Source organism: Kocuria aegyptia, assembly GCF_039530085.1.
GTDB lineage: Bacteria > Actinomycetota > Actinomycetes > Actinomycetales > Micrococcaceae > Kocuria > Kocuria aegyptia.
On the sequence record NZ_BAAAOA010000009.1, the window covers coordinates 1 to 53552 of the forward strand.

At 68.1% G+C, this 53552-nt stretch carries 49 protein-coding genes and 2 pseudogenes; 29 read left to right on the forward strand and 22 right to left on the reverse strand.

All coding sequences use genetic code 11. From position 1 onward, the window contains the following. The 12 genes from ABD220_RS03535 to ABD220_RS03585 all read left to right on the forward strand — a co-directional run. On the forward strand, positions 1-806 hold an 806-nt coding region (locus tag ABD220_RS03535; RefSeq protein WP_344119885.1), incomplete at its 5' end, for a TerC/Alx family metal homeostasis membrane protein. Continuing rightward, entirely contained in the window at positions 803-1303 is a 501-nt protein-coding gene (locus ABD220_RS03540; protein WP_344119886.1) for a hypothetical protein, read from the forward strand. The genes ABD220_RS03535 and ABD220_RS03540, both read left to right, overlap by 4 nt. 166 nt (positions 1304-1469) lie before the next feature. Next, a complete protein-coding gene (locus tag ABD220_RS03545) occupies positions 1470-1616 on the forward strand; it encodes a hypothetical protein (RefSeq protein ID WP_344119887.1) in 147 nt (48 codons plus the stop codon). Between the two features lie 286 nt (positions 1617-1902). Continuing rightward, positions 1903-2133 (forward strand): winged helix-turn-helix domain-containing protein, encoded by a 231-nt coding sequence (locus ABD220_RS03550; protein ID WP_344119888.1) that lies wholly within the window; start codon positions 1903-1905, stop codon positions 2131-2133. Between the two features lie 405 nt (positions 2134-2538). Then, complete coding sequence (locus ABD220_RS03555) at positions 2539-2991, forward strand: pyridoxamine 5'-phosphate oxidase family protein (RefSeq protein WP_344119889.1); 453 nt, start codon at positions 2539-2541, stop codon at positions 2989-2991. 236 nt (positions 2992-3227) lie between these two features. Next, positions 3228-3503: a permease prefix domain 1-containing protein gene (locus ABD220_RS03560; RefSeq protein WP_344119890.1), complete on the forward strand. Its 276-nt coding sequence runs from the start codon at positions 3228-3230 to the stop codon at positions 3501-3503. Positions 3504-3509: 6 nt separating this feature from the next. Further along, complete coding sequence (locus ABD220_RS03565) at positions 3510-4250, forward strand: hypothetical protein (protein WP_344119891.1); 741 nt, start codon at positions 3510-3512, stop codon at positions 4248-4250. 423 nt (positions 4251-4673) lie between these two features. Then, complete coding sequence (locus ABD220_RS03570) at positions 4674-5495, forward strand: CPBP family glutamic-type intramembrane protease (protein ID WP_344119893.1); 822 nt, start codon at positions 4674-4676, stop codon at positions 5493-5495. Beyond that, positions 5492-6766, forward strand: coding sequence for a hypothetical protein (locus ABD220_RS03575; RefSeq protein WP_344119895.1), 1275 nt, complete (start codon positions 5492-5494; stop codon positions 6764-6766). The genes ABD220_RS03570 and ABD220_RS03575 overlap by 4 nt, the downstream gene beginning before the upstream one ends. Beyond that, the gene (locus tag ABD220_RS03580; protein WP_344119897.1) at positions 6763-7737 is read left to right on the forward strand and encodes a polymer-forming cytoskeletal protein; all 975 of its coding nucleotides are present in this window, start codon (positions 6763-6765) and stop codon (positions 7735-7737) included. Before ABD220_RS03575 ends, ABD220_RS03580 begins: the two co-directional genes overlap by 4 nt. Before the next feature lie 161 nt (positions 7738-7898). Further along, the gene (locus tag ABD220_RS18030; RefSeq protein WP_425552505.1) at positions 7899-8432 is read left to right on the forward strand and encodes a zinc-binding dehydrogenase; all 534 of its coding nucleotides are present in this window, start codon (positions 7899-7901) and stop codon (positions 8430-8432) included. Then, entirely contained in the window at positions 8429-9073 is a 645-nt protein-coding gene (locus ABD220_RS03585; protein ID WP_344119898.1) for a hypothetical protein, read from the forward strand. The genes ABD220_RS18030 and ABD220_RS03585 overlap by 4 nt, the downstream gene beginning before the upstream one ends. 562 nt (positions 9074-9635) lie before the next feature. On the opposite strand, the gene ABD220_RS03590 is transcribed toward ABD220_RS03585, so the two are convergent. Together ABD220_RS03590 and ABD220_RS03595 are read right to left on the reverse strand one after the other, a co-directional pair. Then, positions 9636-10091, reverse strand: a complete 456-nt coding sequence (locus ABD220_RS03590; protein ID WP_344119899.1) for a universal stress protein — start codon at positions 10089-10091, stop codon at positions 9636-9638. Then, the gene (locus ABD220_RS03595; protein WP_344119900.1) at positions 10088-10660 is read right to left on the reverse strand and encodes an SRPBCC family protein; all 573 of its coding nucleotides are present in this window, start codon (positions 10658-10660) and stop codon (positions 10088-10090) included. Before ABD220_RS03595 ends, ABD220_RS03590 begins: the two co-directional genes overlap by 4 nt. A 72-nt stretch (positions 10661-10732) precedes the next feature. On the opposite strand from ABD220_RS03595, the gene ABD220_RS03600 reads away from it, so the two are divergent. Further along, positions 10733-12685: a heavy metal translocating P-type ATPase gene (locus tag ABD220_RS03600; protein WP_344119902.1), complete on the forward strand. Its 1953-nt coding sequence runs from the start codon at positions 10733-10735 to the stop codon at positions 12683-12685. A 591-nt stretch (positions 12686-13276) separates the two neighbouring features. Here the strand turns inward: ABD220_RS03600 and ABD220_RS03605 are convergent. The 3 genes from ABD220_RS03605 to ABD220_RS03615 all read right to left on the reverse strand — a co-directional run bounded on the left by ABD220_RS03605 (position 13277) and on the right by ABD220_RS03615 (position 16418). After that, on the reverse strand, positions 13277-14773 hold the full coding sequence (locus ABD220_RS03605) for a multicopper oxidase family protein (protein ID WP_344119904.1): 1497 nt from the start codon (positions 14771-14773) through the stop codon (positions 13277-13279). Then, positions 14770-15042, reverse strand: a complete 273-nt coding sequence (locus ABD220_RS03610; protein ID WP_344119906.1) for an SHOCT domain-containing protein — start codon at positions 15040-15042, stop codon at positions 14770-14772. The genes ABD220_RS03605 and ABD220_RS03610 overlap by 4 nt, the downstream gene beginning before the upstream one ends. A gap of 275 nt (positions 15043-15317) precedes the next feature. Further along, on the reverse strand, positions 15318-16418 hold the full coding sequence (locus ABD220_RS03615) for an alpha/beta hydrolase (RefSeq protein WP_344119908.1): 1101 nt from the start codon (positions 16416-16418) through the stop codon (positions 15318-15320). Positions 16419-17283: 865 nt separating this feature from the next. Here ABD220_RS03615 and ABD220_RS03620 point away from each other — a divergent pair. Together ABD220_RS03620 and ABD220_RS03625 are read left to right on the forward strand one after the other, a co-directional pair. Continuing rightward, positions 17284-17679, forward strand: coding sequence for a hypothetical protein (locus ABD220_RS03620; RefSeq protein WP_344119909.1), 396 nt, complete (start codon positions 17284-17286; stop codon positions 17677-17679). Between the two features lie 177 nt (positions 17680-17856). Beyond that, positions 17857-20241, forward strand: coding sequence for a M28 family peptidase (locus tag ABD220_RS03625; RefSeq protein WP_344119911.1), 2385 nt, complete (start codon positions 17857-17859; stop codon positions 20239-20241). Positions 20242-20328: 87 nt separating this feature from the next. Here ABD220_RS03625 and ABD220_RS03630 read toward each other — a convergent pair whose 3' ends face one another. Beyond that, positions 20329-21363: an alpha/beta hydrolase gene (locus ABD220_RS03630; RefSeq protein ID WP_344119913.1), complete on the reverse strand. Its 1035-nt coding sequence runs from the start codon at positions 21361-21363 to the stop codon at positions 20329-20331. A 438-nt stretch (positions 21364-21801) separates the two neighbouring features. Between ABD220_RS03630 and ABD220_RS03635 the strand changes: the two genes are divergently transcribed. After that, on the forward strand, positions 21802-22041 hold the full coding sequence (locus ABD220_RS03635; protein WP_344119914.1) for a hypothetical protein: 240 nt from the start codon (positions 21802-21804) through the stop codon (positions 22039-22041). Between the two features lie 117 nt (positions 22042-22158). Here the strand turns inward: ABD220_RS03635 and ABD220_RS03640 are convergent, their stop codons facing one another. The 4 genes from ABD220_RS03640 to ABD220_RS03655 all read right to left on the reverse strand — a co-directional run bounded on the left by ABD220_RS03640 (position 22159) and on the right by ABD220_RS03655 (position 25579). Then, positions 22159-23040, reverse strand: a complete 882-nt coding sequence (locus ABD220_RS03640; protein WP_344119915.1) for a CPBP family intramembrane glutamic endopeptidase — start codon at positions 23038-23040, stop codon at positions 22159-22161. A gap of 96 nt (positions 23041-23136) precedes the next feature. Then, on the reverse strand, positions 23137-24054 hold the full coding sequence (locus tag ABD220_RS03645; protein ID WP_344119916.1) for a CPBP family intramembrane glutamic endopeptidase: 918 nt from the start codon (positions 24052-24054) through the stop codon (positions 23137-23139). A 242-nt stretch (positions 24055-24296) separates the two neighbouring features. Beyond that, on the reverse strand, positions 24297-24509 hold the full coding sequence (locus ABD220_RS03650; protein WP_344119918.1) for a hypothetical protein: 213 nt from the start codon (positions 24507-24509) through the stop codon (positions 24297-24299). Between the two features lie 281 nt (positions 24510-24790). After that, complete coding sequence (locus ABD220_RS03655; protein WP_344119920.1) at positions 24791-25579, reverse strand: CPBP family intramembrane glutamic endopeptidase; 789 nt, start codon at positions 25577-25579, stop codon at positions 24791-24793. Between the two features lie 253 nt (positions 25580-25832). On the opposite strand from ABD220_RS03655, the gene ABD220_RS03660 reads away from it, so the two are divergent. From ABD220_RS03660 to ABD220_RS03675, 4 genes are all read left to right on the forward strand, one after another. Continuing rightward, on the forward strand, positions 25833-26363 hold the full coding sequence (locus tag ABD220_RS03660; protein WP_344119922.1) for a flavodoxin domain-containing protein: 531 nt from the start codon (positions 25833-25835) through the stop codon (positions 26361-26363). Positions 26364-26368: 5 nt separating this feature from the next. Next, positions 26369-27346 (forward strand): hypothetical protein, encoded by a 978-nt coding sequence (locus ABD220_RS03665; RefSeq protein WP_344119923.1) that lies wholly within the window; start codon positions 26369-26371, stop codon positions 27344-27346. 175 nt (positions 27347-27521) lie between these two features. Continuing rightward, positions 27522-28052 carry a flavodoxin family protein gene (locus ABD220_RS03670; protein WP_344119924.1) on the forward strand — a complete coding sequence of 177 codons (531 nt, stop codon included), beginning with the start codon at positions 27522-27524 and terminating at the stop codon, positions 28050-28052. 48 nt (positions 28053-28100) lie between these two features. After that, positions 28101-29714, forward strand: coding sequence for a DUF4389 domain-containing protein (locus tag ABD220_RS03675; RefSeq protein WP_344119926.1), 1614 nt, complete (start codon positions 28101-28103; stop codon positions 29712-29714). A 395-nt stretch (positions 29715-30109) separates the two neighbouring features. Here the strand turns inward: ABD220_RS03675 and ABD220_RS03680 are convergent, their stop codons facing one another. Then, entirely contained in the window at positions 30110-30592 is a 483-nt protein-coding gene (locus ABD220_RS03680; protein WP_344119927.1) for a hypothetical protein, read from the reverse strand. A 363-nt stretch (positions 30593-30955) separates the two neighbouring features. On the opposite strand from ABD220_RS03680, the gene ABD220_RS03685 reads away from it, so the two are divergent. Continuing rightward, positions 30956-32491, forward strand: coding sequence for an alpha/beta fold hydrolase (locus tag ABD220_RS03685; RefSeq protein WP_344119929.1), 1536 nt, complete (start codon positions 30956-30958; stop codon positions 32489-32491). Between the two features lie 193 nt (positions 32492-32684). On the opposite strand, the gene ABD220_RS03690 is transcribed toward ABD220_RS03685, so the two are convergent. Both ABD220_RS03690 and ABD220_RS03695 read right to left on the reverse strand, forming a co-directional pair. Beyond that, positions 32685-33440 carry an ABC transporter ATP-binding protein gene (locus ABD220_RS03690; protein ID WP_344119930.1) on the reverse strand — a complete coding sequence of 252 codons (756 nt, stop codon included), beginning with the start codon at positions 33438-33440 and terminating at the stop codon, positions 32685-32687. Positions 33441-33461: 21 nt separating this feature from the next. After that, on the reverse strand, positions 33462-35813 hold the full coding sequence (locus ABD220_RS03695; protein WP_344119931.1) for an FtsX-like permease family protein: 2352 nt from the start codon (positions 35811-35813) through the stop codon (positions 33462-33464). A gap of 417 nt (positions 35814-36230) precedes the next feature. Between ABD220_RS03695 and ABD220_RS03700 the strand changes: the two genes are divergently transcribed. Continuing rightward, a complete protein-coding gene (locus ABD220_RS03700; protein WP_344119933.1) occupies positions 36231-37055 on the forward strand; it encodes an SDR family oxidoreductase in 825 nt (274 codons plus the stop codon). Between the two features lie 12 nt (positions 37056-37067). Here the strand turns inward: ABD220_RS03700 and ABD220_RS03705 are convergent, their stop codons facing one another. Further along, on the reverse strand, positions 37068-37949 hold the full coding sequence (locus ABD220_RS03705; protein WP_344119935.1) for a CPBP family intramembrane glutamic endopeptidase: 882 nt from the start codon (positions 37947-37949) through the stop codon (positions 37068-37070). 813 nt (positions 37950-38762) lie between these two features. Here ABD220_RS03705 and ABD220_RS03710 point away from each other — a divergent pair. The 5 genes and pseudogenes from ABD220_RS03710 to ABD220_RS03725 all read left to right on the forward strand — a co-directional run. Continuing rightward, the gene (locus tag ABD220_RS03710; RefSeq protein WP_344119937.1) at positions 38763-39254 is read left to right on the forward strand and encodes a DUF1003 domain-containing protein; all 492 of its coding nucleotides are present in this window, start codon (positions 38763-38765) and stop codon (positions 39252-39254) included. After that, positions 39251-39529 carry a hypothetical protein gene (locus tag ABD220_RS03715; protein ID WP_344119939.1) on the forward strand — a complete coding sequence of 93 codons (279 nt, stop codon included), beginning with the start codon at positions 39251-39253 and terminating at the stop codon, positions 39527-39529. The genes ABD220_RS03710 and ABD220_RS03715 overlap by 4 nt, the downstream gene beginning before the upstream one ends. 87 nt (positions 39530-39616) lie before the next feature. Continuing rightward, positions 39617-40564 carry a hypothetical protein gene (locus tag ABD220_RS03720; protein ID WP_344119941.1) on the forward strand — a complete coding sequence of 316 codons (948 nt, stop codon included), beginning with the start codon at positions 39617-39619 and terminating at the stop codon, positions 40562-40564. Next, a pseudogene (locus tag ABD220_RS18035) lies at positions 40561-41265 on the forward strand (DUF6544 family protein); the annotation flags it as partial. The gene ABD220_RS03720 and the pseudogene ABD220_RS18035, both read left to right, overlap by 4 nt. Positions 41266-41287: 22 nt before the next feature. Then, positions 41288-41710, forward strand: a pseudogene (locus tag ABD220_RS03725) (DUF6544 family protein); the annotation flags it as partial. A gap of 71 nt (positions 41711-41781) precedes the next feature. On the opposite strand, the gene ABD220_RS03730 reads toward ABD220_RS03725, so the two are convergent. Continuing rightward, positions 41782-42153 carry a hypothetical protein gene (locus tag ABD220_RS03730; protein ID WP_344119942.1) on the reverse strand — a complete coding sequence of 124 codons (372 nt, stop codon included), beginning with the start codon at positions 42151-42153 and terminating at the stop codon, positions 41782-41784. Positions 42154-42260: 107 nt separating this feature from the next. Between ABD220_RS03730 and ABD220_RS03735 the strand changes: the two genes are divergently transcribed. Continuing rightward, entirely contained in the window at positions 42261-43292 is a 1032-nt protein-coding gene (locus ABD220_RS03735) for a hypothetical protein (protein WP_344119944.1), read from the forward strand. A 317-nt stretch (positions 43293-43609) separates the two neighbouring features. On the opposite strand, the gene ABD220_RS03740 is transcribed toward ABD220_RS03735, so the two are convergent. The 4 genes from ABD220_RS03740 to ABD220_RS03755 all read right to left on the reverse strand — a co-directional run bounded on the left by ABD220_RS03740 (position 43610) and on the right by ABD220_RS03755 (position 47701). Then, positions 43610-44032 (reverse strand): hypothetical protein, encoded by a 423-nt coding sequence (locus ABD220_RS03740; protein WP_344119946.1) that lies wholly within the window; start codon positions 44030-44032, stop codon positions 43610-43612. An 89-nt stretch (positions 44033-44121) separates the two neighbouring features. Next, complete coding sequence (locus ABD220_RS03745; RefSeq protein ID WP_344119948.1) at positions 44122-44952, reverse strand: hypothetical protein; 831 nt, start codon at positions 44950-44952, stop codon at positions 44122-44124. A 237-nt stretch (positions 44953-45189) separates the two neighbouring features. Further along, positions 45190-45636, reverse strand: a complete 447-nt coding sequence (locus tag ABD220_RS03750) for a universal stress protein (protein WP_344119950.1) — start codon at positions 45634-45636, stop codon at positions 45190-45192. A gap of 862 nt (positions 45637-46498) precedes the next feature. Then, positions 46499-47701: a globin domain-containing protein gene (locus ABD220_RS03755; protein WP_344119952.1), complete on the reverse strand. Its 1203-nt coding sequence runs from the start codon at positions 47699-47701 to the stop codon at positions 46499-46501. A gap of 313 nt (positions 47702-48014) precedes the next feature. Between ABD220_RS03755 and ABD220_RS03760 the strand changes: the two genes are divergently transcribed. Then, on the forward strand, positions 48015-49049 hold the full coding sequence (locus ABD220_RS03760; RefSeq protein WP_344119954.1) for an NAD(P)-dependent alcohol dehydrogenase: 1035 nt from the start codon (positions 48015-48017) through the stop codon (positions 49047-49049). 337 nt (positions 49050-49386) lie between these two features. Here ABD220_RS03760 and ABD220_RS03765 read toward each other — a convergent pair whose 3' ends face one another. The 3 genes from ABD220_RS03765 to ABD220_RS03775 all read right to left on the reverse strand — a co-directional run bounded on the left by ABD220_RS03765 (position 49387) and on the right by ABD220_RS03775 (position 53474). Continuing rightward, complete coding sequence (locus ABD220_RS03765) at positions 49387-50418, reverse strand: aldo/keto reductase (RefSeq protein ID WP_344119955.1); 1032 nt, start codon at positions 50416-50418, stop codon at positions 49387-49389. A 181-nt stretch (positions 50419-50599) separates the two neighbouring features. After that, positions 50600-51736 (reverse strand): ABC transporter ATP-binding protein, encoded by a 1137-nt coding sequence (locus ABD220_RS03770; protein ID WP_344119956.1) that lies wholly within the window; start codon positions 51734-51736, stop codon positions 50600-50602. 82 nt (positions 51737-51818) lie between these two features. Continuing rightward, positions 51819-53474, reverse strand: coding sequence for a glycoside hydrolase family 13 protein (locus ABD220_RS03775; RefSeq protein WP_344119957.1), 1656 nt, complete (start codon positions 53472-53474; stop codon positions 51819-51821). Between the last annotated feature and the right edge of the window lie 78 nt (positions 53475-53552).

The window sequence follows — 53552 nt, forward strand, 5'->3', positions numbered from 1 at the left end:
ACCGGGTGCTGTTCCTGGGCGTGCTCGGCGCGCTGGTGTTCCGCGGGATCTTCATCGCCGCCGGCGCGGTGCTGATCCAGCACTTCTCCTGGGTCCTCTACGTCTTCGCCGCGTTCCTGCTCTACACCGGGTGGAAGATGATCCGCCGGCGCGACGAGCACCTGAATCCCGAGCAGTCGATGGTGCTGGGCGCCTTCCGCCGCTTCGTGCCGATGACCGACGCCTACCACGGCCAGAAGTTGCTGATCCGGCGGAACGGGGTGCTGCTGGCGACCCCGCTGCTGGCGGTGCTGGTGCTGATCGAGGTCACCGACGTCGTCTTCGCCGTGGACTCCATCCCGGCGATCTTCGCCGTCACCGACGAGGTGTTCCTGGTCTTCACCGCCAACGCCTTCGCGATCCTGGGGCTGCGGGCGATGTACTTCCTGCTCGCCGACCTCATCCACCGCTTCGTGTACCTCAAGATCGGTCTGGCCCTGGTGCTGATCTGGGTCGGGATCAAGATGCTGCTGAAGATCGATGTGTTCTACATCCCGACCCCGGTGTCGCTGGCCGTGGTCGCCACGATCATCGCCGTCTCCATCGTCGCCAGTCTGCGGGCCACCCGGGGACAGGGCCGCCGGTCTCTGCCGGTCCCGGCCGAGCCCCCGTTCCGGGTCGCCACCGAAGCCGAGGACGCCGCCCTGGAGCCCGTGTGGTCCCGCCCCTCGACGTCACGACTGGCCGCCCCGCAGCAGCAGGCCCAGGTCCACGACACCCACCGCGAGTCCGAGCGCGTCCACCCGCACGAAGGAGACCCCCGATGACCCCGGTCCACCTGCCTCCGGCACCATGTCGCATGGTGGTCGCGGTGATCACCGACGGGCCTGAGGCCGTCGCGGTGGCTCGCTGCGCAGTCAGGATCGCCGCCGACCAGGATCGCCCGCTGCTGCTGCTGGTGCCGATGCTGCGCTCGGACTTCACCGCCGACTCCGTCATCGCCGACCGGGTCCACCGCGAAGCGCTGCGCGAGGCCGAGGCCATCGCCGCCCGCGCCCGCCCGACCCTCGAAGCCGCCGGCATGACCGCTGCGGTGCAGGTGGTGTGGCACCGGTCCTGCCCTTTCCGCCGGGCCCAGCAGGTGCGGGCCATCGCCGTGGCCCACGCGGGCGCACGGGTCGGAGCGGCCGTGCTCGTCACCCCGGCACAGCTGCCGGTGCCCACGGTGCGGCACGGAGCCGAGGTCCTGCTCGTGGCCGAGGCCGGTGGCTCCCCGTTCAGCGTGCACCGCCCGGCTCGCTCCCGCCGACTGGCCCAGCTGTGAGGCCGTCCCCGCCAGTGCGCCGAACCCGTGGCCGCCCCCAGCACCACCGACCTCCCGACGAGCCGCCCGGACTTGCAGAGGACCGATCACCACCACCCACGAAGCAGGCACCACCCGACCCGCGGACCAGCGACAATCACCGGCCGCACCGATCGAAAGGCACTCCATGAACGACCCGACCCCCGGACCCCGGCGCCCCAGGCCACCACGCCCCTGGGGACTGGTCGCCGTCTCGGCCGGGTTCCTCGCCGCCGCCGCCTTGGTGATCGCCGTCGGCCTCATCTCCCTCGGTCTCACCCCGGCCCTGCAGTAGTCCCGTCGGGTGGCCTACGGTGGTCGACACACGGTGCGGCTCATGTGGGCCACCCGTCCCGTGTCCACGTGCCGACCATGCCTCAATACCACCCATCCCGACGAAAAGGACCCCGACATTGCCCTCCAGGTCCCATCCCGGTACAGCCCGGCCTTCGTCCCCGAAGCCAGGCCACTCCGAGGCGGTAGGAGCGCAGAGCCCCGGCCCGATCCAGCGCCCGCCGTGGACGTTGCTCACCAATCACGGCCGCGTCCTCCTGGCTGTGGCCCAGTCCCAGGACGCCCGGGTGGCCGAGATCGCCGCCCAGGTGGGCATCACTACCCGGGCCACCTTGACCATCCTCAAAGGCCTCGAGGACGCCGGCTACCTCACCCGGCACCGAGTGGGCCGGCGTAGCCACTACACCCTCGACACCCACCAGCACTTCCGCCATCCCGCCACGGCCACCCACGAGGTGGGCGAGCTTCTCGCGATCTTCACCCCCGACCCCTCCACCCGGACACCGCCGAGCAGCTGAGCCGTCCTCGGGACTGTCACCACTAGCCCGTCCACGCTGGGCCCCCGAGGCCGGGATGCCGCCATGCACCGCGTAGTAACCGTCGGTGTCATCACCATCGACGACTGGACCCACTCGCAATGCGTGGCCTCATGTCCAGACCACTTCCGGTCCACTCCGGTAGACGCGTGGCAACCGTTCCGGAGCGACTACCGAGGACCCGGGGCGGATGAGCGGCACACCGTCATAGATCTCCTGTCATCCGGCAGCGGGCGGCCTGCGAAGCCGCACTTGCTGCTGCGCTGCCCAAAAGGTACAGCCACCAGATGATCCATATCGCATCAAGGACTCCCGGACCACCGCCGTGGGGTGGTCACAAATGAATGGCACGTCATCTCCGAGAAGGGTGCGTGTCATCATGGCGCCATGAGCAAGCCCATGGACCTCTCCGGGCGCAACCCCGAGAAGGAGACCCGGACGCACAGGCCTCCGGTCACGGAGCTGTCCCCGGAGCAGTGTTGGGAGCACCTCTACAGCGCCCGCTTCGGCCGGATCGCCACGATGGACGGCGACGAGATCGAGATCACCCCCGTCAACCTGGTGGCCGACGACGAGAAGATCTACTTCCGCACCGCCGAGGGCACCAAGCTGCTGCACCTGGTGCTCAACGAGCACGTGGCCGTGCAGGTCGACCACGCGCAGGGCGGGGAGGCCTGGTCGGTGCTCGTGCGCGGCACGGCCCGCCGTCTCACCGACGCGGAGGAGACCGCCCGGGTGGACGAGCTGCCGCTGCGGCCGTGGGTGGAAACCACCAAGCCCGAATACGTCGAGGTGGCCCCTACGAAGGTCACCGGCCGGCTCTTCCGCCTCGGTCACTGACTTGCCCTCAACGTGCATGACACCGCCCTGGCGCAGGAAACACCGGCAGAGCTACAAGATTTCGTCTTGAAGCCTGCGTTCCTCACGAGCCAGGGCTGGTCGTGGTCTGGTGGTGCTCGAGTCGTCTCGTGGGTGTCGGCGGCCATTCAGAGTAGTGGCCGCGCCGGATGACTTTTTCTCCACGTCGCCCCCACCGCACTGACCCGCCCGCTCCGCCGTACCCAGGACCGATCGCCATGCCATTCACCGCCGCAACACCGTCCCTCACCGACGCCTATCTGCACGAAGTGGTCCGGCGATTGCCGTCGAAGAGTCGCACCGGCGTCGCCCACGAGCTGCGGGGAACTCTTGCAGACATGGTCGAGGACGGCATGTCACGGGGACTGTCAGCGGAGGAAGCTGAACACGGCGCGCTGGAGGAACTCGGCGATCCAGCCCGCCTTGCCGAGAGTTATTCGCCCGGGCCCCACCACCTCATCGGGCCTGCCCACTACCACGATTTCCTGGAGTAGCTGCGGGTGCTCGTGCCCGTCCTGGCCGGGCTCTTCGGTGGGCTGACCTTTCTCGGTCAATTGTTCGAGGAGTCCGGTAGGCAAGGCATCGTCGTCTACCTCACGCTCTCGTTCGCGCCGGCCCTGGGAGCCGCGATCCAAGGGGCGCTGATGGGCGCGGGCATCGCCGTCCTCGTCTACGCGGTCGTGGAACGTGGAGAGGCCGCCAAGGCGGCCAAGGGCGCTGCCACGGGCAGTCCAGAACCTGCAGCGGAGGAGCTCCCCCGCTGGACACCGGCGAAGCTGCCGCCCCCGCGGCCAGAGCGCGACCTCACGGTGGGGGAACTGGCGTGGGCCACGATCGCGTTGAGCTTCGCCTTCGCTGCGCCCTTCCTGCTCTCTCGCCCGTTGTTCTCGGAAGGCCCCCTCGCCGGGGAGCCGCTGCTCGACCCGGAGGTGTGGATCCCGTGGGTGCCGCTGTACCTGCTGCTCATCGCGATGTCCTGGGGATGGATGCTGGTGCGCTTCTTCCGCCGCCGGTGGTCGTGGGCGCTATTCGCCGTGTACACCGTGCTGGACCTGGCCATGGCAGCGCTGCTGATCACCGCCCTGTACACGGAGTCCGTGGCGAACCCCGTGTTCCGGGAGCGAGGCTGGGTAGGGGACGAGCTCGCGCAGATCGGCACCGGGTTGGTCGTCCTGTTCACAGTCTGGGATCTCGTCGCGTCATTCATCGCATGCCGGCGTTCCCTGGCCCGGCGGGGCTGACGGCGTCTGGATGCCTCCCGGACCGTGCACGGTCCGCTAGTGCGAGGGGCGGTCGGGTCTGTGCCGTAGGACGACCCCATGGGCCGCTCAAGAACCTCGGACCGTACCCGCCGGTCCCTCTGCTTCTTCGCGGGTGATCAATGGTGCCTCCACGGACAGGTCGGCAAAGTCCCCGGCCTGGTCGCTCCGTCGGCGGGTTCAACGAAGGACGTCCGGTGATCCGGCAGGAAGGTCCTCTTGAGAGTCATCGTCCGGTCCAGGACGGTGTAGACCGCCCGGCCATCGAGGGGCCCGTCCTCGGGGACGCTGTCATGAGACTCCGTCACGGTGCTGGCGGTGATTAGTCTGGCCGTGAGCACTGTCGGGGCAGAACTGGGACAGGGGTGAGGCATGGCGTCGCGACTTGCTTCGGGGAGGACACGGATGTCCCGCAGCGCTGCTTTTCGCCCGTGGTGGTTCCTGGCTATCACCTTCGGCTGGACGTGGGCCTTCTGGTGGTCCGCGGCGTGGTCCGGTGGGAGCTGGAGCGATCCGCTGACCTTTGTGCTCTTCGCCCTGGGCGGGATCGGGCCGCTGCTGTCCGCAGCGTTGCTGCTGCGGGTCGCCGGCCGGCGGGAGGATGAACTCGACTTCTGGCGCCGTCTCCTCGACGTCCGGCTGCTCCACGCCCGCGGGTGGGTCCTCGTCGTGGTGGTGGCGCTGTTGCCTTCCGTTCTTGGGCGGGTCGTCACGGGTGGTGGCGGACCGTGGCTCGCCCCCGGGGCTGCGCTCGTGCTGGTCACCGCGGTGACCGCCGGAGTCCTCGAGGAGCCAGGCTGGCGCGGCTACGCCCTGGATGGGCTGAGCGGCCGGCACGGTGCGGTGAGCGCGGCCGGCATCGTGGGCGCCGCCTGGGCGCTGTGGCACCTGCCGTTGTTCTTCCTTCCCGGTTCCTACCAACACGGGCTGGGCCGGGGCCCGACCGGCTTCTGGCTGTTCCTGCTGACCCTGCTGGGCCTGTCTTTCGTGTACGCGGCCGTCTACTTCGTCACCGGGCGCAGCATCCTCGCGGTGGTTGTGCTCCACGCTGCGGCCAACGCCGCCGGGGAACTGGTCTCCGCCCCCGGGGCGCGGACTGCCGAGACGGTGGTGGCGCTGGCCATGGCCGCCGTGGCGGTCCTCCTGCTAGCCCACCGGGCGCGCGGCCCCGCCGCGGACGGCTTCGTCGGCTCGGCGGGGACCGCGCCGAGGACGGGCGGCCGATGAGGTTCCCTGTCCCGGAGTCCGTGTGGGTTCCCTGGTTCGGCCTCGGCCTGTTCGTGGCCGCGGCGTCTGCCGGGTACTTCTACAACCTCACGTTCGTGCAACTAGGTCTGGTCGACCTGGGGGCTCGGGTGATGGGGTTGTCGGAGGAGCGGATCGCCCGGGCGATGGCTCTGCTGGCCGGGCTGACCCTGTGCGTGGCGCTGGGGGCGGGGCTGGTGATGCACCACCTCCGGTGGAGCGAGGACTTCCGCGTCAAACTGCGGCTACTGGCCCTCGTGGTGGTCCTGCAGACCGCGCTCACCGCCGTGGCGCCCTTCCTGCGCAACGAGGCGGAGCTGCTCGGATGGATCACGGTGGCCTCGATCGGACTGGGCCTGGGGGTGCCCAGCCTGTTCGGTCTCACCTGCGACCTGGTGCCCACCCGTCACCGTGGGGCTGTCGCGGCGGCGGTGACCTCGGCGGCGTTCCTGCCTGCCGCGGTGTTCTCCTCGGACTGGCGGATCGAGCAGTTCGCCGCCCAGCTGCTGTGGCTGATGGTCCCCAGCGCCGTGGCCCTGGTCGTCCTCGCCTTCGCCCCGTCACCGGTGACGGCCGCCCTCGCCGACCAGCACCGTCTGCCCCGGTACGGAACCGGCCGTTTCGTGCGCCACCGCGTCCGCTCCCGGGGCTGGCCAGGACGCGGATTCACGCTGGCGTTGGTACTCATGTTCGGCGTCTACTTCATCGACAGCCTGGGCTTCCTGCGCATCGTCGACACCCCCGTCTACATCGGCTCCGCCTGGCACTCCAGCGACCCATCGACGCTGTGGGCCATCGGGATCACCCACGTGCTCGCAGCCGTGCTCGCGGGAATCCTCTATCCGGCCCTGGGACGACGGGTCCTGCTGGGCTGGATTTTCGCACTCTTCGCCCTGACCCAGCTCAACTACGTGCTCCACGCCCTCACCACCCCGGAACTGCCGGCCACGCTGGGAATGCCGCTGCTCTACGCGGTGGCGGTGAGCATCTACACGGTGCTGAACTTCGCCCTCTGGGCGGACTTCTCCACCCCGGCCACGATCGCCCGCAACACCGCTCTCGGGGTCGGGGTCTCCGGCTGGCTGGCGACGTTCCTGAGCACCTCGCTGTCGATCTGGTGGACGGCGGTCGAGCTGCCGTTCGCCGAGCACCTGCGGGCCGTGGCCGCAGTCAGCCTGCTGCTGTTCACCGTCACCGTCCTCCTGTTCCTCCTCCCGGACCGGCAGCAGGCCGAGAAGGAAGAGACTGCATGATCCCGGCCCCAGCACGTCACCTGCGCCCGATGCTCGTGATCCTGTTGCTGATGGGACTCCTCACCACGGGGTGCAGCACCCCCGTGGACACCGGCCGCTACTCCGCGACCCTGATCACCCAGCAGCACCACGTCGTCGAGGACGGCCAGATCCTCATCGGCGACACAGTCGTGGCCGGCGGGAGAATGACCCTGGAGGACGGCGCCGAGCACCGCGGTTCCGTGACCGTGCTCGCCGGCGACACCCGCATCAGTGGCCGGATCGCCGGGAACCTGACGGTCCTCGGCGGGACGGCGGAGCTCACCGACACCGCGGAGATCACCGGCGACGTCGCAGCCGCCGGCGGGACGCTCACCCGCGCCCCGGGAGCGGTGGTGCGGGGCAACGTCACCGAGGAGCCCAACCCGACGACAGTGCTCGAGCGGAGCAGGCAACCCCGAGAGCCCGTGGAACGGACCCTGTGGTTCCTGACGGGGGTGATCGTCATGGCGGGACTGGCCTGGCTGACCGCCCGCCTGGTACCCCGCCCGCTGCACCGCACAGCCGCCGCGGCCACGGGCTTCCCGGTGGTCAGCGGCGCGCTGGGGGCACTGGTGCTGATCACGGCTCTTCCCCTGGTGGCGTCGATGATCTTCACGCTGTTCCTCATCCCGGTCGCCGGGATCGTGCTGCTCGGGATCGGGGCGACCACGGTGTACGGGCTGCTCGCCATCGGGCGCGGGCTGGGGGTCCGCATCGCCCGGCGCCTCGGGTGGACTTGGCCGACGCCCCGGACCGCGGCTCTGGGCACGGCGGTGCTCGTCGCCGGGTTGCAGTTGATCGGTCTCGTACCGTTCGCCGGGGTGGCCGTCACGGGAATCGTCGTCGTGATCGCCGGCGGTTCGGTCTTCCTCACCGGGTTCGGCCTGCGCTCGTACACGCCCCCGGACGACGAGATCGACGACGGCACCGTACGGGGAGTCAGGACTTGAAGTCGCGGTGGATCCTGACCGTGCGCTCCGCACTGATGGGCAGACGCCCACCACTCGCTGACCGAGGCCGGGCTGACCCCTGCCACCCGATCAAGGAGTCGTTGGGCAAGCTCGTGCCGGGTCCGGTGGCCGTGGTGATCGACGCCGGCGGGTCGGAGTAAGTGGGTATCCAAGTCCTACGCGCGATCACCGCCGCCACCGTTGTCGCCCTGGACCTCAACGAGGAAAAGCGGGAGTTGGCCAAGGAGCTGGGCGCTCACCACGACTTCCTCTTGAACCAGGAGGCGGTGGAGCAGGTCAAGGAGTTTACCGGCGGGCCCGGGATCCATGCGGTGTTCGACTTCGTTGGTGCCCAGCTGACCATAGCTCTGGGCCAGACGATGATCAGGGTCGGGGGCGACCACGTTCTGGTCGGTGTCGGTTCCGGCACGCCTCCAGCAGGCACGCTCAACAAGCCGTGCGAGCCCTCCATCCGCGCCCTATCGGGGTACCGTTCGGAGCTGTTGGGGTACTCAAGGTGGCTCTCTCCGGGCGATCCACATGCAGACCGAGGCCGTCTCCCTCGAGGACGCCGCGAAGCCCTACGAGAAGTTGCACCCCGGTCATCGGCGCAACCGCGCCGCCATTGCGACATAAAACCTGATACACCACCGACCGGCGGCCGTGCATGGACGGTGGAAGCTGGGGAGGCATGATGACGAAGCGCTTTCTTCCGCGCTGGGTGCTGGCCACCACGACTGGTGAAACCCTCGGCTTCGCCGTGCCGGCGGCCACTGGCACAGTCATGGCCATGGTGGCGGCGCCTCCGGGGGTCGTCTACGTAGCGATGATCATTGCCGGGGCCGTAGAAGGTGCATTGTTGGGGTTGGGGCAGTGGTGGGGCTTCGGCCCAACCCGTCCGGTGCCGGGCAGAGCGTGGGTCGGGGCGACCGCCGCCGGAGCCGCATTGGCCTGGTCGATCGGGATGCTGCCCAGTACTCTCGGCGGACTCGACCCCGGCTCGCCAAGGGTCATCGTGGCGGCCGCCCTGGGTGGGCTGGTCCTGCTGGCCTCGATCCCGGTGCTGCAGTGGCTGGTGCTGCGACGGGTTCTTCGCCCGAGCTGGTGGTGGATCCCGGTGAACATGGGCGCCTGGTCGGTGGGCCTGCTGTGGACGCTGGCGCCCTCACCGCTGGTGGACGAGCGGACCCCGACGGCGGTGCTGTTCGGTGTCTACCTGCTGGCCGGGGCGCTGATGGCCGCCACGGTCGCGGTCCTCACCGGCCTGGCCGCCGGTCGGATCACCCACACGCTCACGCATGATCACGCCCACAGTCCTGCCGCCCCCATCAGTTGAGGGAAACCTTCATGCCACCCCGATCCGATCCACGACGCGCCGGACCCACCTGCGCTGCAACAGCGGCAGCGCCTAACCCCGCCAACCGAATTCCTCATCGAGGGAGCCAGCAGTGATCAGCACGAGGAGGAAAACCACGAGAATCGTCCACCACAGTGCCGGGTAATGCCCGCTTGGTCCTGGTCTCCCGCTGGCGGCCCAGTGGGCCATCACGCCCGCAGCCAGGAGGAGGGGCGGGCACAACAGCGGCCCCCGGTACCACCACCACCGAACTTCCACCGCAACAGCCCCGCCACAGCCAGCGCCGGACACCGTCAGGCCCGTGACCGGCGCCCACCAGGGCCACCGCGGCGGTCGTCGGACCGAACCCGGACACCATGCGCAGGGCATCGGCGGCCCACCCGCGCGTCCAGGAGGCCAGCCAGTACAGGGTCCAGGTGAAGCTGAACGCCCCGATGAAGAGGGTGAAAAGCCTCTGGATCCGGCGCGGCATCTCCTGTCCGGTCAGGACCCCGAACCCATCATGGCGCGCCTCGAGCACCAGGACTCCGGGGTGGTCCCGTCAGCGGCGCACGATCAGGACCGGGCAGTGGGCGTGGGAGACCAGTGCGGAGCTGACCGAGCCGAGGATCATGCCGAGGACTCCGCCGACGCCGCGGCGTCCGAGCACCAGCATCCGGGCGTTCTTGCTCTCCTCGACGAGCAACTCAGCCGGGCGCCCGTGCAGCAGCCGGGTGCTCAGCCGCGCCGGCCGATCCTGCCCGAAGACCTCCTCGAGGGTGTTCTCGAGCATGTCCTGGGAGTGGGCGCGGAACGCCTCAGGTTTCAGCTCCGAGATGTACCCGTAGGAGGCCGCGTACACGGAAGGATCATGCCAGCAGGCGATCGCTTCCAAGGGGGCGTCGAGGGCTTGAGCCAGGCGGGCTCCTTCGCGCAGTGCCTCCTTCGAGTGGTCAGAGCCGTCCACGCCCACGATGATGCGATCGCTGGCGGGGATCTCGTTCGGGGTGTCGCTCATGGGGTTCCTCCTGTGCAGTGTTCATTGCTCGGTGCTCGGTGCTCGGTGCTCGGTGCTCGGTGCTCGGTGCTCGGTGCGGAACCGGGCCGAAGGTGGTCCCGCAGCAGCGGGAACTCCGTGTGCACATGGGCATCCAGGTCCGCGGTGAACCGGGGTGTGGAGTACAGCCGCAGCAGCGGGTCAAGCGCCCGGCCGATCCCTGACCACCCGGCGGTGATCGTGTGCCGCACTGACACCCCGCCTGGCACCGGCAGAAGCTCCAGGCGCAGGCGTGCTGGTAGAGGCACGATCTTGCGGAACCGCCACACGACCTCCCGGCCCGGCTCGACCGCCTCCACGATTCCGAGCAGGCGCAAGCGGCGCCGGCCGATGAACTCGTCCATCACCACCACGTCGCCCACCCCGCCGGCGGCCCGCCCCAACGCGTGCAGCTGCAGGTGGGCGCCCGGCCACCACCGCTGGTACTGCTCATCGGTGCAGGCCAACATGAACTCGGTGACCTCGGGGCCGGTGAGACCCTCGACGTCGACGCGGGACTCGATCACCAGCATGACTGCTCCTTGTGCCATGGTGCGTCCAGGGTAACCGCGCGGGCGCGCCTTTGGCACCGGGCCCAGAGCTGGGCGGGGCTGGAGATCGTCATGCAGTTCACACCGCTGGCAAGGGTGGGGGTGTGGCAGGCACGGGCGCAGAATGAAGCCATGACGCTGTCCTTGCAGGCGCCTCCGGGTACCGGTTCTCCCGGACGACGCATCGGGTGGGTCGCCGGGCTCCTCCGCCGTTACCCGCTGGTGGCCGCCACCTTGGTCGTGGGTGTCGCGGTGCTCGGTCTGCTGGGCGGAAGGCAGCCGGACCTTGCCCAGTGGGTGGGTTCCGGGTGGGCTCTGGTGGTGGCCGCCCGGGTGGCCTGGTGGATGGTCAAAGGTGTCCTCGGGGGTCACTGGGGGGTCGATCTGTTGGCGGTCACCGCGATCACTTCGACCGTGGCAGTGGGCGAGTATTTGGCGGCTCTCGTCGTTGTGCTGATGCTCACTGGTGGGCAGGCCTTGGAGGATTACGCGGCGAACAGGGCGCGCAAAGAATTGCGCGCCCTGTTGGAGCGCGCCCCCACCCTGGCTCACCGTCTGGGTCCGGACGGGGCCGTGGTCGACGTGCCCGTGGAGGAGGTCCGGGCCGGCGATGAGGTGCTGGTGCGCCCGGCCGAGGTGGTGCCCGTGGACGGGAAGCTGGTGAGCGGGGAGGCCGACTTCGACGAGTCATCACTGACCGGGGAGAGCCTGCCGGTGACGCGGCGGGTCGGTGAGGCCGTGCTGTCGGGGTCTCTCAACGAGCAGCGCGCGGTCGTGTTGCAGGCCACTGCCGCTGCGCAGGACAGCCAGTACGCCCGGATCGTGGCCATGGTGCAGGAGGCCGCTGAGTCTCGGGCACCGGTGGTGCGGTTGGCCGACCGCTATGCCGTGCCGTTCACCGCGTTCGCTTTCCTGGTGGCTGGTCTGGCGTGGTGGTACCACGGGAACCCTGTGGTCTTCGCGGAGGTGCTCGTGGTTGCTACCCCGTGCCCGTTGCTGATCGCCGCGCCGGTGGCTTTTCTGGGCGGGATGAGCCGGGCAGCGCGCAGTGGGATCATCATCAAGAACGCTGGCACTCTCGAGCAGTTGGCGGCGGTGCGCACGGCTGCCTTCGACAAGACGGGCACGATCACCTACGGCCGTCCCGAACTGCTGGTCGTCAACGCCCGTGTCCCCTGGACGCAGGAGCAGGTGTTGGGTCTGGCTGCCTCGGCCGAGCAGTACTCCTCCCATGTGCTGGCCACCTCCATCCGCGAGGCGGCCGAGGACCGTGGTCTGGAGCTCGTCCCGGCCACCGATGCCCACGAGGAAGCCACCCACGGGGTCACCGCCCGGGTGCACGGCCACGAGGTCGTGGTCGGCAAGCGGGCCCACGTGGCCGGTTGCTCCGCCGGCGTGATCGAACAATCCCTCGGCCCCGGCGAGCTGGCCGTCTACGTGGCCGTCGACGGGCAATTCGCCGGGACACTCGTGATGAGCGACCATGCCCGCGACGACGCCCCTACCACCATGGCTGAACTCGCCCGGTTGGGCATCGCCGAACGCTTGATCCTCAGCGGTGACGTCCGCCCCACCGTCGCGCACATCGCTTCGGCCGTGGGGATTACCCGGGTGCACGCCGAGTGCCTGCCCGAGGACAAGGTCCGGCTCATGCGCGAGCTGCCCGCCCGGCCGGTGCTCATGGTCGGTGACGGCGTCAACGATGCGCCCGTGCTGGCCGCCGCCGACGTTGGGGTGGCGATGGGGGCGCGGGGGTCCACCGCCGCCAGCGAATCCGCCGACGTGGTGATTCTCACCGAGGACCTTGCCAAGGCCGCCATGGCGGTGCGGATCGGCCGGCGCACCCTGGCCGTGGCCCTGCAGAGCATCTGGCTGGGGATCGGGTTGTCCGTGGTGCTCATGCTCGTCGCCGCCACTGGGGCCATCCCGGCCATCTTCGGGGCGTTGAGCCAGGAGGCCGTGGACCTGCTGACCATCCTCAACGCCCTGCGTGCCCTGCGCGGGTCACGCCACGATGACCCATGACGATCAATGCGCGGAGAGGGCCCGGGACGGATGATCAGTACCGGGTACGGGTTGGGGGAGACCAGCGCGGAGCTGACCGATCCGAGGATCACCCCAGCACTCCGTCCTGCCGATCTCCGCTCACCATGTGAGCGTCCGCGTTCTCCTCGATGAGCTGATCGTCTGGACGCCGTTCCGGTGACCGCCAGTTGAGGTACTCCGGTGGGTCTTCGCTGAAGACATCGGAGATCGTGGTCTCGAACAATAGCTGGTGTTCGGCATGGAACGGCTCCGGATTCACTTGCAGATAGTCGCAATAGCCCTCGCGCCCGTCCTACACCCCCGTCGCCTCGGGAAGCCGTTGTTCGGCGCGTGGTCCGGAGGCCGAGCGCCCGGACCCGACGGACGGCTGGCTCGAGCAGCAGTGGCTTCTGGCCGGCGCCGGGGTGGCCAGGACGCCTGAGGAGGTGGTCGTGGTGGCCGAGCTGCAGCGCAGCCGGTCGGGCAAGGCGCACCTTGTGCGGGGAACAGGGGCGATGAACCGGTGAGCGCGCCCTGGGACACCGCGAGGGCCCAAGCTCTTGGCTCTGGGAGTGCAGCCGGGCCCGCTCTCTAGCGGGCTTCGATGGTGCCCATCATGCCTAGGTCCTCGTGATCAAGGATGTGGCAGTGGAAGACGGTCCGCCCCCGGAAGTCGTCGAAGGCCACCAGGACTTTCACCTGGCTGCGGGCCGGGACGTTCACCACGTCCAGCCACAGGGGCTCGGTGAGGTCCCGGTCCCCGTCCTCGACCACTTGCATTGGCCACACGTGCAGATGGATCGGGTGGTCCATGGGGCTGGAATTGCTCAGCGTCCACTCTTCCACCGCCCCTGCCGCCACGGTTTCGTCGAGCCGGTCGGGATCGAAGGTCCGGCCGTTGACGGTGAACGACATCATGGCCGCGCTGTCCCCACCACCGCCCACCATGACGCCGCCCATGCCCATCGCGAAGGCCAGGGTGCGGCGGGCGGCAATCGGATCACCCCGCAAATCCCGCAGGCGATCCCACTCGGGGATCGGTGCCAGCGGGCCGGCGGCCGGATCGCCGGAGACGTCTAGGGTGAGGAGCTCGACCGGCTCCTCGGCCCCGGGACGGTCCTCACCCATCAGCGGGCCCGTCATGGGCCCCATCATTCCGGCCATGCTGCCGCGATCGACCGGGGCGGCCACCAGCTGCGTGATGCCCTCACGGGTCTCCACGATCAGGTCGGCCCGGTTGCCCGGCGCCAGCTCGATCTCGGTGACATCCATCGGTTCGGGCAGCCGACCGACGTCGCGGCCCAACAGCCGCACCGTCTGACCCTCCAGCTGCAGGCGGAGGAAGCGGGACGGGCAGGCGTTGACGATGCGCCACCGCTCCCGTTCCCCGGCGGAGGCCACCAACCGGGGGCGAAGCTGGCCGTTGACGAGCACGATCTGCCCCTCCCGGCCCATGATCTGTCCCATGGGCGTGACGTCGGAGAGGTTCCCGTCGGGGTCCAGGGACAGGTCGGAGACCACGAGCACCCGCTCCCGGGTCACCGGCACGGGGTCAGGGTCTTCCACGAGGATGGTCCCGTAGAGGCCGGCGGCGATCTGGTCGGCGACGTGGCCGTGGTGGTGGGGGTGGTACCAGTAGGTGCCCGCCGGGTGATCCTCGGGAATCCGGTACTCGTAGTCGAAGGAGCCCCCGGCGGTGATGCTCACGAACGGGTTGTCCCCATTGGCTTGCGGGGAGACGTGCAGCCCGTGGACATGCAGGTTCGTAGGGGCCTCCAGCTGATTGACCATCCGTACCCGCAGGGTGTCCCCGGGGCGCACCCGCAGCGTGGGACCGGGCAGGGAGCCGTTGAAGGCCTGCACGTTCGCGGTGCGGTTGCCGATCCGCAGTCGGGCTGGCGCTGCCTTCAGGGTCAGCTCCAGCGCTCCGTCCCGGGCGGTGAGCACCGGCGGTTGGATCAGGTCCTCACCAGCGCCGCCGAAGGTTCCCCAGGTACTGGACCACCACAGGCCCGCCCCGCCGGCCGCTGTCATCCCCGCGCCGGCCAGACCCAGAGCCAGCAGCTGCCGGCGGGTCAGCGGCCTCACCGGCCGCCCTCCTCCAGTGTGCGCAGCCGCTCCCGGAACTCCTCGGTGCTGATCTCTCCGCGGGCGTAGCGTTCCTCGAGGATTTCCCGCGCCCGGGCCGGGCCCGGACGTTGCCCATAGCCTCCAGGCGAGGTGCCTCCGTGGGTGCCCGAGCTGCCCGTAAGAACCTTGATGAGCACGAACACGAGCACCACCGTGCCGAGGACCAGCAGGATCCAGAAGACCCACATCCAGCCCATGCCCCATCCCATGCCGTCGCCCCACATCATGGTCTGCTCCTTCCTTGATTGATGGTGCTGGCCCCGCGGTCGCCGCGCGCCGCAGGGAGTTCTTTCTTGCGGACAGTGGGAGTGATGTTGACGCGGATCCTCCTGGGCGGTCACGGTCCGCGGATGTGGTGGCCGCCGACGGAGGAGAGGGGTACGGTACGACGTCAGCGACGTCATACCCTCAAACGACTGACCGGTTGCGTCGACCGCCATCGGAACGACCTGCCCGTCCGAGTGGCAAGCAACTGGACCGGTTGCCGGGCTCGAGGGGTCTCTCACGTTCGGTCGGCGAGACTCGTCGTGCCACCCAGCACGTCGTCGCGCAGAATCGCTTGTGCTCGCTCGGGTTCCTCGAACAGTGGACTGTGGGCGGATCGGTGGAACGTGTAGAAGCCTTTGAGCGGCGCCTGCACCTTCTCGAAATACTCTTGTGCGAGGGGATAGGAGCAGGTGTAGTCATGGATGCCGTGGAGGAGGTAGAGCGGAATGGCCAGCTCGGTCACGGTCTGCCCCAGATCGGTCGCCAGGTTCTCGGCCCACAGGGTGCTGACGCCGGATGTGAACTTGCCGCGCCATAGCCTGAGCTTCTCCGTAGGGGTGTACTGCGGGCTGCGCAGTGACGGCCAGAAAACGCCCGAGAGCACCGAGTGCATGTCCCGGGCCGTGCCGACACCGAGCCGGTGCATCGTGGTGTCGCGGATCGCGAGATAGGCCCGTGGCGTTCCCCCCGTCACGGTCACCGGCGCATTCCGGAGTCGCCGCGCCATCCGCTGGTCGCCGCGTTCCTCGAATCGCCGCAGCATGTACTGATAGGCCAGGAGCTCCGACTGCAGTTGGTCGGCCATCTGGGCCATGCCGATGTAGGCGTGGTAGCGCTCCGGTGCCCGGGCGGCGGCCTGCAGTCCGAAGAAGGTGCCGCCGGAATGCGCCAGCAGGTAGATCCTGTCCGTGCCGAATCGCCGGCGCAGGTAGTCGGTCACGGTGAGAGTGTCGGCGATGAGCTGCTCCGCGGTGATGGTCTCAGGTGGGATGTCGGGACTGTAGGAGAGTCCCGTCCCGCGCTGTTCCCACCAGGCCACCGTGAAGTGGTGCTCCAGGACTGTCGGATACCTCTCGGTGAGGAAGTATTCCGGCATCCCTCCGTGCAGGTAGAGCAGAACCGGTTGCGCGGCATCGCGGCTACGCAGGAACATGCCCTGTCGTACCCCGTTCACGTCCAGGTAGAGCTTTTCTGTCAGACCTCCGGTCGCCGGGCGGCCGTCCGCACCGACGACCGGGATGGGTTTGCCGTTGCTCCAGAGATGGGTGCGGCGCAGCAGAGCACCGACGGCAAGAGCAGTGGTTGCGGCTGCGGTCAGCCTGCGCAAGGCGGCCATGGGTCCTGTTCCTGACTAGCTCGTGGCGCGGTGAGAAGTACCTGGACTAGAGCAGCGCGGGACGCCTCGCCTGCCGGAGACTGCCCGTACGGTGCTACACCGGGCGTTGCTTCCCTCGACCACCACGGCAAGGACGCCCAGGCGGAAGACCTTGTCGCCCGTGCATGGATTTTACGATCGGCTGCGCAAAGGTGGCGAGTGTGTCCAAGACTGTCGGTCTTCTCGGGCCCTTCGGTGTCGCGCCGGCTGGCGGACCGCAGCAGGATCCGCGCCCCCTGCACCAGCCCGATTCACACGGAGGCGGCGCGCACCAGCTTGGGCAGTTTCTCCCGGTCACCTTCCCTCAGGTGCTGCGGGAAGGTGACCGGGGGAGTCGCCATGGCCCAGGGTCCCACTTATCGAGCGGTTGGATGATTCGGCGACGGACCACGAGGAGAGGCATGGGCGGATGCCGCGTGGTGTCCAGTGAGCCCCAACTGTCGTGGGAAGGATCCGGTGCTTCAGGGAAGCCGCCGGCGTCATGACGATGACATCGGACCTGCGGACCGGACCGCGCTGCCACCAAAGGCACCGCCGGCAGGCTGCAGGCCGGCGAGGACGCGAAGTCGTCGACAGGTCGAGACGTCCCGGCGGCTCACCCTGTAGGCGAGGCCGAAACATCTGATCGACCAGCCCCGGGTTCCTTCCGCACGCCAGGGTCCCTGCCTCACCATGTTGGTGAAGGACCTGACGTCCGGTGCCATGTCGCCGGCGGCGCATGACGCTCGGCTGTTCAGCACGGCCCGCCCGGTTCACTGGGGCCGAGCCGGTGAGGCCCTTGTGCGATGTCCCTGTGATCTGTCACGTGCAAGCCCCAGGAGGCGTGATGTGGACTTTCCGGAATCTTCTCGCCATCGGTCTGTTCCTGTTCGGTTCGACCTTCTTGTGGATGACGGCCGCCATGGCCGGGAAGGCGGTGCCACCGAAGGGCGCGGCGTGGACTCTGGCGAACGTTCTGGCCTTCTTGGCGGTGATCGGGTTCTCGGTCACCGCGTGGGCGGTGTTCAAGCAGTACCCCTGGTGGGACACCGCCGCTCTGGTGTCCGGGGTCATCGGGGTGGTGGCGGTCGTACCGTTCGTCGTAGGACAACGCCGGCTCGACGTCGGTCTCGGCGATCTCGGGGTGCAGATCAACCTGTGGATGCACCTCCTGGGCAGCGCGGCGGTGATCGCAATCGCGGCCCTGCCGGGTGCCCGCGACTGGGTCACGGACCATCTGTGAAGACCGACCGCCGGGATGGCCCCACCGTGTGAGAAAAGGCCGGAGTCCATGAAGATCAAGGGCCGTTCAGGTGCCCATCCCCGTGCTGAGGCTTCGGTGGGTGGATCGACGTCTGCGGCATCCCGGGGTGGACGCTCAGCGGGTGCACACCGGCCGAGGGCGGCGGAAAGTGCCCCTTTGCCGTTGCCCGCGGTGCTCGTGCTCCTACTCCTCATCGTGGGCGCAGCCGTGCTGGCGTACCTGCCTCTCACCCTGACCCCGAGCCCGGTGCCGGCCAATGGGCCGACACACCAGTTCTCCGCGGAGCGGGCGGTGACAGATTTGCAGCGTCTGGCCTCCCGGCCACGTCCGATGGGGTCGGCCGCCCACCAGGAGGCAGTCTCCACCATCCAGGACGAACTGGTCGCCCTCGGCGTGGAGTCCGAGGTCGTCGAGAAGGTGGTCGCCCGTCCTGATTTCGGGACCGTGTTCGCGGCCCGGCTGCGCAATGTCATCGCCCGCATTCCCGGCACCGACAGCACAGGTGCGGTGCTGCTCATGAGCCACTTCAACTCGGTGCCCACCTCCCCGGCCGCCAACGACGGCGGCCTGGGGGTCGTGACCGCCCTCGAGACCATCCGCGCGCTCCGCGCCGCAGGCCCGGTGCGCAACGACATCATCGTCTGGTTCGGCGACGCCGACGAAACCACCGCCATGAACACCGAAGCCCTCACCGACCACCGGTGGTTCCAGGATGTCGAGCTTGCCCTGGCTTTCGAAGGCATCGGCACCCGTGGCCCCAGTCTTCTCAGCTTCGCCGGGGCCGGTCATCCCGGCACGCCCCTGCCGCCGCAGGCGGTGGGGGAGAGCACGGGGGTCCAGTTCAGCGGCGGGTCATTCAGCACGGACGAGGGCCGGTGGCTGCGCGACGCCCTGGAGGTCTTGTCCCGGCCGGTGCCGGTGCTGCCGCTCAACGACGTGGCCCTGGGCGCCAGCCCGGATCTAGCCACGGCCGTGGCCGGCACCGACGTCGCCGCGCTGAGCTTCGCCCAGATCGGCGACACCTCCGGCTACCACACCGATCTCGATCGCCCTGACCGGACCTCCCTGGGCAGCCTGCAGTCCTCCGGTGACTCCGCCCTGGCGCTGGTGCGCCACTTCGGGGCCTTCGACTTCACTGCCCCGGCCTCCACCGGCGGTCTGGTGGCCTTCAGCGCGGGGCCCGGGTGGACGCTCGCCTACCCGGTGTCCTGGGCCCTGCCGCTGGCCGCCGCGGCGGGAATCCTGGTGGTTGTAGCCGTGGTCGTGGGCCGGCGGCGGCACGTCCTGGCGCTGACCGGGGTGCTGAGCGGGATCCTCGCGTGCGCGGTCGGCATGGTGCTCGCTGCGGCTCTCGCCGCGGCCGTGACCGTTGTGTTGGAGCCGGAGGTCCACTTCGCCCGCAACCCGTACGGTTACGGGTGGCGGATGCTCCTGCTGGTCGCCCTGGGCCTGGTCTGCTCCGCGGCGGTGTACCTGGTTGCGGCACGCCTGCTCCGAACCACCCCGCGCGATCTGGGCATGGTGGCCGGTCCGCTCGTCGTGCTGACGGTGGCCGCTGTGGTCACCGCGGCGGTGCTGCCCGCCGCCAGCTACGTATTCACCTGGCCCGCAGTGGCCGCCGCGGCCTTGTTGGCCTGGCGGGTGCTGGCACCGCCCCAGACCGAACGGCCGTGGGCCCTCACCGCGGGGCTGACTGTCGTGGGCGTCGTGGTGGCGATCGCGGCCGTGCCCGTGGTGTATCTGCTGGCCAGTGGCACCTCGGTGCTGCAACCGATGTTCGCGGCAGTGATCACGGTCGTCGTCGTCCTGCTGGGCGGAGCCCTCACCGCCCATTTCCTCTTGCTGGCCCGTCGCCGCTGGGTCATTCCGGCCGTCCTGCTCGCCACGGCCGGCACCCTGGGGATCGCCAGCCAGGTTGCTGCCGGCTTCAATACCGAGCGACCGCGGCCTGACTACATCGAATACGCCCTGGACGCCGAGACCGATCGCGCCCAGTGGATCTCGGCCGGAACGGCCCCGGACGACTGGACCGAGCAGTTCTACCCGGAGGGCTTCTCCGCCGACCAGCTGGCCTTCTCACCCGGCTACTTCTTCGGTCAGTCGATAGATGTCATCACCGCCCCCGCCCCATCCCTCGAGCTGGCCCCACCGGAGGTCAAGCTTATCGAGGAGCGAACCGAGAACGGGGTGCGCACGGTGACGATGCGCCTGACTTCTCCCCGCGGGGCACCCACGGCACACCTGGACCTCGACCTGCCTGGCGACCTTGTCGCCGCCGACGTCGAGGGACAGGACCTGCTCGTCCCAGAGGGTCGACCCGTGCGCGAGCTTCCGATCACCGCGTACAACGTGGACCAGGAAGGAATGCAGATCACCGTCTCCACCCGTGGCGCCGGCCCCATCACCGGCACACTGACCGACTACAGCAACGGCCTGCCTACGGTGTCGGGGGTGACGATCCGGCCCCGCCCGGCCGACCACATGCCCGCCCCCTACGACTTCCGCGATCCCACCTCGGTACGCACCAGCGTTCGGATGTGACAACCCGTCTGAGAAACTCACTCATTGGCCGACGACGGGGGACTAGCGCAGGTCGGCCAGGGTGGTGGCACCGGCGAGTACGTCGTGTTAGAGGATGCGATGTGCTTCTGACGGCTCTTCCAAGATGGGGCTGTGCGCGGAGTTGTCGAACACGTAGAAGCCCTTTACCGGCGCTTGTAGCTGTTCGAAGTAGTCCCTGGCCAGTGAGGTGACGCAGGTGTAGTCGTACTTGCCTTCGAGGAAGTACACCGGGATTTCCAACGCGGGAACGGTCTGGCGAAGATCGATTCTGATGACCTGGTCCCACAGCCCGAAGCTGCGGGAGAACGCCCGGCCGCGCCATAGGTTGACTTTCTCTTGCATCGTGTAGCCGCGGAACTGCCAAGAGGCCAGGAAGACCCCGGTGATCACCGACTTCATGTCATGGGTGGTGCCGATCCCGAGTTGATGCATTGCGGTGTCGCGTACCTTCAGGTACCCCTCAGGCGTTCCTCTGGTCATCGTGACTGGGGATGCCTCCAACTGGCGCACCATGTCGGTGTCGCCTCGTTCCCGGTAGGCGGCGAGCATGTAGTCGTAGGCGATCTTCTCGGATTCGAGCTGGTACACCATTTGGGCCATGCCGAGGTAGGCCTTGTACCGCTCTGGTGAGCGTGCTGCTGCCTGCAAGGCGATGAAGCTGCCCCAGGAGTGGCCGAGGATGTAGATCTGGTCCTGGTGGAACCGTTCCCGCAGGTAGTCGGACATTTCGTGCGTGTCGTCGATGAACTGCTCGATCGTCATCGTGTCAGGCGGGATGTCGGAGTCGTAGGAGAGTGCGGCGCCGCGCTGATCCCACCAGACGATGGTGAACAAGTCCTCCAGGTCTGTCGGGTACTGCTGGGTGAGGGGGTAGTCGGGCATCCCGGGTCCGCCGTGGACCCACAGTAGAACGGGGTTGGTAGCGTCGTTGCCGCGGATGACCATGCCCTGCTGCACGCCGTTGATCGACACGGAGAGTTTCTGCGAGATGCTCCCGGGGAGTCGGTGGCCGTTGGCATCGAGGAACGGCTCGGTGGTTCCCGGACTCCACCACAGCAACAGGCCGGTGGTGCCAAGTGTCGAGACCAACACGATGCCCATTCCGATCCGGAGTACCCGTCGGACGCGCCGTAGCCAAGTGCGGGTGGCCCGGGTCTGCACGGGCCGGCGTGGTTGGGGCTTTGCCAGCCCCGTGGGTGCAGCGTTCATGGCAACCCCTCACCGGATTGCCGGCGCGTACCTGCGACATCCACGAGCACCACCCCGCTCACCGGTTCGAGTGTGGCCACCATGTCGGTCTGCCTGAGGGCCCGTTGCAACTGCCGATTGAGAACAAGGTCGCCTCAGGCTGAGAAATAGTCAAGGCCCTGCAATGACTTAGCACAGGTGTCCGCCTGGTGGGGTTCGTTGAGGTTTTCTCTTCGGGAGGTGCTGTCAATCGGTGACTTGTACTGGCGGCAGGGGCGTTCTGGCATGGCCCAGGGCCCTCGAGCAGGATGAGTAGCCGACCCAAATTTCTCTCCGTTGCTAGGACCCTACGTGGTTGTCTACGGCGCCGGGATCGGAGTGCACACTCCGCTCAAGGGCCGCGACCTCGGCTCGGACCACCGTGCCTACAACAGGGTGCTCACCGGTATGCGTGCTGTCGGAGAACGCGCCAACGCGGTGCTGACCCAGCGCTGGATGGCCCTGCGCCACGTCAGCCTCTCCCCGTCAAGACTCGGGGGCATCGTCGTCGGCGCACTCGTACTCACCACCCTCGAGAGAGGAACCCGGTGAGAAGACCTCACTGCCCCGGGGCGATTCATGAGATCTACCTCAGCGCCCCGCGGAGTGACGAGGCGGCGAAGCTGACAACGGTGCTGCGGGTGCTGGTGCGGTTGCGATAGACACGGGTCAGGCTCGGGTCCCCGCGGACCCGTCCGCGGTCGACCATGACTGCAGCCTCTGGAACCCCCGCCGCTTTGAGAGCCACCAGATGAGCCCGAGCGCTGCGAGGCCGACCAGGCTCGCCACAGTCCCGCGGACACTCACCAGCACATCCAGGCCTACCGAACTCTCGATGTGCACCAGGTTTTGGATCGTGTTAGCCAAGAAATGCGCGGCGATCGGCGCCCACAGGCTGCCGGTCACGTAGAACAGGTAGCCCCAGATGAGCCCGTAGATGGTGCTGCCGAGCAACAAGAGCCCGCCCTGCGCCAACGCCCCACCGAGGCTGATCTCACCGTGGATGAAGTTCTTCAGCGGCCATACCAGATGCCACAACCCGAACAACAGCGCCTGAACCGCATTGGCCGCCCAGAAGCGGAATCGCCCCATGAGCACCGGCAGGAACACCCCACGGAAGAGCCCCTCCTCCATGAGCGCGTTCACCACGTTGCCGAAGACCAGCCAGCCCGCGAACAGCAGCCCACCGGTGACCTCCTGCTTCGGATCGATCGCGGCCAGCACGACGGCGGGGTTGTCGCCGGATACGGCATGGAGGCCGAACTCGACCGCGTATGAGATCAGGTAAATACCAAGGGTGAGGAGGACGCCGATCGTGATCGTCGTACCCAGGTCTCGTCGGTGGAAGCCGATCGCGGCGAACGGTTGGCGCATCAGCGACACGAAGGCCAGCACCAGCACGAAGCCGAGAGCCTTGGAGAGAATGATCTCCCCGAGCGATTCGTCGAGGCGCAGCACGAAGATGTCATTCAGACGCAGCACAAAGGCCGCGACGAGCAACAAGAAGGCGGCCAGGACCGGCCGTCGGCGGATCGGGCCGGCATCGCTCATCGGGCTCAACGCGTCGCCTGGCAAGCTGGTGGGAGTGTGGAGTCGCAGAGCCCGCTCATGAGCACAGCATGGCAGGCTCACGGGCTGAAGACGCGCTTATGTCGTAGGCGGGAGGTCTATTGCTGCCGTTTCCGGCGACACCACAGATTTCTCCATGCTCCGACGGCGATCTTCTGGGTTCGTTTTTCGCGATCGGATCACCATCGTTATCAAACCGATCACGAATGTCAGGCCCACCCATATCCAATACCGAGGCTGTGGGGCCCCCTCGACCATCACCACCGTAGGGAACAGGGGAACAAACGCGTTGGCCCAACCGTGCACAATCAACCCGGCCCAGGTCCGCTTCCCGGAAACCTGGCGCACCCAGGAGAAGAACCAGGAATATCCCGTCATCAACAACACGAATCCGGCGAAGGGCATAAACGTCTGGCTTGTTCCTTGGATAAAAAAGAGGGGCAAATGCCAGAAAGCCCATATCACTCCCAGTAGCAGGTTCCCCAGCCACGCCCCCAGACGTGCCTCCAGGGTATCCAAAATGTAGCCGCGCCACCCCAGTTCTTCCTGCCCGCCGAGAAATAGAATCATGAATAAGACATACGGCAGAAAAACCCATACGGAGGGCAAGAACATCTCCACGCGCGGCTCACCCCAGAGCTCCGGCAGTATCCACGCGAGCCAGGTGCTCCCGCCCAGCACCAGTATTGGAATGAACCAGGCCTGCCAACCCAAACGGAAATCCAGCAAGCCACGTAGATATTGGCGAACAGCACCTTCGCCATGCAACGTTTTGAGACAGACAAAGGCTCCCACAGCCGGGCCAAAGGCTGCCAAAATCGACACCGGCATGCTCAGAACACTCACCAGGGATTTATCCACCGGTAAGATGCCGGCAGTGGCTAAGACGAGCGGCAGCCAGACCAACCAGGACCAGACGAACGTCACCACGAAAAACCGATAGGGAAACCTTGCTAGTTGTTCCACTTTTCCTTCTGGTGACGGGTGAAGAATCATGGTGTATGCGTCCAATGATGGCAGCAACCATTGCGGAACAGCAGCCAAGGGCAGGTAGCGCCGGCCAGAGCGTGCACTGGTTGGCCAAGGTGGGTACGGCTCACCACCACATGAGCGGTCCGAGCGCGGCGATCGAACGGCTGACCAACACAACCATGCCCCGCCCGGACATCGTGGATCGAAAAGTTCTCAAGAGATGTCCAGGGAAGACTCCGGCGGAACGCGATGCGGTTCCAGGGCTCTCACGTCATCGGTAGCGCGCCGAGGCGGTGTTGCGTCGACCTTCTCAGCTCACCGGCGTCTGGGTCGCTGTAGCCGTAGTCGTAGCCGAACCGCTCCACCTCCACGGGGAGGACCTCGGAGAACTTCTGGATCACAGGCTGGAAGTCAACCACCGCAGAGGCGGTGCCATAGCTACTGAGCAGGGCCACGGCCTGATCTCCGTAGCCGGTCACATCGGTGTGGACCTCGCCGCCGTCAATGGTGACCCGTTGGCCCTAGGCCCGAAGGCTCGACTGTTCCTGATTGACCATCACCAGATTCGTCACTGCGGAGAGAACGATCCACGCTGCGCTGATGAGGGCAAGGACGCCGATCCACCGGGTTGTCTTCCCTGTGGTCTCCTCGGCGCTGCCCGGGTCCCTCCCGCGCGGCCGATCGAGGGCATGCGCCACCACCGTCGTGCCGATTGGAGGGTCCACGGCGCGGGTGTTCCCTGGCTTTGGAGGGGTCCGTTCTACGTGTCGCGCCCGGAGACCGCGCTGTGCCGGTCACCTCGGTTCGATGCGTCGGCGAACGCATCGGCCGGTCCCCGCCGGCGCAGCTGCCGCACGAGCCAGAGGCCGTACACGACGCAGATGACAAGGACCCCCGTCGAGACGTAGAGCTCCTGCTGCAGGTCCATGGTGGTGAGGTCGCCGCTGATGTTGATCAGGATGTGGAGCACCACCCCGGGCATGATGGACCCGGTAAGGGCCACCAGCAGCGCCAGGACCAGGCCGATGGCGACGGCGACGGTGATCTGGAGCAACTGCTGCTCACCGGTGTAGCCGCGGGCCAGGTTCACGATGTGGCCGATGCCGAAGGTCACCCCGGAGATCACGATCGCCCGGTTCGCCCCGCGCCGCTCCCTGATCGCCTGGTAGAGAAAGCCGCGGAAGATCAGCTCTTCCAAGAACCCCACACACAGCATCAGCACCACGACCAGGGCGATGTCGAGGGCGTCGAGCTGGTGGTCGAAGCCCTTGGGGAGCTGCAGCAGGACCATGGCCAGCAGCGGCAGGAAGTACAGGGTGGCCCGGTAGTCGGGTCGGCGGGGGGCACGGACACCGTAGTAGCCCAGCCACCCGTTGGCTCTCACGTACAGCACCAGGACCACGGACAGGACCACCAGGGCGGGTGCGGTCACGGTGTTGGTCCGGCCCAGGGCCGTCGAGGCGGCGTCACCGGCTCCGACCAGAAGGATCAGGAGGATGATCCAAGCCACCGCGTGCCAGATCGGGCTTCGTTCGCGCAGGTTCTTCATGGGTACCACTTCTCTTCACGGACGAAGGTCCCGGTGGGCAGACCGTGGACCGGTCTGGGACCTGGGGTGGAGGGCTGCCGGTCTGGCGTCGTGGACGGCCGGGCGCCTTCGCACCTTGCCACCTTCCCCACCGATATCACGATTGTGAAGCCACCCACCGTGAGTCGGGTCGTCACCTGGGCGCGGGGACCGTCACGTATTTCTAGCTGGAGTGCTCCCTTCTTAGGCTGGGACCAACCAGAGGAGGTGTCGGATGCGAATCCTGGTCGGTTACGCGAGTTGGCAGGGCTCCACCGCCGAGATCGCCCAACGGATCGCGACCATCCTGGGCCAGGCGGGGGCCACGGTGGTGGTGGCCCCGGTGCGGGAAGTGGGTGATCTCGCCGGCTACGACGCGGTGGTGCTGGGCAGCGCGGTGCACAACCAGTCCTGGTCACCGGAGGCCGTCGGCTTCATCCACCGCCACAGCGGGGTCCTCTCAGAGCGACCGGTGTGGCTGTTCAGCGTAGGCATGTCCGACGGGTTGCCCCGGCCGCTGCGCCGCATGGCGCGCACCGCCCAGGACCAGCGGATCGCGGAAGCCCTGCGTGAGGATGTGCAACCACGGGGTCATCAGGTGTTCTCGGGCGTGTGCCGGCCCGAGCAGCTGCCCCGCTGGGTGGGAGGCGCCTTCCGAGCTGTCGGGGGTCACTTCGGGGACTACCGGGACTGGCCGGTGATCGAGGCCTGGGCTCAGCAGATCGCACAGGACCTGCAGTCGCCCTCGGTCGCGGAAGACGCCTGAGCGCGATGCGCACGCACTCGGATCACCGCCTCCAGCACGACGAGCGTCAGATCTCTGGAGGACCTGGGCGCCCGGTGCTGTGGTGGTGCGTGCTCATCGCGGTGCTGGCGGGCATCGCCGCGGCCGTGGGTCTGCTGCAGCAGGGCGGGCCGGGTCCCTTCCCGGTCGAGACGGTCCGGGGCCAGGTCGCCGAGATCTCCGGCTACGGCTTGTACCGCTACGACACCGTCTTCACCGCCGCCGGCAGCCAAGCCACGGATCTGGTGACCCTGGTGGCCGGGCTCCCCCTGCTGCTGGCCGCCACGCTGGGATGGTGGCGTGGCAGCACGCGGGCCGGGCTGGTGCTGTTGGGCACTCTGGGGTATTTCCTCTACGTCTACGCCGGCTACGCGCTGGGGGCGATCGCCTACAACGAGCTGTTCCTGCTCTACGTAGTGGCCTTCTCCGCCGCCTTGTATGCCTTCGTGCTGGTTTTCGCGGCCTTCTTCCGGCAGGACCCGGACCGTTTGTTCCCTCCCGGGACACCGCGGCGGGGGCCGGCGGTGCTGATGTTCGCCAGCACTGTGGTGCTGGTGGTGGTGTGGGGCATCCCGCTGGTGAACGCTGCGGTGACCGGGGCGGCCCCGGAGGGGCTGGGTCCGTATTCGACCGAGTTCACCGAGGCCCTGGATCTGGCGGTGATCACCCCGGCCACCGTCTGGGCTGGGGTGCTGATCCTGCGCCGGGACCGCCGGGGATACCTGATCGCGGTGTCCTTGTTGGTGCTGGAGATCCTGTTGGCGCCGTTGATCATCGCCCAGACGGTCCTGCAGCTGCGCGCCGGAGTGACCTTCACCCTGGGAGAGATCATCGGACCGATCTTCGGGTTCGTGGTCCTGGCCGTGGCCGCGATCGCGGTGCTCGTGGCGATCCTGCGCCACGTTCCCGCAGGTGCACCTCGACTCGAGCGAGTAACGCATTCGAGGGATGGAGGATCACGATGACCTCGGTGGGGGTGGGGTCACTGATCGTGCGGAGAGCTCCGAGATTCATCAATGCGCCCAGTGGCCGGTGGCAGCTCACCGGGCCGTGCACTTCAGCGCGCATCCACGGGATGCTGCAGCCCGTCCCCGCGGCCACCGGCGCTGCACCCGGCAAATCAACAGAAGGGATACCACGATGACCGTTGTGGTGGTCTATGAGTCCATGTACGGCAACACCCATCGGATTGCCGAGGCGATCGGTCACGGCCTGGCCGGGGCAGGTGTCCCGGCCGAAGTCCTCTCCGTCGAGGCGGCGCGAGAGCGTGGGCTCGGTCCGGAGGACGTACTGGTGGTGGGCGCCCCGACCCATGTGCACGGGCTCAGCCGGGCAACCACCCGACAGGCGGCCGTCCAGGACGCCCCCGGACGCGCTGTGGAAGTCGACCCGTCGGCCCAGGGCGAGGGTGTCCGGGAATGGCTGGGAGCACTGGACACCCACGGCGGTCGGGCGGCGGCCTTCGACACCCGGGCGAAAGGCCCGGCGGTGCTGACCGGGCGGGCGAGCCAGAAGATCGCCAAGGCCCTCCACCAGCACGGTTTCGAGCTGGTGGCCGAGCCCGAGAGCTTCCTGGTCTCCTCCGACAACCGGTTGCTGCCCGAGGAGCTAACCCGGGCGCGTCAGTGGGCAGCCGATCTGGCCACCACGATCCGTCCCACCCAGCTCTAGGCCGGCCTCCGCGCCACGGCACCGCCGCGCACCATCGAAAGGATCACCATGACCGCCTCCCCGCCTGTCCCGCGCAACGCCCCACCCTCCCGCTCCGGTCCTCCACCGCGCATGAAGGCTGGGCACTGGGTCCTGCTGATCCTCGGCGTTGTGCTGAGCCTGCTGGGGCTGGGTTCAGCCATCGGCGGTGCTGTGCTGGCCGGTGCTGATGCGGCCCAGAGCGAAGACCGCTATCTCACCGGTGACACAGAGCGGTATCAGACCACCGGCTACGCCCTGACTTCCCCCTCGGTGGTCATCGATCCGGGTGAGGCCGGGATGCCTGGAGTGCCTGCGGTGGAAGAGCTGGCCAGTGTGCAGGTGAGGGTCACCCCGGTGATCCCGGACCAGGAGATCTTCGTCGGTATCGCCGAAGCCTCCGATGTCTCGGCCTACCTCCAGGACGTACCGCAGACCTCCCTCGGCAACGCCTCCTGGTCAAGCCCCGGGGGCCGTGGGCTGTCCTGGACCGACGACGACGAGCTGCTCCAGCAGCCGACGGGGACCCGCACACCTGCTGATCCCACGGCACAGGACTTCTGGGCGACCTATGCCTCCGGCACCGGAACCCAGGAGATCACCTTCGACCTGCAACCGGGCCAGTGGTCACTGGTGGTGATGAACACCGACAGCACCCGCCCCGTCTGGGTGGACCTGCAAGCCGGAGCCCGCACTGAGCTGCTCGGCCCCTTCGGCGCCGGGTTGCTGATCGCCGGACTGATCGGGCTGGTGGTAGGGCTGCCGCTGCTGCTGCTCGGGACCAGAGGACTGGGCCGGGACATCGACCCGGCCACCCGACAGGACCCGCCCCGGGCCGGCACCGGACCCGGGGCGGCCCTGGCCGAGCACCCCGGGCGCAACAGCGGCGCGGGCGCAGGCTACCCGGTGCGGGTGACCGGGTTCCTGGACCAGCGGCTATCCCGGGGGCTGTGGCTGGTCAAATGGCTGCTGGCGATCCCGCACTACATCGTCCTGGCCATCCTGTGGGTCGCCCTGATCGTCACCACGATCGCCGCCGGCCTCGCCATCCTCTTCACCGGCCGCTACCCGCGGTCCTGGTTCGTCTTCTCCGTCGGGGTGCTGCGCTGGTCCTGGCGGGTGGGCTTCTACGCCTACTCCGCCCTGGGCACCGACCGCTACCCACCCTTCACCCTGGCCGCCACCGACTACCCGGCCGACCTCGACGTGGCCTACCCCGCCCGGCTCTCCCGCGGGCTGGTGCTGGTGAAGTGGTGGCTGCTGGCCATCCCGCACCTGCTCATCGTCGGGATCATCACCAGCGGCACCGGCACCTGGGGTGCCGAGTGGGACGAGACCGGCCGGGCAACCACCACCAGCTGGGGCCCGTCGTTGCTGGGGCTTTTGGTGCTGATCGCCGCGGTGATCCTGTTGTTCACCGGCCGCTACCGCCACGAGCTCTTCGCCCTGATCGTGGGGCTGAACCGTTGGATCTACCGGGTGAGCGCCTACGTGCTGCTGCTGCGCGATGAGTACCCGCCCTTCCGCCTGGACCAGGGTCCGGTCGACCCGCAGCCCGGACCCGGTGACCACGACCGGGGACCGGCCCCGGGACCCCAGATCGACGCGCCCGCGCCAGGGAACCGTCCGCCCTGGAGCAGCTGAGGGCCAATTGCCGGGCACCGGTCCGTCAGGGGCAGCGCCCATTCCGGGGTGTGGCAGGAGAACACACGACTGAAGGGGGACAACGAATTTCTGCGCACCGCCTGGGATATTCACCGCGGTAGAGCCTGTCCCGCCGATGAATCCGGCGAGCACCGGCTGCTGTGACCGCGCTCCGCCCTGACCGGCGGTCACAGCAGCCGATCACGGATCACGGCCATGATCGGATCATCTGTTGCTGTTGTTCTTCGTATGCGGATCCGGAGACAGGACCATACGCGCGACCAGGCGCCAGAGCCCCGGAGATGCTGCTCCCTCCAGGCCCGGGCCACGATTCGCTGAAGGCACCTCGTGCTGCGATCCACGTTCAGAGTGCTGTCAGCACCGCCCGGCCTGGCTCAGGCGTAGTACCAGGCCCACGTGATGACCATCGCAGCGGTGTGGACAGCCGTGAAGAGGACGGCCGCGGCGAGGTACATCCACGGCCGGTATCCGGGCACGGACCGCAAAGTCGATCCCTTGCCTATACCGATCAGGAAAAGGAGCGGGGTCCACGCCAGGGCCGTGAACCCGACGGCACTGGTGCTCCACGAGCTGGTGGGGGCCCAAATGACAACCGCCCATGCCGCCACATAAGCCGCGAAGCCAAAGCCGTACACCGTCAGGGCAGTTCTGGTGCCAGGAGCCCGTAACCGCAACGGCATCAGCAGCGGAGCCCCGAAGACCACCACGCGCAGCAGGGTCTCGCTCACAGCCAGCCACGACGGTATGTCCGGCCCAGCGCTTCCGGGGGTCAGAGGCGGAGGAAGTCTCCCCACCAGCACCAAATTGAGCACCAGGACCGGGACGAGCAGCCAGAACCGGTTCTGCACCCAGGCCATCCACCCCGGACCCTCAGAAACGTGGTCAGTTATCGTCGTCTTGCCGAGCGGCACGTATCGATCTCCTTCTGGAAGCGGGCCTACAAGGTGCCGCCCCGGCGTGACCGTTTCGGCCACGATGCGGGCGTGCTCATTCAAAAACTGGGGACGATTGGTCGGGGCGGAACAACGCTTCCAACTGTCCCAGCATGGCTCAGTGAACCGGCCCGTAACCATCGGGCATGGCGAATTTTCGGTCGGCGACTCGGCGCTGGTAGCCGTTGCGCGTTGTTTCGGCCAGTTCTGTCCAGCGACTGGTGGGCGACATACCCTGACAGTGGCACAGGCGCGACGATGTGCACCGCAGTGCCCGGGAGGCCGACGATGAGTTCACCACATCATGCTCCGACCAATAGCACCGGGGTCGTGGCCCGCGTCTACGCGAACCGGCGCGTCGCGTGCGCCGTCGCCGTGATCCTGCTGGCAGCGGCCGGTCTGGTGACGGGACTGGTGCTGCCGAGGGGGCCGGTCACCTCAGCCCAGTCCGTGTCGGTGCTGGTTCTGTGTTCGGCCCTCGGCGCGGCAACGGGGACACTGGTGATCTCACGGTGGTCCGTGCTGCTGGCCCCGGTGGTCTTCGGGGTGGCGTTCGAGCTGGCGCGGATGCCGGCGGTCGGACCGACCGTGGACGGCATCTACCCGGGCAGTGTCTATGGGATCGCCGCACTGGTGGCCGGGCGCGGCTTCGACGCCCTGGTAATGGGATTCCCTCTGGCGGTGGGCGCGGTGTGGGGCGCTGCCGCCGGACGACGACTCACCCGCAGAGGTCCTGCTGCTCACCGCCGTGCCGGGGGGTACATCCGGTGGGGCGCTGCCGTTGTAGCCGGGGTGCTGGTGCTGGTCCTGGCGGCAGCCTTGCTGCGCCCGGCAAGCACCGCGCCCATCCTCGGCGCCGACGGCGCACCTCTGCCGGGCAGTGTGGCCGAGCTGACCACCGTGCCGATCGGCGGTCACGAGCAGTCAATCATGATCCGCGGCCACGACCGGAACAACCCGGTGCTGCTGTTCCTCGAAGGCGGACCCGGCGGCACGGCCCTAGGGGCGATGCGCGCCTCCGGACAAGGGCTGGAGGAGGACTTCGTGGTGGCCGTGTGGGACCAGCGCGGCACCGGCAAGTCCCTGCCGGCGCTGGAGCCGACCACCACGATGACGGTGGAGCAGATGGTGGCCGACACCGTGGAGGTCACCGACTACCTCCGGAACCGGTTCGGGCAGGAGAAAATCTATCTGGTGGGCAGCTCCTGGGGCACCACCCTCGGGGTGCTGGCGGTTCAGCGGGCCCCGGAGAAGTTCCACGCCTTCGTCGGTTCCGGGCAGATGGTGGACCAGCAGGAGACCGATCAGCGGATGTACGCCGAGACCCTGGCCTGGGCGCAACGAACCGGCAACACCGACTTCGCTCAGCGGTTGAGGGAGAACGGCCCGCCACCGTATACGGACATGCTGGCTTACCCGGATGCGTTGTCGACCAACCCGGAGTACCGGGAGTTCCCGCACGGGGACGACTTCGACCCGGCCAGTCAGTACCCGGCAAGCCTGTTCGTCGAGGAGTACACCCTCACCGAGCAGGTCCGGGCAATGGGCGGGATCATCGACACCTTCGCGGTGCTCTACCCGCAACTACAGGACATCGACTTCCGCCGCGACGTCCCCGAATTGGACGTGCCGGTGTACGTAGTGGAGGGCGCCTATGAGTCCCCAGGACGGTCGGATCTGGCCGTGGAATGGTTCGAAGACCTCGACGCGCCGGACAAGAAGCTGGTGGTGTTCGACAACTCCGGGCACACCCCGCATCTGGATGAACCCTCCCGGTTCCACGACTTCATGGTCGACACCGTCCTGGCCATGACCGGCGGCTGAAACGGACCGAGAACCCACGTCCTCGCGGCGCGGGGAACTCGAAAAGCACCGTCGACACGCGGCGGCCGTGAGTCCCCGGTGCACGACAAGGCGCCCACCGCGGGATCCGCTGAGCTTCACGAAGGCATCACGGTACGAGGAAAAACGAGGGTTGGAGAGGGGGAGATCCGCGACGATCACGGTGACACGTTGGTCAGAATCCCTGCTGCAGCAACCACTGGGTCACCTCGGCATGCCGCTGGTCCAAGTCCGCGCCGGTGTATCGGCCTTGTTCGCGGTCGCCGACGATCTGGCCATCGACCATGTACAGCACCCGGTCGGTGCGCGCGGCGACCTTGGGGTCGTGGGTGACCAGCATAATCGTGGTGCCCTCGGCGTTGAGCTCGCCGAGGATGTCCATGATCTCAGCAGCCGCGGTGGAGTTCAGCGCCCCGGTGGGTTCATCGCCGAACAGGATCTTCGGTTGGTTGATCAGGGCCCGGCAGATCCCGACGCGCTGCAGCTGGCCGCCGGAGGCCTCGGAGACGTCCCGGTTCGCCAGCTCGGCCACCCCCGTGCGTTCCATCAGCGCCATCGCCCGGTCGTTCAGATCATCGCGCGGAGCCAGCCCGGCCAGATAGGCCGGCAGCACCACATTGTCGAGCAGGCACAGGTTCTTCAGCAGGTGGATGTGCTGGAAGATGAACCCCATGGTGGTCAGCCGTAACCGGGCCAGCTGCTTCTGGCTCAGCCCGGTCAGGTCCTGCCCGGCGAAGGTGACATGTCCGGAGGTCATGGTGTCCATGCCGCTGATGTTGTAGAGCAGGGTGGACTTGCCCGAGCCTGAGGGACCCATCACCGCGACGGACTCACCCTCGTGGATCTGGAGGTCCACCCCGCGCAACACGATGTGGCCGTCGAAGGCCTTGGTCAGTCCTTGCGCGTCGAGAATCGTCGTCACGGCAGTCATCACAGCCCTTGGCTCGGTCTTTCATTCGGTGGTGAGAGTGGAGATGTCGGCGTGGACAATGGACCGGGAACTGGCCGCGGTCGCCCCGGTCACCGCAGCCAGCAGGGCCACCGGCAGCACCAGATAGGCCAGCACCGGGTTCACGGCGAAGTCGATCCGGCTGGTGCCCTGACCGAGCGCTTCGAGCCCGCCGAACATGCCCTCGAACATGAGGTTGAACATCTGCTCGCCGACGCTGTTCGCGGCCACGGTGCCCACAACCACGCCGAGCACGAGCACCAGCAGGATCCGGGTCAGATACTGCCTGCGCAACCCTGCGTCATCGGCGCCGACAGCTCGCTGGATCGCGATCTGACCCGCGTCCCGGGCGATCAGCATCCGGGTGAACAGCGCAGTCATCAGCATCGCGAGAACGACCGCCACAACCGCTGAGACGGCGGCGGTGAGAGCGATCTGCCCGGCGATCGGGCCGAGAGTCTGGGACCGCCACTGCTCGATGTCGGCGACCCTGGCAGGAGCGAGCTGGGCGGTGTACGCCGGGGCTTTGCCGGCAGGGTCCACCCCGGGGGCCAAATCCACACCGATCATGTACCACATCACCTCGTTCCCCTCGGTGGGAAGCACCGCCTTGGCCGTCTTACCGCCTCGGGTGACGTCCTGATAGCTGCCGACCACGGTCAGCTCGCGCACCTGCCCACCGACCTCCACCGGCAGAGCCTCGCCCACCGCTCGACCTGCCTCGTTCAGCGCCAGCAAGGACAACGCGATCTCTGAGGGGTCCGTCGGGGCGCGGCCCTCGGTGTACGTCAACGGCAACCGCGTGTGGTCACCGTTCTCGAGATAGAGGCTGGTGGCGTTGCCGTCCTGGTCGACAGTGTCGTTGCGGGTCGTCACCATCGGGGCGATCTCCGCCACGTCCGGATCCGCCCCCAGCTCCTCGACGATCCGCGAGAACTGCCCCGGCGTCGCTGGGTCGACGTAGTCGAGGTCGATCCTCAGGTCGACCTTCCCGATCCCCATGTAGTTGATGAAACCGGGCGCGGTCACGGTGGTGGCGGCGTTGACCGGCACGATCGTGATGAACGTACTGACCGCGAAGACGAAGAACAGCAACACGTAGGTGGGCCACCGGCCGATCACGTCCATGACCCCGAGCCTCAGGTGCACCGGCATCCTCGACCGGTGCAGCCGCAGTCGAGCCGCTGTGGACCGGGGCCCGGTGGTACCGGCGCTGAGCGCGGTGACCGCGCTGATCCCGTTGAACCTGCGCAACAGCACCAGCACGAACAGCACCAGCACCGCCAGGACCACCACGGCGGCCAACAACGGAACGATCCAGTTCCAGACACTGGTCGTGGAGCCCATGTAGCGGGTGATGTTGCGGCTCAGCAACGGGGCCAGCGCCCACCCGCCGAGCAGCCCGAGCACCGCAGCCGTTCCGGCGAGCACGGCGTACTTGGTGAGGTAGATCTTCTTCACGTCCCGGGATGCGACGCCGATCGCTTTGAGCACCCCGATCTCCCGGTAGTCCTGCTCGGCTGCGGTGAGGAAGGAGAACCGCAGGCACAGCAACGCCACCACGAGCAGCAGCAACGACACCAGGATCACAACGGCGGCCACCATCCCGTCGCCGATCATCGTGAACATCCGGAAGATCGCCGAGTCAACCATCTGCCCCGCCTTCGGCATCCCCGAATCCAGGTAGGCCTTCTCGAACGCGGCGGTCTGGACGTCGGGGTCGTGCAACCAGAACTCCACCAGGTGCTCCACCTGCCCGGTGTGCGCCCGTACCTCCTCCAAATCCGATGCGGCCACGGCGAGGCGTTTGGAACTGGTGATGGCGGGGTTCATGATCGAGTCCCGGGCGAACCCCGCGATCGTGAACTCTTTGGCGAAGCCGTCCGCGGTGGTGATTTCGACCGGGTCACCGACCTCGAGGCCTTCCTCCACCTGGTAGATGACCGGAAGCACGATCGTGCCGGGGTCGACATCGGTGATCGGCTGGTTCTCCAGATCCAGCAGCAGGTCACGCTCTTGGTTGGGTACCACCAGGGAGTTCTGCTGAATGTTCGCCGTCTGCGGTGCTCCGTCGAAGAACAGGTTCGCCCCATCGATGCCGAGCATCAGCATCGCCTGATGGTGGGCGACCTCGGGCCGTTCGGCTGCCCAGCGCTCCACCTGCTCCGGGTCGTAGGCCCCCGCATGCAGTTGGACCACGTGCGGGGCCTCGGCCTGGGACATCAAACTGTTGGAAGCACCGGTGAGCCGCACCAGAATCCCAGCACTGGCGGTGGCCAGGACCACGGATAGCATCATCAGAACGATCAGCACCACGCCGACGTTGCGGTTGCGGGTGAAGTCCCGGGCGATCATACGGGCGTACACGGCAACTCTCCTTCGGCGCGGTCCCTGCTCCGGCGACCTTCACTGGGCACCCTATCCGGCCGACAGGACCAGCTCGCGGAGGCGGTACACGCGGAGAAATCTGATGACGGCCACGAAGCGGCACCCTGGCGACCAGTGCGTTCCGGCGCTCATTGGCACCACGGGGCGCGGCCTGCGCCGGGCCACCACACCCAGCCCGGTGCAACAAACCAAGCCCAAGCCTCTGCGTGGTATCCGGGTGAGGGGATGACAAGCCACGATCGCCGACCGGAGACCCATCCACAGACGAGACACCTTGCGGGGCACAGGAGCACGTCCTTGTCCCCAGGGCCGTGACTGTGCTGGGGTGAGGCACAAAGATCGACACCATGACATGGTCGTGAGGCGATACCGGGGAGGACAGACGTGGTCGAGGCAGGATGGGCCACCGGTCCGGTGGCGATCACCGGTGCCGACGGGCAAGTGGGCACAGCGCTGCAACACCGGCTGGCCTCCCTGCCGAACGATGTGCGGGCGCTGGGTCGCCACGACGACCTAGCGGTGGCCTTTCGGGATGCTTCCGCGGTGGTGCACCTGGCGGGGACGCTGCGCCCGAAGCGACCCAATACCTACGCGGGCGCGAACCTGGACACGGTAGCCGCTACCATCGCCGCCCTGGAGGGCTCGGTAGCGCGGCGGGTGGTGTTCCTGTCCTACCTCGACGCCGACCCCGCCTCAGCCAACCCGTACCTGCGGGCCAAGGGACAGGCCGAGCAGCAGCTCCGAACCTCGGGCGTTCCCGCGGTCATCTTTCGTGCTGCCCACATCTACGGGCCTCCGCAGGCGCCCGGGCCCACCGTGGCCTCCATGATCTCCCGGGGCGGGAAGCCGGTGCCCGTGCTGGGGCCAGGCACCCAGCGCTACGCCTGGATCAGCCGTGAGGACGTGGCCGAGGCCCTGGTCTGCGCGGCCTTGGACCCGGCCACCCCGGACGGGACGTTCGAACTGGCGGGACCGCAGTCGCTGAGTGTTGACGAGTTCGTCGCCCACGTCAACGCTGCGGACGTCCGCATCCGGCACCTGCCGGCCGGAGTGGCGCACCTGCTGGGGCGAGTGGTGCCCTCACTTCCCGGGCCGCTGGTCGATGTGATGCTGCGAGACTGCCTGCCCACCGCGGACCCCGAGCAGACCGCGAAGCTGTTCGGCCTGACTCTCCGCCGTGTGGACGAGATCTGGCAGAAGCAGCTGTGACCACCGGCGCGCTCAGCGTGCCGCCGAGCGGCTCGAACGGGAACGGGACAAGTGCCGGGGCCCGGCGACCCGCACGACCGCAGCAGTCAATACCAGGAACAGCACGGCCCACACGAGGTTGAGCTCCTCCCCACGGGCGGCCGCCGACGCCATGGTGAAGTCCTGGGTGCCGTGGAACAGGATCGGGATCAGCAGGCTGCCGCCGGTGCCGTTGTAGAGCCAGGCCAGCACGATGCTGCCGGCGACCACCAGCACCGCCCACCCGATCGTGAACGGCACCGACATCGTCGAGAAGGCCGCGTCGAAGACGAACGTCGGGGCGTGCCAGAACACCCAGAACAACCCCACCACCACGGCGGCGACCAGTGCACTGTGGCGAGCCTGGAGGTGGGGTTGGGCAAAGCCGCGCCAGCCCACCTCCTCACCGAACCCGATCACCACCACCAGAAACGCCCAGGTGGCCACCGGACCCAGGAAGGGCAACTCCTCCCACCGCCCGAACCCGGCCCAGTCCGGGGCCGGGGCGCCCAGTACCACCATCGAGACGACCGCGGCGGCCAGGAACAGCGCCACCGGACCCAGCAGGGCAGCGGCATACCAACCCCACCCCACGCGCCACCGGAGCACCTGCCCGAACAACCCGCGGAGCCCGGCGCGGCCCTCGAGGGCGGCGACGACGACGGTGGCGGCCACCAGGGGCCCGAAGTCCCCGGCGAACTGCAGGACCGCCCGCGGCAGGACCACCGGGATCACCCCGGCCGTGGAGGCGGCCAACGGGATGCGGAAGAGCCAGGTGATGCCGTAGGCCAGCACGACGAAGGCCAGCAACGGCCGACGCCGGACCACAGAGGACCAGGCGGACCGGCCGCCCCCAGAACCGTCCACCGATGCCATCGCTACCTCCATACCCGTATGTCCTGCAGGCGTCCTGTCCCTGCGGAAAGCTGCTGACATCATCCCGGTGCACTGTCCGGCCCGCCATATCACCCGTCATATTGGCCGCCAGAATCTGGCAGCCATGCATGGCGCGGAGGGTGTAATCACCCTGACGGGGCCCGGGCAACGGCTACCCAGGCCGGTGCTGAGCAGGCGGGGTGCGATGGCAGGAAATCGGAGGTGGGACCCGCCGAGAGAGGACCCACGTCATCTTCTTCATGTCACTTTCATGTCATGGGGGCAACCACGGGGGAAGCTAGCCTGTGACCGCAGGAGCCGCTCCTGCCGCCACTTCACTGGCTCGGATCGATCACGTCCAATCGTGGCCGACCGACCTTCTCGCTACGAGCCCCTGGAAGGAATTTGATGACGTCATCCGGTGACGGAGCCAATACATCAGCGCGGAGTCCACGGTTCCTTCCCCGCCCGAGGAGGCAATTCCTGCCCCGACCATAGCCCGGGTTATGGTGCCCCTCTGCGGCCGTCCGATGAGGAAGGCCCGCGCACGGCGGAGTGCAGGGTGTTGGTGAGATGGGAACCTGCGGCGAGGAAGGTCGTCGTGATCAAGCGATCGTCCCCGCGGTGTCAACTTTCCCAGCCAGGTCGTGCCCCCAGGAGCAGGGACTGCTGCCTGCTGGTTGACGGCATGCCAGAACAGATAGGCCAGCATGCATGCTCAACTTCCACACACAAAAGGTGTCTCTGCCGCAGACACCAGCAGATCTGAGGGGACCAGTTGTCGCCCGCAGGAAGCGACGTACTCTGGGCGGCATGTTGAGCATCAGCGCGCGGCGGGTCCCCGAGGAGACCTGGCACGAAAAGCACCAGCAGGACCTCACCCGAGGAGAACGGGCTGCGGATCGATTGCGCAATCTCATGGGCAACTGGTGGTTCGTGGCCGGGTTCATCCTGTTCATGGCTGGTTGGGCGGTAGCCAACTCTTTCGGCGCCGGGTGGGACCCGTACCCCTACATCTTGTTGAACCTGTTTCTGAGCATGCTCGCCGGACTACAAGGGGCGATCCTGTTAATTGCCGCCAAACGTCAGGATGCGATCTCTTCCGCTCTCGCCCAGCACGACTACGACACCAACGTCGCGGCGAAGATCGACATCGACACCGTCTTGGAGATCAACCAGCGACAGCTGGAGATGATCGGCGAGCTGCAGGAGGTTGTCCGCCGGCTCGACCCGGCTCGGCTGGATGCCGCTGGGAGGGCGGATGCCCAGGAACCGGGAAGCTCGCTGGATTCGCCCGCCCCATGAACCTGCTCTCGGTGGTGGCCACCAGCGTGGTCTACACCTGGATCTACAACAGCACCGGTGGCAGTGTCCTGATCCTCACCCTGCTCCACGGGACCGGCAATGCGGCCGGAACCGTGTTCTTCGGCGACGACGCCACGGTGTGGGAAGCCGTCCACACCGTGAACACGGTCGTCATGATCGTCCTCGCGGTTGTCCTCGTGGCGATCTTCGGTACCGGACTGTCCTCCCGGACCCCGCGAACAAGATCCCGGACGAGGCCAGGCGTCCATGACTGAATTACCCGACGCCGAGAAACCACCACGAGAGCTCGACGCCCCAGGCCGCACCCGACAACCACGACCGTCCCACGAGGAGCATCGAGGATGACTTCAGCCGAAGAACCCACCGATCGCACGCACCACCAGGACCACTCGTCGAACGGTCTCTCCCAGGGGCCAGCGCCCGCGGCCCGGTTCCTGGCCCCGGTGCTGCTCGCCCTGGCGCTGGGAATGGCGACCGCCTCCGTGCTGGGACCGGTGGGGCTAGGGCTGCTGGAGTACCGCACCTCGCCCACGACCCTGAACCAGTTGGTGGGCAGTGATGCCGCAGCTCTGGTGGTGATCGCGCCCTTGGCGGTGATCGCCGCGGTGCTGGTGGCCCGCGGTCACCGGGCCGGCCCGGTGCTGGGCAGCGGCATCGGTGTCTACGCGGTGTACACCTACGCGCAGCTGATCATCGGCCAGGAGTACCTGCGGCTGCCGGGCAACGTGGAGTACTGGTTCCCGTTGCTGCTGGGGGTCTTCGTGCTGGCCGAGGCCGCCACGGTGCTGTCCTGGCTGGCGATCCCGAAGCACCTGCCGCCACTCTCACGGCGGGTGCAACGGACCGCGGCGGTGGCGCTGCTGGCCTCGGCCGCCTTCCTGACGGTGGGTCTGCACCTGCCGACCATGCTCACCGCCTGGGACGATCCGGCCTCGATGACCGAGTACTCCTCCAGTCCCACCCCGTTCTGGATGGTCAAGCTCATGGACCTGGGCATCCTGGTGCCGGTGGCCATCGCCTGCGGGATCGGCCTGCTCGCCGGTGCGGGCTGGGCCCGCCGGGTCGTGTACCCGTTGCTGACCGGCTACACCTGCCTGACCATCTCGGTGGCCTCCATGGCGGTGGTCATGCTCCTGCGCGGGGACCCGGACGCCTCGGCGGGTCTGGCGGGCGGGTTCCTCGTCTTCGCCGCGCTGTTCATCACCCTGGTCGTGGCCCTGTACCGCCCGCTCTTCCACCCCGGTGCCACCCACCCCCGGGCCACCCCGCGCGAGGTACGGACCCCATGAGGCGGGCCGTGCGGTGGTCCGTGATCGCCATCATCGTCGTGCACGGGTTGATCCACCTGCTGGGGGCGGCCAAAGGGCTGGGCTGGGCGCAGGTGCCCGCGCTCACCGAGCCCATCACCTACGCCGGCGGGCTCGCCTGGCTGGTGGCCGCCCTGGTCGTGACCGCCGCCGGTCTTTTGTTCGGGGCAGGAGCCCGCGGCTGGTGGGTGGTGTGCGCCGTGGCCGCTGTGGCGTCCCAGGCGCTCATCCTCAGCTCGTGGGCCGATGCGGGCACCGGCACCGTTGGTAACGTCGTGCTGCTGCTGGCCGCCGCCTACGGTTACGCCCGTCAGGGGCCGGGCAGCTTCCGTGCTGCTTACCGTCGGCACTTCCAGGAGATCGCGGCCCGCCCGCACGAGTCGCCGGTGGTCACCGAGGCCGATCTGGCGTCCCTGCCGGAACCGGTGGCCGCCTACCTGCGCCGCTGCGGGACGGCGGGGCAGCCCCGGGTGGCGAACTTCCGGGCCACCGTCCACGGGCGCATCCGCGCCGGGGTCACCCAGCCCTGGATGTCCTTCACCGGCGAGCAGATCAACACCTTCGGCCCCGACCCGGCGCGCCTCTTCCTGATGAACGCCACCATGTCCGGAGTCCCCGCCGACGTCTTCCACCGCTACCAGAACGGGCACGCCACCATGCGCGTCAAGGCGGCCTCGGTGTGGCCGATCGTGCGATGCGCACGGACCGGAGATGGACCGGGCCGAGACCGTGACCGTGTTCAACGACCTGTGCATCATGGCACCGGCCGCCCTGGCCGACGCACCCGTCACCTGGCAGGTGCTCGACGACCACCAGGTGGTGGGCACCTACACCGCCGCCGGCCAGTCCGTCACCGCCCGCCTGGTGTTCAACGACGACCACGAGCTCGTCGACTTCATCTCCGAGGACCGGTTGCGCGCCTCAACCGATGGGAAGATCTTCGTGGCCCAACGGTGGTCCACCCCGGTGGGCGAGTACCGGGATGTCGACGGCCGCCGCATCGCCACCGGCGGCGAGGGCCGCTGGCACGCCCCGGCGCCGGAGGGGGAGTTCACCTACCTCGAGTTCCTCATCGACGACATCACGTACAACATCGGCTCCAGGCCCCGGGCTGGTGCCGCCCGGTAGATCCACGCCGGACGTCCAGGTGTGTGCGTCATATCCGCGGGCTTTGGATCGGGACGCCGTCGGCGTCACCGTCAACCAGGAACATCGATGAAGGAGCGGCGGCGGACAACCTCGAACACCGCCGCCGAGACCGCGTTCGGCACCCAGTACGGCCAGGGCAACGCCGGAACCAACCCCAGCACCCACGCCTGGGCCCAGCGCAGGGCCCCGGACACCCGGCGGCCGCGCAACAGGTGGTAGCCCACCACGGCCTCGAAGGCGGCCGTGCCCAGCACGACGGTAGGAGCGATCCGCTCCAACACCTGGAGCACGGGCCGGTAGGGAGGCACCCACGCGTTGTCGCGCAACCAGCCCATCAGACGGTGCGCGATGCGCACCGTGTACACCGCGTTCAGCACCGCCGAACCGGTGAAGTACACTCCTACGGCCCGGGTGGCCCACATCGATCTCCGGGCCGGTACCCTCCCGGTCACCTGTTTCCTGGAGCAGGTGGGGCGATGTGTCGTGACATCCATGATCGGCTCCCTCACTCGGGCGGGCATGTCCCATCATGACGCTCACACCGGGTGCCGGCGTTGACGGCTGGTGGGCCTCATTCCACCATGAGCCTGATAGCGAATGCATCGCAGTGGCCATCATGACGAGGGGGCAGGGCATGGACGTCGGACGCAGCTGGCCGGCCAACATCACCGCCGCGGCCCGGATCGCCGGGCACCTGCTCACCGGCCCGTTGCTGCGCTCCTACCGTCGCAGCTGGGGCGCCACACCCGAGGAGGCCGCATCGAGCTGGCCCGGGGACGAGCTGCTGCCCGCCCCGTCGTGGTCGACCACGCACGCGGTGACCATCGATGCACCCCTCCAGGACGTCTGGCCGTGGCTGGCCCAAATCGGGCAGGGTCGCGGTGGGCTCTACAGTTTCCAACGCCTCGAGAACCTTATCGGTTGCCAGATGACCAACACCGACCGGATCCTGCCCGAACACCAGGACATCGCCGCAGGTGCAGAAATCCGGTTGCACCCGCAAGCGGCCCTGCCCGTGGCCCGTCTGGAGCCGGGACAGGACATCGTGCTGATGGCAGCTCCTGAACCCCCGACACCGGAGCAACGCGTCACCGGGGGACTGTGGTCCTTTCATCTGCGGCCCACCCCGGACGGCGGCACCCGGCTGGTGGAGCGGCTGAGCATGCAGTCCGGACCCACCTGGCAGGAGCAACTGTTCACCTCCCCGGCCCTGGTGGAGCCGGTCAGCTTCGTGATGAGTCAAGAGATGCTCCGCAACATCAAGGCCCTGGCCGAAGCCGGCACCACCCACCGCACGAACGAAAGGACCACCATGACCAGAAAAATGATCGGGGAGAAGACCAGCAAGCAACACCGACGTTGGAACGACCTGAGCCCCGGCCAGCAGTCCGTGGTGCTGACCCTGGCCTCGATCCAGGTCTCCCTGGCCGTCACCGCCTGGACCGACCTGGCCTTCCGTCCCGCAGGGCAGGTCAACGGATCCAAGGCCAAATGGGCGGTGATCATCGGCGTCAACTTCGTGGGGCCTCTGCTGTACTTCACCCGCGGACGCCGCCGCTGAGTGCCACCGCCCGACCCTCGACCTCCAGGGCAAGGCCACGGGGCAGCTCTGGGGCACGGAAGCACGGGAGCCAGGGACCTCGTTGCCGAGCTCACCCAGCACAAGCGCGGCCGTGCCTCTGACGAGACGGCGCGCGGTCGGAAAGCTGGCTCGGGGCACGGTGTCAGCGACGGTCGGAAACGGTGCGCTATCGACGGGGTGGTTTCCCGTCACGGTCGCGACAGCGGAACGGCTCCGCCCGTCTCACGCCGTCAGACCAGGCGGCAGCGACTGAGGACTGCAGAGGGCGGGGATTTCCCGACCGGGTCCCAGAGGCTTCAACGGCGCCGTCGGGGCCCTGCACGGTCCTCGTCGGTACCACCCGGACGGTGATCCCAGGTGCGCGGGAGCGACCACGCCAACACCGTGATGAGGGCCCCGACCAGGAAGATGGCCGGTTGCATGACTGGGTGCACGACCTGCAACCACGCCAGCTGAACCAGGATCCAGGCGATGAGACCCATACCGGAAAGGATCGCCAGGGGCCGGGCGTGCCGGTGGCGCCGCAGGACGGCGGCCGCGGCGATAAGTTCACCGGCTCCCGGCAGCAGCATCAGGGCCAGGGCGGGTAGCGTCCAATCCGGAAACGGCGTGCGCTGCAACCACGCCGGGTCCAGCCCGAGGCCACCAGTGAGCATCTGCCAACCGCCGAGCAGCGCCAGCAGGCCCACCGACACCTGGAGGGCGACGAGCGGCACCATGACCTTCGCAGCCCCTCTTGGGCGGCGGGCGGGTGCCTCCGGTGAGAGCTCCGTCCCCGGGGGTCCAGTCTGTTCCCGCCGAGTGCTGCTCACCTCTGGCGGCCTTCCGACGCGGCGCTCCGGTTCAGGGCCGTGGTGCTCGGGGCGTGCAGCGGCAGTGTCACGGTGGGATCAGGGCGCAGGGGCAGATCAAGGACGGCGCGCAGCACCCAGCGGATCCGCAACGGAGGCCGCCGCAACGAGGCGGCTGGCAGCGCCTCGGGCACCGGCACCGAGAACGGGATCTCCACGGTCCCTCCGGCCTCCAGCGATGCGCAGTCCTCGATCCGGTCGGCGACGACGGTTTCGACGTGCTTGTCGTCATTGGCGGGGCTGCGCGCCGGGTCGGCTCCGGCGCCGGGACCGTGGTCGACGTGTTCTTCCAGGACGAGTTCGAACCGCACGCCACGGGCCGGAACGGGCTTGCGCGCAGCCATCCGCAACGTGCCGGTCAGGGGTCGTCCAGGGACCAATGTCCGGGAGGAGAGGGACTGGAAAGTCATCGTCGCCCAGCCTCGGGTGTTCTCCTCGAGCGGGGAACCGGCATCGGCGGCCGCCTCACGGGCGCTGTGCTGGACCTCCAGGGTGTGCTCAGCAACGGTGTCCCGGTGATCGGCGCAGGTGATCCGTACCCGGATGGCCCACCGGATCTGGATGAGAATGCCTTCGGCGCTGCCGGGTTCGCCTTCGGGGACGGTCAGAACGGCCTCACGGGAGAGGTCCTCGCCGGTGCCCAGGTGCGCGGCGGTCTCCTCCCGGATCCGGTCGACGGTGATGGTGTCCTCCTGCCAGGCGGTGTGCATCCCCCCGTAGAGGTTGCCCTGGCGGTAGCCGTAGCGCACGGTGCGCCGCAGCTCGACCTCGGTGCTCTCCAGCGTCACCGGCTCACCAGCCGTCGCCCGCACTCGTACCCCGACCGGGCTTCCGGCCGCCACGGGCCCTAACGGTTCCACAGCGACCCGCACGTCCAGCTCTGGCCGCTGCCACTTCCCCCACACCATGGGCCCATGCTCGGACCGCGACACAGGAGTGTCAACGCATGCTCGGGACGCCCACTTCACACCGGGACATCGACCGGCATGGAGTCTCACCAGCCCGTTGCTACCTCCCCCAGTGTGCTACGCGGCCGGCTCAGTGCCATCCCCGTGGGTGACCAGCACCGGGCAGGTGGCGTGGGAGACACAGGCGGCGCTGACCGAGCCCATCAACAGACCCCGGAACCCACCGTGGCCCCTGCGGCCCACGACCAGCATCACGGCGTCCCGGCTCTCCTCCACCAGCACCTTCGATGCGTGCCCGAAGACCACCTTCGTGCTCAACCGGGCCGGCCGGTCCCCACCGAACGCCTCAACAAGGGCCTTGTCCAGCCGGTTCCGGGTGATCTCATCGAAGTTGTCGCTGCCCAGGGGAACGTAGCCGGCGTACTCGGACGGGTAGTCCCAGGTGCCCACCACCCTGATCGCCACCCCGAGCCCGGAAGCCACACGCGCAGCCAAACGCAGCGCCTCCACCGACTGCTCAGAACCATCCACCCCGACGACAATCTCTTCCGTCGTTTCCGTCATCCCAGAACCTTTGCTTTGGTGATCATCGAAAGTTCCGCCAGTATCACAGAGCCTCACCGCGCCGGATAGAGGACCTATTGCCCCTTGCTCAAGCCCGTCACCAAGGCCTAGGCGAAATCCCGTCACCCCTTCCTAAGAACTTCGCGACGAAGAAGACACGACGGGGTATCAACGCGATCGCCGACCCTGCCTCCGTAGCGAGTGGGTGTGCAACCCCCACCGGAGATCGAGGACCTCCTGACCGGCGTCTACTCATGGGCGACGGGGGTCGGGGCTCTCTCCCGCGCAGGTCCGTACATCACCTGTGGATTCAGTGCTCAAACACCTACAGGACTGCTGACTCTGATGGCCTGCCTCAATACGGTAGAAGCTTCCCTGCCCGCGTTTCACGCGTGGAGGCCGCCCCGAACCCCCGTGGGGTGACAGAGCAGATGGACGCCATGCGCTTCATATATGGCCGGTTAGAGATGGATCGCGTTGCGGTGAGGATTGTGTCCAGTGCGTGCTCATGGAGTGCGGAGAGCTTGCTGCTTCGATGCTGGGCCCGCTGGACAGGTTCGTCTTTTGATCTCAGTGGTGCCGAAACCTCACACCGTCGGGTTGTTGGAAGCCGAGACCGGCCACCGCCCACCGAGAACCACCGGTCGTTCCGTGGAGTGTCGGACGTGATCACGCCCGTGCCTTGCCCGGCCCGGTCACCGGTGGTGGCACCCTCTGGAGGGCGAGGGGGAAAGGCATTGAACCTTTGTGGGAAGACCGGGCCCTCTGGCCCGGCCTTCCCTGGTGCCCGTCGGCGGGCTCAGTCGCTGCCCCGGGGGGTGTCGTGCGACGCCTGGGTGGTCGGCTCACCGGTCGGTGGGTTCTATTCGAAGTCGGCCAGCCACAGGTCGGGGCCGAAGACCTCGTACTGGATGTCCTTGGCGGGCACGCCCCGGGCGATCAGGGAGCTGCGCACGGCCTGCATGAACGGCAGGGGCCCGCACAGGTAGTACTGGGCATCGGCAGGAAGCTCCACGGCGTCCACGTTCATGAGCCCGGTGTGCTCTCCGGGGACCGGGGTGCTCGACGGGTTCTCGAACCACACGGCCAAGGACCCGTCCAACAACTGGTCCAGGTCCTGCGTCACCTGGGCGCGCAGCGCGAAGGTCTCCGGGGAGGCGTCGGCGTGCAGCAGCAGCACCTTGCGCTGAGCCCCGGCCTTGACCAGGTGGGAGAGCATGCCGGCCATCGGGGTGATCCCGATGCCGGCGCTGGCCAGCACCACCGGCCGGTCGGTGTACTCCAGGACCACGTCCCCGAAGGGCGCTGAGAGGGTCAGCTCGTCACCGACCTGGATGCGGTCGTGGAGCAGGGTGGACATCTCCCCGGCCGGGGTGCCGTTGCCGCGGATGCGCTTGACGGCGAACACGCGGTGCCGCCCGTCGTCGGCGCGGGTGAGGCTGTACTGGCGGGGCTGGTGCACGCCGTCGGGCATGCGCATCTTGCACGTGACGTACTGGCCCGGCAGCGACGGTTTCACCTCCCTGGAGTCGGTGCGCTCGACCACGAAGGTCGTGACCTCGGCGGTCTCCGGGGTCTTCTCGACCACCCGCCAGGTGCGCCAGACGGTGTCCGGGGTCAGCCGGGTCGCGTCGTAGAGGCCGCGTTCCTTGCTGATCAGGGCGTTGGCCATCAGCCAGTACACCTCGTCCCAGGCCGCGGCCGCCTGAGGAGTCACGGCGTCGCCGAGGACGTCGACGATGGCCCACATGAGGTGGTCGTGGACGATCTGGTACTGCTCGGGGGCCAGCCCGAGGGAGACGTGCTTGTGGGCGATGCGGGAGAGCAGGTGGTCAGGGATCTCGGTCGGCGTGTTCACCAGGACGGTGGCGTAGGCGGCCACGGAGCCGGCCAACGCCTGTTGCTGGGCCCCGTCGGCCTGGTTGCCGCGGTTGAACAACCCGTCCAGCAGCTCGGGGTGGGCTGCGAACATGTGGGCGTAGAACCGTCGGGCGATCTCTTGGATGTTCTCCCCGACCACCGGCAGGGTGGCCTTCACGATCGGGTAGGCGGTATCGGACAGCATCACGGCTCCTCGGGTCCGGCGGCGTCGGCGGTGGCTCGGTGTCCGGTCAAGCTAGCACCGGAGCCCAGGACGGAACCAGGTTCCTTCGGCAGTGTGTCCACCGCCCGGACACACAGGTCGACGCGACGGTGCGGGATGCCACCACCGGGGCCATGGCTCTGCCCCTGCCCGCAGGTACGGGGCGGGTTGGCCAGGAGTTCGCTTGCGTCATCGATGCGGAAGGGAAGACTGGGGGTGCAGGCACGCACCTGCGGCACCACGACAGCATTCCCCACACGGTCTCGATCAGCGGGGCCGGGAGAAGGAGTTCCTTGTGAAAGCACTGCAGTACCGCACCATCGGCGCGCCCCCCGAAGTCGTGGAGATCCCCACCCCCGAACCCGGGCCCGGCCAGGTGAGGCTGAAGGTCACCGCCGCCGGGGTGTGCCACTCGGACGAGTTCATCATGAGCCTGCCCGAGGACTCCTACACCTACGGGCTGCCGCTGACCCTGGGGCATGAGGGCGCCGGGATCGTGGACGAGCTCGGCGAGGGCGTCACCGGCCTGGCGGTGGGGGACTCGGCGGCCGTCTACGGGCCGTGGGGCTGCGGCTACTGCTACACCTGCTCCAAGGGGCAGGAGAACTACTGCGAGAACGCCGCCACACTGGGCATCACCCCGCCCGGCCTGGGCTCCCCGGGGGCGATGGCCGAGTACATGATCATCGACAACGCCCGCCACCTGGTGCCGCTGGGCGATCTGGATCCCGTGCAGAACGTGTCGCTGACCGACGCCGGACTGACCCCGTACCACGCGATCAAGCAGTCGCTGGACCAGCTCGTGCCCGGATCCGTGGCCGTGGTGATCGGCGCCGGCGGGCTGGGACACGTCGGCATCCAGATCCTGCGCGCGATGACCGCCGCCACCGTGGTGGCCCTGGACGTCAACGAGGAGAAGCTGGGCCTGGCGAAGGAGGTCGGGGCTCACCACGCGTTCCTGTCCAACGCCGAGGCCGCGGAGCGGGTCAAGGAACTCACCGGCGGACACGGGGCCCAAGCGGTGTTCGACTTCGTCGGCATCCAGCCGACCATGGAGCTGGGTCAGGCCATGATCCGGGTCGGCGGCGACCAGGTGCTGGTCGGGGTGGGCTCGGGCACCCTGCCGGTGGGCATGCTCGACAAGCCCTGGGAGTCCTCCATCCGCGCCCCCTACTGGGGCTACCGCTCCGAGCTGTTCGAGGTCCTCGAACTGGCCCGCACCGGGGCCATCCACGTGGAGACCGAGATCTTCACCCTCGACGACGCCCCGAAAGCCTACGAGAAGCTCCACGCCGGGGCCCTGCGCGGACGCGCCGTCATCGTCCTCTGAAACCGGGCCACTCCCGGTACTCGATGGGCACCGTACTGAAGACGCAATGCACGACCCGCTGCCTCCGGTAGAACTCGCCCCGGGACTTCCACCTCAGGCGTGGTCCAGGAATGGCACCCAAGTCGGCCATCGCGCCGAAGCTGTTCCGGACCTCCTCATGGGTATACAGGGCAACTGATGCCCTGCGCTTTACATATGACCAGCTACCGGACATTGCTCGCGGGAACGACGTTGCAGTTGTGGTTCGTCCAACGTACTTTCCCGTCCTCGATGCCGGTCCTTCACGTCGTGATCTAGCTCGACGAGGCGGCCTGGATGTAGTCGCTGGGAGTGCGGGTTACTGGGTGCCGGTGATGGGCCGATCGCGTTGCTGCACACCGGCGGCGCCGTAGGGATAGTCGTCCATCCGCGGTGCACTGACGTCGTTGAGCCGTTGTGTCTCTTCGCCGGTCAGGCGAAGGTCGGTGGCGGCCATGTTGTCGACCAGCTGATCCACGGTGCGGGCCCCCAGGATGACCGAGGTCACCGCCGGTCGAGCCCCGAGCCAGGACAGGGCCACCTGGGACGGTGAGGCACCGTGGGCGCCGGCGATCTCGCGGACGGCGTCCACGACCTGCCATGTCCGCTCCTGGGCGTTGCGCCCTTCCCAGGCCTCCATGCCGCGCTGCGGGTCTTCGCCAAGACGGGTGGCTCCGGTGGGGTCCACGTTGCGCCGGTACTTCCCGCTGAGCCATCCTCCGGCCAGGGGCGACCAGGGCAGTAGCCCGATGCTGGCGTCCAGTGCGGCGGGCACGATTTCGTGCTCGATGTCGCGCACCAGCAGGTTGTACTGCGGCTGCAGGGTGACCGGTGCCGCCCATCCATGGGCGGAGGCCACGTGCACGGCCTTGGTGAGCTGCCAGCCGAGATAGTTCGAGAACCCGTAGTAGGAGATCTTGCCTGCCGTGATGGCGTCGTCGAGGAAGCGCAGGGTCTCCTCGAGCGGGGTGAGTTCGTCCCAAGCGTGCAGCTGGTAGAGGTCGATGTGCTCCACGCCCAGGCGGGTGAGGGAGTGCTCCAGTGCGGTGCGCAGGTGACGGCGCGACGTACCCAGGTCGTTGGGGCCGGTGCCGGTGGGGAACCGGCCCTTGGTGGTGAGCACGATTTGGGTGACCTCGGTGGGGTGGGCGGTGAGCCAGCGGCCGATGATCTGCTCGGAGGCTCCGCCGCTGTAGACGTCGGCGGTGTCGATGAAGGTTCCACCGTTCTCGGCGAAGGTCGTGAGGATTTGGTGGGAGGTGGCTTCGTCGGCCTCGGCGCCGAAGGTCATCGTGCCCAGTGCTTGGGCCGAGACGACGGTGCCGCTGCGTGCGAGTGTGCGGTATTCCATGGTTGTCCTTTGACGGCGGGGCACTGGGGGCGGGTCCACCGAGGTCACGGTGGCCGATTCGGTGCACTGGTGGGACGACGTTGGTGTTGGGCTGAACTCCGGTCGGTGGCCGACGAGGCTGTGGGCCGTGGGCCTGCGGGGTGCGATGGCATCTCGGGCTGGTCGTGGAGCCCGTGGTGGATCAGTCCGGCAGGCGGTTGCCGGTGGTGGTGTCGAAGAGGTGGACGTGCTCCAGGTTCGGAGCGACCCAGATGGTGCTCCCGGCCCGGGGCGGGGTGCGGCCTTCGACCCGGACAATGAACTCGTGAGTGGTGGGGTCGTCGGCAGTCCCGGTGGTGGGATCCACCGGCACGATCGCGTTGGCGGCGGTGACCGGGGCGAGGTGGCCGTAGACGAAGGCGTCGGCGCCGAGCTCCTCGACCACGTCGGCCACGATCGGCAGCCCGGTGCCCTCGGCGGCCGGGTGCAGGTCCTCGGGCCGGATCCCGACCGTGACCTGGGATCCTCTCAGGGCGGATCGCTGGGCGGGGCTGAGCGGGATCCGCACCGTGCCCAGCTGGGCCCCGGCCTCGGTGACGGGCACGCGGAAGAGGTTCATGGCAGGCGACCCGATGAAGCCGGCCACGAACTCCGTGGCGGGGCGGTCGTAGAGGTTGCGCGGGGTGTCGACCTGCATCAGGTGCCCGTCCTTGAGCACCGCCACCCGGTCGCCCATGGTCATCGCCTCGACCTGGTCGTGGGTGACATAGACCGTGGTGACTCCCAGCCGGCGGGTCAGCGAGGCGATCTGGGTGCGGGTCTGGACTCGCAGCTTCGCATCCAGGTTGGACAGCGGTTCGTCCATCAGGAACACCTGCGGGGACCGGACGATGGCCCTGCCCATGGCCACGCGCTGGCGCTGGCCACCGGAGAGGGCCTTGGGCTTGCGGTCGAGGTAGTCGGTGAGGTCCAGGATCTTCGCGGCATCTTCCACCCGCCGGCGCCGCTCCTCCGCACTGATTTTGGCGATCTTCAGGGCGAAGCCCATGTTCTCGGCCACCGTCATGTGCGGGTAGAGGGCGTAGTTCTGGAAGACCATCGCGATGTCGCGGTCCTTGGAAGGGGTGTGGGTGACGTCGCGGTCGCCGATGTAGATCGAGCCGCCCGTGACGTCCTCCAACCCGGCGAGCATCCGCAGGGTGGTGGATTTGCCGCACCCGGAGGGGCCGACCAGGACGAGGAACTCCCCGTCGGCGATCTCAAGGTTGAGATCGGTGACCGAGGGGCGTTCGGCCCCGGGGTACTGACAGGTGACGTTGGCGTAGCGCACAGAAGACATGGTGGGTGATTCCTTTCAGGTTCCGGCGGTCGTTCCTGCCGGAGCAGTGGCGTGGGTCGGTTCCGGGCGGTGCCGGGAGAGGTCAGGGGATCGTCAGCCAGGCAGTGTGGTTGGGCGGCAGCTGTCCGTCGGCGAGCCGGTTGCTGGCCATCAACACCTGGGCGTCGTCGGGCAGTGGCACGCAGATGTCGGAGAGATTGACCACGCATCGGAATCCGGGGCCGCGGTCGAAGGACAGGCACTGGGAAGGCGCTTCGGTCCAAGCAAAGTCGGAACCGCGCAGCCCTGGGTGGTTGCGTCGCAGGCGCAGGGCCTGGCGGTACATTTCCAGGGTCGAGCCCTCCACCCCGTCCTGGGCCTCGACCGACAACTCTCCAAAGGCCGGTGGTTGGGGAAGCCAGGCGCCGTCGTCGCCGAAACCGAAGGAAGTCCCGGTGCGGGTCCAGGGCAAGGGCACCCGAGCGCCGTCACGGCCTTTGAGCGCGTGGCCGGTGCGTTCCCAGACCGGGTCCTGCAGAGCCTCGTGGGCGATGTCGGGGACCTCGGGCAAGCCCAGTTCCTCGCCCTGGTAGAGGTAGGGCGAGCCGGGCAGGGCGAGCATCATCAAGGTCGCCGCCCGTGCCCGGTCCAGACCCAGGTGCGCATCGAGCACCGGGTGGCGCCCGTCGGTGTTCAGCCACTCGTCGGGGTCGGTGCCTTCGGGCAGGGCCAGGCGGGAGGCGTGGCGGGGCACGTCGTGGGAGGACAGCACCCAGGTCAGGCCTCCGCCGGTGCCGGCGTGGCCAGCGATGGCCTGGTCGATCACGGCCCGGAACCGGTCGGCGCCCCATTCGGACTTCAGCAGGGAGAAGTCGAAGACCTGCCCGAGCTCGGTGGGGCGGGCGTAGAGGTAGGTGCGTTCGTTGGCTGGGGACCAGGTCTCGGCCACGGCCATCCGGGGCGGGTCGTACTCGTTGAAGACTTCCCGCCATTCCTGATAGATCGTGTGCACCTCTTCCCGGTCGTAGAGCGGGTCGGTGCCGTCCAGAGGCAGCGACCGGTCCAGGTTGGGCTGGTCGCGCAGCGGGTGGGAGAGGTCCTTGGCTAGGGAATGGGCCACATCGATGCGGAACCCGTCCACGCCCCGGTCGGCCCAGAACCGCAGGGTGTCCTTGAAGTACTGGCGCACCTGGGGATTCTCCCAGTTCAGGTCGGGCTGTTCCTTGGCGAACAGGTGGCAGTACCACTGCCCGTCATCGGTCCGTTCCCAGGCGGGTCCGCCGAAGTGGGAGACCCAGTTCGCCGGTGGGGTCGCCCCGTCGGGGCCGGTGCCGTCGCGGAAGATGTAGCGGTCCCGGGCGGGGGATCCCACCGGGGAGGCAAGGGCCTCCCGGAACCATGGGTGCTGGTCGGAGGTGTGGTTGGGGACGATGTCGACGATGATCTTGATCCCGAGTCCGTGGGCGGTGGTCACGATGCGGTCGAAGTCGGCCAGGGTGCCTAGGCGCGGGTCGACGTCGCGGTAGTCGCTGATGTCGTAGCCGCCGTCAGCCAGCGGGGAGGGGTAGAAGGGGCTGAGCCAGATCGCATCCACCCCCAGTTCGGCGAGGTAGGGCAGGCGGGAGAGCAGCCCGCCCAGGTCTCCGATGCCGTCGCCGTTGGAGTCGGCGAAGGAGCGGGGGTAGACCTGGTAGACGACCGCGGTGCGCCACCAGTCCGGATCGGTGGCGGCCGTAGGCGAGGTGGGGGAAGAGGACATGAGGACTCCGTCCGTGGAAGAGCAGCAGTGGAAAGAGGCGGGCGCAGGGTGGCTGCGGTGGTCGTCGGGGGGACCGTG

Excerpts from the sequence above, each read along its gene's own strand:
- ABD220_RS03540 (WP_344119886.1), top strand. The coding sequence starts at position 803 with ATGACCCCGGTCCACCTGCCTCCGGCACCATGTCGCATGGTGGTCGCG.
- ABD220_RS03545 (WP_344119887.1), top strand. The coding sequence starts at position 1,470 with ATGAACGACCCGACCCCCGGACCCCGGCGCCCCAGGCCACCACGCCCC.
- ABD220_RS03555 (WP_344119889.1), top strand. The coding sequence starts at position 2,539 with ATGAGCAAGCCCATGGACCTCTCCGGGCGCAACCCCGAGAAGGAGACC.
- ABD220_RS03560 (WP_344119890.1), top strand. The coding sequence starts at position 3,228 with ATGCCATTCACCGCCGCAACACCGTCCCTCACCGACGCCTATCTGCAC.
- ABD220_RS03570 (WP_344119893.1), top strand. The coding sequence starts at position 4,674 with ATGTCCCGCAGCGCTGCTTTTCGCCCGTGGTGGTTCCTGGCTATCACC.
- ABD220_RS03575 (WP_344119895.1), top strand. The coding sequence starts at position 5,492 with ATGAGGTTCCCTGTCCCGGAGTCCGTGTGGGTTCCCTGGTTCGGCCTC.
- ABD220_RS03580 (WP_344119897.1), top strand. The coding sequence starts at position 6,763 with ATGATCCCGGCCCCAGCACGTCACCTGCGCCCGATGCTCGTGATCCTG.
- ABD220_RS03585 (WP_344119898.1), top strand. The coding sequence starts at position 8,429 with ATGATGACGAAGCGCTTTCTTCCGCGCTGGGTGCTGGCCACCACGACT.
- ABD220_RS03590 (WP_344119899.1), bottom strand. The coding sequence starts at position 10,091 with ATGAGCGACACCCCGAACGAGATCCCCGCCAGCGATCGCATCATCGTG.
- ABD220_RS03595 (WP_344119900.1), bottom strand. The coding sequence starts at position 10,660 with ATGGCACAAGGAGCAGTCATGCTGGTGATCGAGTCCCGCGTCGACGTC.
- ABD220_RS03600 (WP_344119902.1), top strand. The coding sequence starts at position 10,733 with ATGCAGTTCACACCGCTGGCAAGGGTGGGGGTGTGGCAGGCACGGGCG.
- ABD220_RS03610 (WP_344119906.1), bottom strand. The coding sequence starts at position 15,042 with ATGATGTGGGGCGACGGCATGGGATGGGGCATGGGCTGGATGTGGGTC.
- ABD220_RS03615 (WP_344119908.1), bottom strand. The coding sequence starts at position 16,418 with ATGGCCGCCTTGCGCAGGCTGACCGCAGCCGCAACCACTGCTCTTGCC.
- ABD220_RS03620 (WP_344119909.1), top strand. The coding sequence starts at position 17,284 with ATGTGGACTTTCCGGAATCTTCTCGCCATCGGTCTGTTCCTGTTCGGT.
- ABD220_RS03630 (WP_344119913.1), bottom strand. The coding sequence starts at position 21,363 with ATGGGCATCGTGTTGGTCTCGACACTTGGCACCACCGGCCTGTTGCTG.
- ABD220_RS03640 (WP_344119915.1), bottom strand. The coding sequence starts at position 23,040 with ATGAGCGATGCCGGCCCGATCCGCCGACGGCCGGTCCTGGCCGCCTTC.
- ABD220_RS03645 (WP_344119916.1), bottom strand. The coding sequence starts at position 24,054 with ATGATTCTTCACCCGTCACCAGAAGGAAAAGTGGAACAACTAGCAAGG.
- ABD220_RS03655 (WP_344119920.1), bottom strand. The coding sequence starts at position 25,579 with ATGAAGAACCTGCGCGAACGAAGCCCGATCTGGCACGCGGTGGCTTGG.
- ABD220_RS03660 (WP_344119922.1), top strand. The coding sequence starts at position 25,833 with ATGCGAATCCTGGTCGGTTACGCGAGTTGGCAGGGCTCCACCGCCGAG.
- ABD220_RS03665 (WP_344119923.1), top strand. The coding sequence starts at position 26,369 with ATGCGCACGCACTCGGATCACCGCCTCCAGCACGACGAGCGTCAGATC.
- ABD220_RS03670 (WP_344119924.1), top strand. The coding sequence starts at position 27,522 with ATGACCGTTGTGGTGGTCTATGAGTCCATGTACGGCAACACCCATCGG.
- ABD220_RS03675 (WP_344119926.1), top strand. The coding sequence starts at position 28,101 with ATGACCGCCTCCCCGCCTGTCCCGCGCAACGCCCCACCCTCCCGCTCC.
- ABD220_RS03680 (WP_344119927.1), bottom strand. The coding sequence starts at position 30,592 with ATGGCCTGGGTGCAGAACCGGTTCTGGCTGCTCGTCCCGGTCCTGGTG.
- ABD220_RS03685 (WP_344119929.1), top strand. The coding sequence starts at position 30,956 with ATGAGTTCACCACATCATGCTCCGACCAATAGCACCGGGGTCGTGGCC.
- ABD220_RS03690 (WP_344119930.1), bottom strand. The coding sequence starts at position 33,440 with ATGACTGCCGTGACGACGATTCTCGACGCGCAAGGACTGACCAAGGCC.
- ABD220_RS03695 (WP_344119931.1), bottom strand. The coding sequence starts at position 35,813 with ATGATCGCCCGGGACTTCACCCGCAACCGCAACGTCGGCGTGGTGCTG.
- ABD220_RS03705 (WP_344119935.1), bottom strand. The coding sequence starts at position 37,949 with ATGGCATCGGTGGACGGTTCTGGGGGCGGCCGGTCCGCCTGGTCCTCT.
- ABD220_RS03710 (WP_344119937.1), top strand. The coding sequence starts at position 38,763 with ATGTTGAGCATCAGCGCGCGGCGGGTCCCCGAGGAGACCTGGCACGAA.
- ABD220_RS03715 (WP_344119939.1), top strand. The coding sequence starts at position 39,251 with ATGAACCTGCTCTCGGTGGTGGCCACCAGCGTGGTCTACACCTGGATC.
- ABD220_RS03720 (WP_344119941.1), top strand. The coding sequence starts at position 39,617 with ATGACTTCAGCCGAAGAACCCACCGATCGCACGCACCACCAGGACCAC.
- ABD220_RS03730 (WP_344119942.1), bottom strand. The coding sequence starts at position 42,153 with ATGTGGGCCACCCGGGCCGTAGGAGTGTACTTCACCGGTTCGGCGGTG.
- ABD220_RS03735 (WP_344119944.1), top strand. The coding sequence starts at position 42,261 with ATGACGCTCACACCGGGTGCCGGCGTTGACGGCTGGTGGGCCTCATTC.
- ABD220_RS03740 (WP_344119946.1), bottom strand. The coding sequence starts at position 44,032 with ATGGTGCCGCTCGTCGCCCTCCAGGTGTCGGTGGGCCTGCTGGCGCTG.
- ABD220_RS03750 (WP_344119950.1), bottom strand. The coding sequence starts at position 45,636 with ATGACGGAAACGACGGAAGAGATTGTCGTCGGGGTGGATGGTTCTGAG.
- ABD220_RS03755 (WP_344119952.1), bottom strand. The coding sequence starts at position 47,701 with ATGCTGTCCGATACCGCCTACCCGATCGTGAAGGCCACCCTGCCGGTG.
- ABD220_RS03765 (WP_344119955.1), bottom strand. The coding sequence starts at position 50,418 with ATGGAATACCGCACACTCGCACGCAGCGGCACCGTCGTCTCGGCCCAA.
- ABD220_RS03770 (WP_344119956.1), bottom strand. The coding sequence starts at position 51,736 with ATGTCTTCTGTGCGCTACGCCAACGTCACCTGTCAGTACCCCGGGGCC.
- ABD220_RS03775 (WP_344119957.1), bottom strand. The coding sequence starts at position 53,474 with ATGTCCTCTTCCCCCACCTCGCCTACGGCCGCCACCGATCCGGACTGG.